Here is a 56875-nt window from a genome sequence, read left to right as displayed (position 1 = left end):
ATAGCGGCTTCCCGCTGTCCTACGCCTACCTGCCGCGCAACAACTTCCGCGATGGCCAGGTACGCGTGGTGGTGGTGGAAGGCTACATCGCCCGCAGCGAGATCGCGGTGCAGGACGCCGCGGTGGCCCGTCGCGTCGAGCGGCTGGTCTCGCGGATGCGCGAGGAGCGCCCCCTGACCCGCGAGACCTTCGAACGCTACACCGCGCTGATCGAACGCATCCCCGGCGTCCGCCTGTCGGTGCGGGCGCCCGTGCCGCGCACGCCGTCCGGCGCCACCACGCTGCGCGTCGAGCAGCGCGACAGCGACCGCGTCGACGCGGGGCTGGCGCTCGAGGGGGGCAGCGAGGACGAGGCGCGCCTGGTGGCGAGCCTGGATCTGCGCAGCCATACCCCCCATGCCGAATCCTTGTCCTTCTCCTCGCTGCTGCCGGTCGACACCGACGATCGTTTCCATGCCCTGGCCTATCGCCAGGAACTGGGTCGCGACGGGCTGCGCCTGCAGCTGAGCGCCCAGCGCTTCGAGGGCGACGACGACACCCCCTTGCCGAGCGATGAGCGGGTACGGGTCCATGAACACAAGGAGCGGGATCGCTTCCGCGTGGGCCTCGACTACCCCCTGTGGCTGGAGCGGCGCCGCCGCTGGGATCTCGAGGCGACTCTGGAGCATCTCGACGAGACCGTGGACTACCGCTACACGGCGTTCGACCGTTCGCTGCTCACCGCGCGTCAGGACCTGCGCTACTCGACCCTGGAGCTGGCCACCCGCTATCGCCGCGGCGGCGAGCGGCGGCGGCTGTCGGCCCGTGCCGAGCTGCGCCGGGGCCTCGAGCTCGGCGGCAACCGCAACGCGCTCGCCGTGCAGCGGCTCGACAACGGGGCCGTCGCCGTGGACGAGGGGGACGAGGAGCTGGCGTTCACCCGCCTCGCCCTGGAGGCGAGCTGGCTGGAGGCCCTGTCGCCCCGCTGGCGTCTCTCCCTTCGCCTGGCGGGGTTCTGGTCGGAGGACGACCTGCCGCTGGCGGAGCATGGCCGTTACGGCGGGCGCCGCTTCGGGCGCGCCTATGCGGATGACGAGGCCGAGGGCGAGCGCGGCTATGCCGGGGAACTGGAGCTTCGCTACCGCCGGCCGCTGTCCTCGGCCTGGCTGTCCCGCCTGGAGCCCTACCTGGTGGTGGACGGCGCCCGGACCCGCTTCGTTGAGGGCGAGGTCAAACACGAGCTCGCCTCGGTGGCCACCGGTGTCGAACTGCGCCACGACGATGATTATCGCCTCGGGGTCGAGTACGCCCTCCCGGTGGGCGACCGGCCCGAGGACGACGCCGACCGCAGGGGGCGCCTCAACGCGAGGCTCTCCTGGGCCTTCGGTGGCTAGGCACGGCGCCGGCGAGTCCGACTCGTCGGGGCGCGATGCGCAGGAAAAAGACCAACAACCATGCGGGGGAATGCCTCATGAAACGGGAATCGATCCTCGACCAGGCGCTTGTCCGGGTGCATGCCAGCATCGTCACCGGCCGACTCAACCGTCCGGCCGCCCGCCGGCAGCGGGGGGCGAGCGGTATCGAGTACGTCATCATTGCCGCCATGATCGCGCTGGCGATCATCGTCGCCGTGCCTGATCTCGGCGATAAGGTCGCCGAGCTGTTCGAGCAGATATCCGCCCAGCTCCCTGATCCTTCCGCTTAATGATCACTCAAGCATCGAGTGGCCGCTGCCCCGCGGGAAGGGGGTAGGGGACCCGTCGCTTTCTGTCGTGAGGAGCTGCCATGTCGCCCAACTTGCTGAAGGGCATCGCCGCCCTGCTGGTGGCGATCGCCATCGGCCTGGCCTTCGCCGGCTGGCGGATGGCCGGCCAGGTGCCGGAGACGGTGGTCGAGGCGCCGGTGGCCGAGGTCCCGATTGACGAGGCCGCCGGCTACCCGGTGCTGACCGCCGCCCGTCGCCTGCCGGCGGGCACGCGACTGGACGCGCCCGGCGAGGGCGAACGCCCGTTGTTGCGCCCGGTCGACTATCCCGAGCCGCTGGCGGCCGGCTATCAGGACATCGCCGAGGTGGAGGGGCGGGTGCTCACCCGGCCCCTGGCTCCCGGGGATGTGCTCAGGCCCGGGCATTTCGCGGCCGGCGGCCTGCTCGCCGAGGCGGTGCCGCCGGGCAAGCGGGCCATCGCGGTGGGCGTCGACGAGGTGGTCGGCGGGGGCGGCTTCGTGGCGCCCGGCGACCGCGTGGATGTCTTCTTCTTCGCCCGGGACGATGACGACGGGCGAACCCGCCTGGCTCGCCGGCTGCTGCGCGATATCGAGGTGCTCAGCTACGGCGATGCGCTGCGTGGCCAGCCGCCCCGGGAGGACGCCGAGGCGGGAGTCAGGCGCAGCGGCCGCACGGCGGTGCTGGCGTTGAGCGAGGATCAGGCCCCCCGGCTGCTGCTCGCCGAGGAGACGGGGCGGTTGCGGCTGGCGGTCATCGGGGCAGAGGAACGCCGCGGCGTTCTCACGCCGATACCCCCCGGGACCGGCGACTGGCTGGTGCCGGCCTCGCTGTCACCCGCCCGGGCGCCGCGCCGGACCGGCGACCTGGGGGCGCCGGTGGCGTTCGACGAGCTGGTGTCGCGAGACGAGGCGGGTGCCCAGGCGCCGCCCGCGGGCGGCGGCGGGCGTCCTGCCGGACGCCGGGTGGTGCAGCAGGTGGGCGGCGAGGTCCACGCCGTCCGGGTCGACGGCTGAAGCCGTATAAGCCATTGATGAAGGTGCAGGGAATCGCATGACGAAAAGAATCAGTCCCGCAAGACGAGCGGCGTGGTCACGCTGGCTCGTGGCCGCGATGACGGGGGCCTGGCTGCTGGGCGGGGCGTTGGCGGCCGCCATGGTTCAGGCCGACGAGCGGTCGGTGTCGCTGCTGGTGGGGGAGAATCGTCGGCTCGGCTACGGCGACGCCATCGTGCGGACCGCCCTGGGCAGCGGCGGCATCGCCGACGTCCAGCTGGTCGGCGATCGGCAGCTGCTGGTCACCGGGCTCGGCCCGGGGACGACCTCGCTGAAGGTCTGGTTCGACGGGGCGAGGGCGCCCAGCGCGATCGATCTGTCGGTGCGGCCCGCGGCGGCTCGTGGCTTGGAGGAGGAATACCGGCTCGAGCAGCAGGCGAATGTCTCGCGGCTCGAGGGCGAGACCCGATCCCTGGAGCGGCATGCCCAGGCGCTGCAGCGCTTCGGCGAGGCTCCGCCGGTGGATGCCAGCCGACAGATCGGCCCCGTCCAGGTGCAGACCGACATCCGGGTCGTCGAGGTCAACCGGCGCCGGCTGGAGTCCGCCGGGTTCTTCCTGGGCCGCGACAACGGCGGCAATACCCAGTTCGCGGTCGGTCCCACCGATAGCGGCCTACCCTTCATCAACGACGGCAGCCTGGTATCGCCCACCTCCCTGAGCGGCGGTTTCTCGATCATCGGCGGCAACGCCGACGAGGGCATCCTCGGCGCGATCAGCGCGCTGCGCAACAACGGCTTCGCCTATACCCTGGCCGAGCCCAGCCTGGTGACCCTGTCGGGCCAGAGCGCCTCCTTCCTCGCCGGCGGCGAGTTCCCCTTCCCCAGCAACAGCAGCGACGGCGATGTCTCGGTGGACTTCAAGGAGTTCGGGATCCGCCTGCGGCTCACGCCCACGGTGCTCGCCGACGATCGCATCATGCTCAAGGTCGCCCCGGAGGTCAGCGAACTGGACTTCACCCGCTCGGTCCAGTCCAGCGGCATCGCCGTGCCGTCGTTGAGCGTGCGTCGCACGGACACCACCGTGCAGCTGGGGGACGGCGAGAGCTTCATCATCAGCGGCCTGGTCAGCAACGCCACCCTGCAGAGCGTCGACAAGCTGCCCGGCCTGGGGGATATCCCGGTGCTGGGTGCCTTCTTCCGCTCGACCCGCTTCGAGCGCGAGGAGAAGGAGCTGATCATGGTGGTCACGCCGCACCTGGTCTCGCCGATCGCCGCCGGGGTCGAGCTCGACGAGCTGCCCGGCGAGGCCCTGGGCCGCTACGATCCCAGCTTCCTCGAGCTGCTCTTCGATCCCCAGTCGGCCCGGGAGATCGAGCGGCTCGGCACGGTTGGCTTTTCCCCCTAGGAGGTGACATGGGTGCCTGGCGTTCCCTGACTCGACACAAGCCGATGGCCGCGAGGCCGCTGGAGGACCTCGCCGATGGGGCGCTCAAGGCGGCCCTGCACCGCGAGGTCATCGAGCGCCTGGAGGACGACGAGGCGCTGTTCGGCGACGAGCCCTCGGCGATGCTGGTGCGCATCGAGAGCCTGGTGCGCGACTACTTCGACCAGCGCGGCGAGGCGGTGCCCGTCGAGGCCCTGGAGGCCCTGGCCCGGGAGGTGCTGGACGAGGTCACCGGCTACGGCCCGCTCCAGCCCCTGCTCCAGGACGACGACATCACCGATATCCTGATCAACGGCCCCCAGCAGATCCTGGTGGAGCGCGAGGGTCGCCTGGCGCGTGTCGAGGAGCGCTTCATCAACGACGCCCATGTGCTGCGGGTGGTCAGGCGCATGCTGGCGCCCCTGGGCCGACGCCTGGACGAGTCCAGCCCGATGGTCGACGCGCGCCTGCCGGACGGCTCGCGGGTCAACGTGGTGATACCGCCGCTGGCCCTCGACGGGCCCTGCGTGTCGATCCGCAAGTTTCGCCGCGAGGCGCTGACGGCCGAGGACCTGGTCGCCGGCGGCGCGGTGACCGAGCCGCTGATGCGCATGCTGCGGACCGCCGTGGCCGAGCGCCGCAACATCCTGATCAGCGGCGCCACCGGCGCCGGCAAGACGACCCTGCTCAATATCCTCAGCCGCGACATCCCGTCCCACGAGCGGGTCGTGACCATCGAGGACGCCGCCGAGCTGCAGCTGGGCAACAGCCATGTCGTGCGCCTGGAGACGCGACCGCCCAACAGCGAGGGCGAGGGTGAGGTCGGTGCCCGGCAGCTGGTGCGCAATGCCCTGCGCATGCGTCCCGATCGGGTGATCCTCGGCGAGAGCCGCGGCGACGAGGCCCTCGACATGCTGCAGGCGATGAACACCGGGCACCTGGGGTCGATGAGCACCGTGCACGCCAACTCCGCCCGGGATGCTCTGGTGCGTCTGCAGATGATGATCCGACTGGCGGGCTTCCAGGGCAGCGATGGGCTGGTCAACCAGATCATCGCCACGGCCCTGGACCTGGTGGTCCATGTGACGCGCGACGATCGGGGGCACCGCCATGTGGTCGAGGTGCAGCGGATCACGGGGCTGGCCGAGGGGCGGATCGAGCTGGGCCTGTTGTATCGCCACTCGGACCGCCGGCTGGCCCGGGACTTCGGCTGGGAAAAACGCATCGAGGGGGCGGCATGACGGCCTGGCAGCTCTGGTCGGCGACCATGCTGCTGCTGATGCTGGCGGCCTGGTTGCTGTGGCGCAGCGCCAATCGCGAGAGCGAGCGGGCGGTGCTCGGCAGACGGCAGGCCCGACGGCGACGTCGCGGGCGGCGCCTGCCGACCGACTCCATGATGCAGTGGCTGCTGGACTCCCTGCTCGCGGCCGGCGTGCATGCCACGCCTCGGGCGGTGGTGGTCTTCCTCCTCCTGGTCTCGGCGGCCCTGGTGCTGGCCATGGCGCTGTTCGGCGTACGCCTGGCCCTCGGCATCCTCGCCGTGCTGCTGGCGATGAAGCTGTTGCTGCGCGCCCGGGCCCGTCGCCTGCGGGGACGCATCCGCGCCCAGCTGCCCACCTTCATGGAGCAGGTGGTCAGGGAGCTGGGCACCGGGGCCACCGTCGAGATCGCCTTCCGCCGCAATGGCCCCCAGGCCGGCGGACTGCTCCGCGAGGCCATGGGGCGGGTCGCGGTGCGCCGCGAGCTGGGCATGGAGCTGCACGAGGCCCTGCGGCGGGAGGCCGACCTGCTCAAGCTGCGCGAGTTCGACCTGCTGGCCACCGCGGTGGAGGTCAACCAGGTGCATGGCGGCAGCCTGCGCAACATCCTGGGCAGCTTCGTGGACCTGCTGCGCCAGCAGGAGCGCGGGCGTCGCGAGCTGCGGGCGCTGACCGGCGAGACCCGCGTCACCGCCGCGGTGCTGGCCGCGGTGCCGGTAGCGCTGGCCGTCTTCATGGCGGTCGGCAACCCGGCGTTCCTGGCGCCCATGCTCGACAGCGATGGCGGGCGCCTGGCGCTGTGGGCGGCGGTGGCCCTGGAAGTCGGCGGCTGTGCGGCCCTGTGGCGCATGCTGAAGTCGATATAGCGATGGCGAGGAGGACGAATGATGCTACTGATGGCCAGCGCCCTGCTGGTGCTCGCCGCCGCCTCGGTCTGCCTGTGGCTGGCCCGCCCGGGGCAGGGGGCCGCCCCCCGATCGCCGGGGGAGGCCGCGGCGATGGGCGAGCTCGATCGTCGTCGCCGGGCCGCCGCGCGGGAGGCGCGGCTGATGGGCAGCGGGCGGATCATCTGGCGCCGCCAGACCCGGGGGCGCCCCTGGCTGGCGGAGCTGGCGCTGGTGCTGCGCCAGGCCGGCTACATCGGCAGCCGGGCTCAGCTGCACCTGCTGTTCTCGCTGGCGCTGGTGGTGTTCGGAGTGTTCAGCGGCGGCGTGCTCTACGCCATGCAGGGCGGTCGTGGTTGGCCGGGCATGCTGCTCACGGGCCTGGCGGTCGCCGCGCTGGCGACGCTGGTCGCCTGGCTGTGGCTCAAGCGCTGTCGCCGGCGTCGGGTGGCGCGCCTCGACGAGGAGGCCGATATGCTCATCCAGGTGACCCGCATGCTGTGGGAGTCGGGGATGACGCTGGAGGGGGTGCTGCGGGGCCTGATCCACAACCTGGACGATGCCTGCCCGGAGAGCGTGCGCGAGCTGCGCCTGATCCTGCAGCGCATCGAGGCCGGCCAGGCTCGCGAGGAGGTGCTGGAGGAGCTGGCGGGGATCCAGGCCAGCGAGGGCCTGGAAGATCTGCTCAAGCTGCTCGCCCAGATCTCGTCGTCGGGCGGCGGAGCCCGACAGGCCATGCTCGAGCTCGGCCAGCGGCTGCGCGATCGCCGGCGGACCCGCATCCAGGAGGCGGTGTCCCGGATGTCGGGCAAGATGTCGCTGGTGATGATGGTGTTCCTGTTCCCGGCCTTGCTGATCGTGCTGGCCGGGCCGGCGGTGATCAATCTTGGGGGAATGCTCGATGGCCTGGGGAATTGAGATGAGGCGCGACGTCGGCCGGGGCCTGGCCCTCGCGGCGCTTGTGGCGCTGACGGGCTGCGCCGGGGTGTCCGAGCCGCGGGCCATGTGGCGTTTCGCCGAGGGCGATACGGCCGGCGAACGCAGGGTCCAGGGCCCCTGCGGGGAGCGCTACCCCGCGGAGGTCGGCCTGCGGATCGACATGATCCGCCAGCAGCTGGAGCAGGGGCGCCCGCGCTCGGCCCTGGCGCACCTGCAGCAGGCCGACTTCGGGCGGGCCGAGTCCGTCCTGATGCGCGGCGATGCGCTGCGCGCCATCGGTCGCCGGGACGAGGCGGACGCCGTCTACGAGACCCTGGCCACCGGTTGCCTGGCCGCCGATGCCTACCAGGGCATGGCGCGCAATGCCGCGGCGCGCGGCGATCGCCGAGAGGCGATCCTGCTGATGCGCGAGGCGCGCCATGCCCGGCCCACCGATCCGGGGATCCGCAACGACCTGGGCTATCTGCTGCTGCTGGAGGGCCATCGCCGGCAGGCGCGGGAGGAACTGCTGACGGCCCTGGAGCTGGGGGACGTCGGCCAGCGGGCCGCCAGCAACCTGGTGGTCCTGCTGATGCAGGAGGGGCGCAGCGCCGAGGCCGAGCGGCTGGCCGACCGCTATGGGGTCGACGCGGCCCTGGTGGAACGGCTGCGAGGGCTGGCGCGGGCCCAGGGCCGTGACGGCGAGGGATGACAAGGAGGAATCACGATGGGACGAGACCGCATCCTGCGCAAGCCGCTCGCCTGGATGGGGGCCGGCCTGGTGGCGGCGCTCTGCGCCGCCGCTCCCCCGGCCCTGGGCGAGCGCGACGAGGCCCCCCGGGCCCGCGACGCCGACGAGGCGCGGCGACCGGCGTTCGGGGAACGCACGGGGCGGCTGCTCGAGCTGCAGCGCAGCGGCCGGCTGGCCGCGCCGCCGGCCCAGCGGCTGTCGGGAGAGGTGCAGACCCGGATCTACCGACGCTATGTCGAGAGCTTCTCGCACCCGATTCCCGACACCTACATCGAGATGGGCTTCGGCGAGTGACGGCGCCCGGCCCGTGTCGCGTCCCCTCCCGGCAGCGCGGTGCCATCGGCGTGCTCGGCGCGGTGGTCATGCTGCTGGTGGTGCTGTGCATCGCCCTGGCGCTGGACACCGGGCGGCTCTACATGGAGCAGCGCAACCTGCAGCGGATCGCCGATCTGGCGGCGCTCGAAGTGGCCAGTCAGGCCGACGAGGGCATCGCGGCGATGTCGGACACGGATCTGACCTCGTTGTCCGTGCGCAGCGCCAATGTTCCCGACAGCGTCGAGGGGTTCCTGATCACCGCCCAGGGAGGCGGGCTGTGTCGGGAGACGGTCGAGCTCGAGGAGCGCGACCCCGAAGGCCGGCGGTTGCGCTTCGCCGCCCTGTCGAGGGGAGGCAGGACCCGCTGTGCGGACGGTACGCTCATGGGGCGCCGCACGGCGGTCGAGGTCACCGCCTCGCTCGAGACCCGTGCGAGCCTTCTCGGCGGCTCCCTGGCCGGCGCGGAGCGGGTCAGGCTGCAGGCCACGGCGGTCGCCAGGCAGTCGCCCCGGCAACCGCTGGTCACCTACCGGCTCGGCTCACGCCTGCTGGCCGTGGATGGAAGCGGCCTGCTGGGGCTGCTGCTGGGCAACGACATCGACGTCACGGCGCTCGGTTATCGGGGGCTCGCCAATGCCACCCTCTCGATCGTCGATCTCATCGATCTCGCGGCGGATGCCGGTACCGCCGATGGTGTGCTGGAAGACGTCAGCCTATCGCTCATCGACCTCGCCGAGATCAGTGGCCTCGAGGCCTTGGCCCGTCACCCCTCGGGGGATCAAGAGGCCTTGAGGCTGGGCGTTCGGCTGTTTCGGGACGCCCTCGAGGGGTTCGTGTCGCTGGGACTGGACGCCGTTCGCCTCGGCGAGCTCGCCGATATCGACCCATCGCGCCCTGACGAGGCGCTGCAGGCGGAAGTCGGGCTGTTGCACCTGCTGGAGACCATGGCCTTCGTCGGCAACGGCCGTTTCATCGACCTGGAGCACCTCGGTCTCGATCTGGGGATTCTCGGCGGAGTGGAGCTCGCGCTGCAGGTCATCGAGCCGCCGCAGATCGCCATCGGCCCGACAGGCTGTGAGCGGGGCGAGCCCCCCTGCGATGGCCGCTGGGCGACCCAGGCGACGACCGCTCAACTCGCCCTGGGGGCCCACATGCAGATCGACGTGCCATTGGTCTCGGGCCTCGATGTGCTGGTGGGGATACGCGGAGGGGCGGCGCGCGGGGGGATCGACGACCTTCGGCCGGTGAAGGCCGGCGATGCCTCGTACGAGCTGAATGCAGGCGCCTATCACCAACCCCTGGGGGTGGATCTGGCGGTCGGGCTCTCGCTGCTGAGCGGCTCCGGCTCCGGCTCCGACTCGCTGGTCGGCTGGATGGGGACTGCTGATCCGGAACCGTGGGAAGGGACGCGCATGCAGGCCGTCGACGCCCGACAGATCTGGCCATCGGCCGATCCCTATTCGTTCGAGGCCCGTGGCGCGGGGGATGTGACGCAGGCGTTGCTGGACGAGGCCAATACCCTGAGCGTCACCGTCGAGCTGCTGGGGGGGAGCGTGACGCTGCCCGCCGGCCAGCTTCTCGGGGCGCTGGAGCCCGCCTTGACGCAGCTGGCCGAAGAGGTGCTGACCCCCGTGCTGGAGCTGTTGGGGGCTAGGCCCGGGGAGGCCGACATGCGGATCATCGAATTGGCACCGGGCACCGGCGGCGCGGAGTTGGTGATATGAGACACCTCGAAGACGGAGCGGCGTCGATGAAGGGGCGCCGAGGTCACGGGCAGCAAGGATCGGTGGGGATCGAGTTCGCGCTGGTGTTCCCGCTCTTCCTGATCGTCTTCTACGCCATCGTGAGTTACAGCCTGCTGTTCGTGTATCAGCAGGGCCTGCATACCTTGAGCGCCGATGCGGTCCGGCAGGCCCTGGCCGTCGAGAGGAAGCCGGACGGAACTCTCGATGAGGCCGCCATCGAGGCCGTGGTGAATGGATTCATCGAGGAGAGCGCCCACTGGCCGGGCCGTCTCGCCGAGCGCTGCAACGACGACCTGGTGCCGTCGACCGGCACCGTGAGGGTCTGCGTGAAGATCGAGCTCGGCCTGGTGCCGCTCAAGCTGCCGGGGAGCGCCATCGGCATCCCCCATTTCACCAGCGTTCATTCCACGTCGAGCATACGCCTATGAGCCGGAGCGCGAAGGGCTGGGTCGGTGGGCTGGCGCTGCTGGCGGTCTGTCTGGCGGCGCCGCTGCGTGCCGACGACGAGGTGCTGGTGGTGGCGCCGGGCGAGCCGGGCCAGCGCCTGGACCGCCGCCTGATCGCCGAGCTGGGCGATCGCCTCGAGGCGCGCCGGGGGCCGGGCGCCATGCGGGTCGTCTACCTCGGGCGGGGGGGAAGCGCGGCGCTGGACGCTGCCCTGGCCGGAGGGGCCCCCGCCGGCCTGCTGCTGCTGCATGATCCCGCCGTGGCCGCCTATCGCCAGTGGCTGGCGTCCGACCGGGGGCCGGGCGCCGAGCGGCTGGCGGCCTATGGCGCCTTCCTGCCGGGGCACCGTCGCTGGCTGCGCGGGCAGGGGGCCGGCCATCTCGACCTGCTGCCCGTGCTGCTGCGTCACCTGGGCTGGGTGCGTCATGCCACCGGGGCGGCGCGCCTCGAGGGCTGGCTGATGCCGGGTTCGCCCCTGCTGGCGCTGCAGGCGGTGCGCCGGGAGGGCGAGGGGCGGCTGGAGGCGGTGTACCCCCTGGACCGCCTCCCGCCACCGGCCGCGGCGGGGACCGAGCGGGTCGTGCTGGCGCTGCCCGATGCGATGGCCCGGCGCCGGGCCGCGCCCCTGCTGGCCGCCGACGGCGGCGTCTGGTGCCTGCAGCCGGAATGGCGGGCCGACGGTTGCCTCGGCGGGGTCCAGCCGTCCCCGTCGGGCAGCGCCGAGGCGCTGCTGCAGCGCCTCGCGTCGGGGGGCGAGGCCACGGCGCCCGCCGCGCCCAGGCTGGCCTATGCGGCGCGTCATCGCGTGCGGCCGGGGGTGCGGGACGAGGTTCGCTACCTGGAGGTTCCGCCCGAGGCGATGCGCCGCCTCGGGCGGGGCGAGCGTCTGCTGTTCGGCGCCCTGGGGCTGGCCGTGCTGGCGGCCCTGGCCCTGGGGGTGGCCCTGGCGGTGGAGCGACGCCGGCGCCGCCGGCGCTTGCGCTTCGGGCTCGACGAGCTGACCGGCCTGCCCGGGCGGCCGCGACTCGAGGCGCGGCTGCGGCGCCACCTGGAGGAAGGGCATGCCTTCCAGGTGTGCTGGATCGGCTTCGATCGACTCGACGGGGTGCGCGCCGCCCTCGGGCAGGCGGGCATCGACGAGGCCCTGCGGCGGATCGCCAAGCGGCTGCGGCGGACCGCCCGCGGGGAGGGCTATATCGCCCGGCTGGAGGGCGAGGTGTTCGCGGTGATGAGCTTCCTGCCCGTGGACGCCGATGGCCGCTGCCCGGCCGGCATGGCCTTCGCCCGGCGCCTCCAGGACAGCCTGTCCGCGCCCTTCCAGGTGGGACGCGAGGATCGCCTGCTGTTGCCGCGGATCGGCGTGGCCCGCTGCGCCGACGACACGACCCCCTTCCTGGTGCTCGAGGAGGCCCAGGCGGCCGCCCGCCAGGTGCTGCGCGGCGGCGGGCGGCAGCCTCGCGTGCTGGCGCCGGCGGCCGTGGCCCCGGAGGAGCGCTGCCTGGCCCTGGTCGAGCTGCTGCGGCGCCTGCCCGAGGAGCGGCTGGTCGCCCAGCTGGCGATCGACGTGGAACCGCGGGTGCTGCTGGCGGATCGTCGCGGCTGCGGCGGCGAGATCCGGCCGGCCTGGGCGTCGCTCGGCTGGGGGCGGGTGGAGGCTGCGGAGCTGGTGCGGGTGGCGGAGCTCGCCGGGCGGCGGGCCTGCCTGGATCGGGGGCTCTGCGAGCGGGTCCTGGACGTCCTGGCGCGACAGGCGGACGAGGCGGCGCCGGGCCCGCGTTCGGCGCGGCGGATCTGGACGGTGCCCGTGGGCCTGGCGCAGTCGATCGATGCCGCCTTCGTCGAGGCCCTGAGCGAGGCCTGCGAGTCGCGGGGCCTCGACCCGTCGCGCCTCGAGCTCGCCGTCGACAGCGCCGAGCTGCCCCGGGAGGCCGCCCTGGCGCCGGCACTGCGCCGCTGCCGCGAGGCGGGCTTCGGGATCGCCCTGACGGGGCTGGCGCGCTCGGGGGCCTCCCTGGCGGCGATCTTCCGCCTGCCGCTGACCCGCCTGCTGCTGGAGCCGGAGATCATGGCCCGGGTGCCCCGGGATCAGTCGGCCCTGCTGATGCTGCGCAGCCTGCGCGACACGGCCAAGCTGGCGGGGCGCCACCTCACCGTGGCCGGCGTGGCCACCACCGAGCAGCTGGTGGCCCTGCGCGGCCTGGGCGTGGTCGCCGCCCAGGGACGCCTGCTCGGGCAGGCCCACCCGCTGGAGGCGCTGGGCGAGGGGGAGGCCGGCCCGGCGCCGCCGGGCCGGGCGGTCGAGGCTCAGCCCTCCGCGGACGGCGAGTCGTAGAGGGCCGGCACGGCGACGATGGCCTCCAGGCGATCGTAGAGCGACTCGGGGGCCGGCGCCGGGGCGGGCTCGGGTGCCGGCGGGGTCTCCAGCGCCACCGGCAGGCCGTTCGGGACCTCGACCGCCGCGCGCAGCCGGGCGTAGTCGACCGGGTAGTCCAGACCCTCGAGGCTGGCATCGACCCGGCCCAGGGCCTCGGTGACGCGCTGGATGGTGGTGCCGTCCTCCTCGTCCAGGTAGGGGTAGGCCTGGGCGTAGAGGCTGCCGTCGGCCCAGCCCACCTTGAAGGGCTCGTTCACCAGCCGTACCCGGGTGCCCACCGGCAGGCGCGGGAAGAGCCCCTCGATGTCCTCCGGCAGCATGCGGATGCAGCCATGGGTGACCCGCATGCCCACGCCCTCCGGCTTGTTGGTGCCGTGGATCAGGTAGCCGGGGATGCCCAGGCGCATCTTGTGCCGACCCAGCGGGTTGTCGGGGCCCGGCGGCACCACGCTGGGCACGGGGCGTCCCTCGGCGGCGCGCTCCTCGATGATCGACTGGGGCGGATACCAGGCCGGGTTCTCGACCTTCTGGGTGATGGTGGTGGTGCCCAGGGGGGTCTTCCAGTCCATGCGCCCCACGGCGATGGGATAGGTTTCCACCCGGGGCGGCTCGCCGTCCCTCGCCGGGGGGTAGTAGTACAGGCGCATCTCGGCGACGTTGACCACCACCCCTTCCCGGGGGGCGTCCGGCAGGATGAAGCGGCCCGGAATCACCACCTCGGTGCCCTCGCCGGGATACCAGACGCTGACGTCGGGATTGGCGCGGACCATGGCGCGGTAGCCGATGCCGTGCTCGTGCCCGATATCGATCAGGGTGTCCTCCTCGTCGGCCTCCACGCGATACACCTCGCCCACCAGGTCGCCTTCCTCGGGCAGGGGGTAGTGGCCGCGCGGCCGGTCCTCGCTGGCCGACAGGGGAGTGGTGAGGGCGAGGCCGAGCCCCAGCAGCAGGGTGGCCCGGCTCAGGGAGCCGCGAAGGGGAGAGGGCATCATCTTGGTCATGGTCTCGCGTCGGTTCGTCATGGGGCCGGCCCCTCCGTGGGCCCGGCAGGCGTTAGAGTGCCCGAGGCGGCGCGGGTTCGCCAGTCTCGCGGTGGGCGAGGTTCGAGGCGCGAGATTCTAGGGTTACCCTGCACCTCGCTTCCTCGCTTCCTCGCTTCCTCGCTTCCTCGCTTCCTCGCTTCCTCGCTTCCTCGCCCCTCGTGCCTGTCATGCCGCCTCGGCCTTGCGGTTGAAGGTCTCGAGCAGGGCCTCGACCTCGCGGAAGCGGGCCTCCTCGTCGGCCATGTCGGCCTCGAAGCGCAGGGTGTCGGCGCCTTCCAGGCGATAGCGGGCCGGGTCGCGCTGGATCATTTCCACCAGGGTCAGCGGGTCGACCCGGGTGTGGCCGGCGAAGATCACCCGGCCACGCTCGGCTCCGGCCTCGAGGCGGGCGATGCCCAGCCGCTCGGCGCGCTGGCGCAGGCGGGTCTGGCGCAGCAGGGTCTTCACCGGCGCCGGCAGCAGGCCGAAGCGGTCGATCATCTCCACCTGCAGTTCCTTGAGCTCGGCCTCGCTGTCGGCGCTGGCGATGCGCTTGTACATCACCAGCCGCTGCTGGACGTCGTGCAGGTAGTCGTCGGGGATCAGCGCGGGCAGGTTGAGGCCGATCTCCACGCCCTCGTCCAGCGGCGCCTCGATGTTGGGCGTGCGTCCCTCGCGGATCGCCTTGACCGCCCGGTCGAGCATCTGCATGTAGAGGCTGTAGCCGACGGCCTCCATCTGGCCGCTCTGCTCGTCACCGAGCAGCTCGCCGGCGCCGCGGATCTCCATGTCGTGGCTGGCCAGGGTGAAGCCGGCGCCGAGGTCCTCGGCCTGGCCGATGGCCTCCAGGCGCTTGACCGCGTCGCGGGTCATGACCCGGGGCGGCGGGGCCAGCAGGTAGGCGTAGGCCTGGTGGTGGCTGCGGCCGACCCGGCCGCGCAGCTGGTGCAGCTGGGCCAGGCCGAACTTGTCGGCGCGCTCGATGATGATGGTGTTGGCGGTGGGCACGTCGATGCCGGTCTCGATGATGGTCGAGCACACCAGGACGTTGAAGCGCTTGTGATAGAAGTCGGACATCACCCGCTCCAGGGCGCGCTCGGGCAGCTGGCCGTGGGCCACCGCCACCCGGGCCTCGGGCACCAGCTCGCGCACCGTCTCGGCGGCGGTCTCGATGGTCTTGACCTCGTTGTGCAGCAGGTAGACCTGGCCGCCGCGCAGGATCTCGCGCAGGATCGCCTCCTTGATCACCGCCTCGTCGCGCTGCTGGACGAAGGTCTTCACCGACAGCCGCCGCGCCGGCGGCGTGGCGATGATCGACAGATCGCGGATGCCGTTCATCGCCATGTTCAGGGTCCGCGGGATCGGCGTGGCGGTGAGCGTGAGGATGTCGACCTCGGCGCGCAGGCTCTTCAGGCGCTCCTTCTGGGCGACGCCGAAGCGGTGCTCCTCGTCGATGATCAGAAGGCCCATGTTGGGGAAGCGCATCGACTTGGACAGCAGCTTGTGGGTGCCGATGACGATGTCCGCCTGGCCCTCCTCGATGCGCGTCTTGGCCGCCGCCTGGCCCTGGCCGCCGGTGAAGCGCGAGACCAGTTCGATGTTCACCGCGGTGTCGGCGAAGCGGTCGCGGAAGTTCTCGTAGTGCTGGCGGGCCAGCAGGGTGGTGGGCACCAGCACCACCACCTGGCGGCCGGAGTGCACGGCCAGGAAGGCGGCGCGCATCGCCACCTCGGTCTTGCCGAAGCCGACATCGCCGCAGACCACCCGATCCATGGGGCGAGGGGCGGTCATGTCGCCCACCACGGCGGCGATGGCGGCGCGCTGGTCGGGGGTCTCCTCGAACGGGAAGCTGGCCGCGAAGCGGCCGTACTCGGCATCCGGCACCTCGCAGGCGAAGCCTTCCTTGGCCTCGCGCCGGGCATAGACGTCGAGCAGCTCGGCGGCGGTGTCGCGGATCTTCTCGGCCGCCTTGCGCTTGGCCTTCTCCCACTGCTCGGAGCCCAGCTTGTGCAGCGGGGCCAGGTCGTCGTCGGCGCCGGCGTAGCGCGAGATCAGGTGCAGGCTGTCCACCGGCACGTAGAGCCGGGCGCCGTCGGCATATTCCAGGGCCACGAACTCGGCGGCCTGGCCGCCGGCCTCGAGGGTCTCCAGGCCGCGGTAGCGGCCCACGCCATGGGCCTGGTGGACCACTGGAGCGCCGGGCCGGAGCTCGGCCAGGTGGCGGATCGCCAGCTCGCCGTCGTCGGTGGCCTTCTCCCGGCGCCGGCTCTGGCGCACCACCTCGCCGAACAACTCGGTCTCGCTGATCACCGCCAGGTCGGGGGCCTCCAGCCACAGGCCGGCGTCGATCGCCCCCTCGGCGATGCCCGTGCGCGCCTCGCCGGCGAGGAAGGCGTCGAAGTCGTCGACATGCGGCAGGGCCAGGCCCAGCGGCGCCAGGGTCTCCTCCAGGGCCTCGCGACGCCCCCGGGATTCGGCCACGAACAGCACCCGGGTCGCGTCGTGCTCGGCCAGGAAGCCCTCGAGCGCGGCCAGCGGGCGCTTGGCGCGGGCGTTGACGGGGACCGGCGGCGCCGGCCGGGCCGACGGTGCCAGGGCATGGCGATGCTCGGCGTCGTCGGTGAGCTCGACCCGGGGGTGGCGCTTGATGGCGCCGAACACCTCGGCCACCGGCACGAAGGCGCGATGCGGCGGCAGCAGCGGGCGGCTCGGGTCGACGCCGAGGTTCTCGAAGCGGCTCTCGATGGCCGTCCAGTGGTGCTCGGCGGCCTCCCGCACGCCGGGCAGCAGGGCCACCCGGGTGCCCTCGGCCAGGTGCTCGAAGAGCGTCGCCGTCTCCTCGAAGAACAGCGGCAGGTACTGCTCGAGGCCGGGGGAGGGGATGCCCTTCAGGGCGTCGACGTAGAGCGGGCACTGGCGCGGGTCGACGTCGAACAGCGTCTCGAAGCCCTCGCGGAAGCAGGCGATGGCGCCCCGCGACAGCGAGTACTCGTGGGCCGGCAACAGCTCGACCCGCTCGACCCTGTCGGCGCTGCGCTGGGTGTCCGGGTCGAAGTGGCGCAGGCTGTCGACCTCGTCGTCGAACAGATCGATGCGCAGCGGCGACTCGCTGCCCATGGGGAAGAGATCGATCAGCGCGCCGCGCAGGGCGTACTCGCCGGGCTCGAAGACGGTCTCCACGGCCCGGTAGCCGGCCCGGGACAGGCGCTCGCGGAAGCCTTCCCGGTCCAGCGTCATGCCCACCTCGAGGGTCATCACCCGGCCGGCGATGTAGTCCACCGGAGCCAGGCGCTGCATCAGGGTGTTGATCGGCACCAGCACGATGCCCCGCTCGCCGTCCTGCAGGCGGCGCAGCGTCCGCAGCCGGGCGGAGACGATGTCCTGGTGGGGCGAGAAGCTGTCGTAGGGCAGCGTCTCCCAGTCGGGGAAGGGCATGATCGGCTGGGACGAGAAGAACGCCAGGTCGCCCTCCAGGCGCTGGGCGGCGGCGGTGTCGGCGGTGATCACCAGCAGCGGCGCGTCCTCGGCCAGCCGGGCCAGGGACAGGGCGGTGGCGCTGCCGGGGGGCGTCTGCCAGTAGAGGGTGTCGCGCAGCCCCTTGGGGCGCGGCGGATCGAGAGGCGAGAAGGTCGGCATGGCGTCGCGTGCGTTCCTCGAATGGGTGACTGGGGGCATCATACCAGCCCGTCCCTCGCGTGTAGTGAGCGGCGAATTCCTGTAAATCCCCTACACCGGCTGCGACCATCCCGCGATTGCCCTGGCGCGCCGGGGGCCGGATAATACCGCCGAAATCTCAACCCCACAGTGAGGCCCCTCGTGAGTCAGCAAGCCCTCGATACCGTCTTCCAGGATTGGCACGACAACCAGGCGATCGCCGAGCAGATGATCCCGCTGATCGGCAGCCTCTACCGCCACAACAACGTCGTGACCACCCTGTACGGCCGGTCGCTGTTCAATCGCAGCGTGATCCGGATCCTCAAGGACCACCGCTTCGTGCGCAAGGTCGAGGGCACCGAGCTGTCCGTCAAGGACACCTTTCCGCTGGTCAAGGCCATGACCGAGCTCAACCTGGGGCCGGCCCACGTGGACGTGGGCAAGCTGGGCGTGGCCTACAAGAAGCAGGGCGGCGGCGATGCCGTGGCCTTCCTGCGCAAGGAACTGGCCGAGATCGTCGACGCCCACGACCCGGAGGCCGGCAACGGCGAGCCCAAGGACGTGGTGCTCTACGGCTTCGGCCGCATCGGCCGCATCCTGGCCCGGGTGCTGGTCGAGAAGGCCGGCGGCGGCAACCTGCTGCGCCTCAAGGCCATCGTGGTGCGCGGCCGCGGCGACATCGCCAAGGACCTGGAGAAGCGCGCCAGCCTGCTGCGCCGCGACAGCGTCCACGGCCCCTTCGAGGGCACCATCAGCGTGGATCCCGAGGCGCGCACCCTGACCGCCAACGGCAACGTCATCCGGGTGATCTACGCCGACTCCCCGGCCGAGATCGACTACACCGAGTACGGCATCGACAACGCCGTGGTGGTCGACAACACCGGCATCTGGCGCGACGAGGACGGTCTGGGCCAGCACCTGGCCTGCAAGGGCGTGGCCAAGGCCCTGCTGACCGCGCCGGGCAAGGGCGATCTCAAGAACATCGTCTACGGCATCAACCACCAGGACATCGATGCCGAGGATCGCATCATCTCCGCGGCGTCCTGCACCACCAACGCCATCGTACCCACGCTCAAGGTGCTCAACGACGAGTACGGCATCGCCCACGGCCACGTCGAGACGGTGCACTCCTACACCAACGACCAGAACCTCATCGACAACTACCACAAGGGCGATCGTCGCGGCCGCAGCGCGCCGCTCAACATGGTGCTGACCGAGACCGGCGCCGCCAAGGCGGTGGCCAAGGCGCTGCCGGAGCTGGGCGGCAAGCTGACCGGCAACGCCATCCGCGTGCCGACCCCCAACGTCTCCATGGCGATCCTCAACCTGACCCTGGAGCGCGAGACCGACGTCGCGTCGCTCAACGACTACCTGCGACGGATGTCCATCGACTCCGAGTACCAGAAGCAGATCGACTACGTGGACTCGCCCGAGGTGGTCTCCACCGACTTCGTCGGCAACCGTCATGCCGGCATCGTCGACGCCCAGGCGACCATCGCCAACGGCAAGCACGCCGTGCTCTACGTCTGGTACGACAACGAGTTCGGCTACAGCTGCCAGGTGATCCGCATCCTGCAGCACATCTCCAACGTCGACTTCCTCAAGCTGCCCCGCGCCCAGGGCTGAGCCCCTCCGCCCCCGGCCCGGCCGGGGGCGCCCCCTTCTTGCCTGCTTCCTTCCCTAAGTCGCCTTCCTTCAACGGTTTTTACACCCGCCGCGACAATCCGACACTTGCCCGTGGCGCGCCCTTGCGACCTAAGGGCAGGTGGTCATCGTACCGGCTTCTCTTTATAATACCGGGGATTTTTTCGGGGTGGTTCGAGTTCGCCTCGGGCCCGACTGGTAACATTCTGACAAGCAAAAGAATCCGAATCCATTCGCACCCCTTTCCTTCATCTATCCGATCCATCAACTGGGCGAGACTATGATCGAAGTCAAGAAAGGCCTGGATCTCCCCATCGCGGGAGCCCCGGAGCAGCGCATCGAGGATGCGCGCCCGGTGCGCCACGTGGCCGTCCTGGGTACCGACTACATCGGCATGAAGCCGACCATGGCGGTCCAGGAAGGGGACAGGGTCAAGCTGGGCCAGCTGCTCTTCACCGACAAGAAGATCGACGGCGTGCGCTTCACGGCGCCGGCGGCCGGTGAAGTCGTGGCCATCCATCGCGGCGAGAAGCGCAGGCTGCTGTCGGTGGTGATCAAGGTCGACGAGACCGAGGACGCGGTGACCTTCACCGCCCATGACCGTGACAGCCTCGGCGGCCTGGAGCGCCAGGCGGTGGTCGACCAGCTGGTCGAGTCGGGCCTGTGGACGGCGCTGCGCACCCGTCCCTATTCGCGCACCCCGGCCATCGACGGCACGCCGGAGAACATCTTCGTCACCGCCATCGACACCCATCCGCTGGCCGCCGACCCGGCCAAGGTCATCAACGAGCAGACCCAGGCGTTCGAGGACGGCCTCAAGGTGCTGACCCGCCTCACCGAGGGCAAGGTCTTCCTGTGCACCGGGCCGGACAACAGCGTGCCGGGCGGCAACATCGACGGCGTCCAGGCCCAGACCTTCGCCGGCCCGCACCCCGCCGGCCTGGTCGGCACCCATATCCATCACCTCTCGCCCGTGAACCTGCACAAGCGCGTCTGGCACATCGGCTACCAGGACGTGATCGCCTTCGGCAAGCTGTTCACCGAAGGGCGGATCGACGTCGGCCGGGTGGTGGCGCTGGGCGGTCCCCGCGCCGAGGCGCCGCGCCTGCTGCGCACCCGCCAGGGCGCCAGCACCGAGGAACTGCTGGCCGGGGAAGTCATCGAACCCGAGGACACCCGGGTGATCTCCGGGTCGGTGTTCTCCGGCGTGACCGCCGAGGGCAGCCTGCGCTACCTGGGACGCTTCCACAACCAGGTCAGCCTGCTCGAGGAGGGCAACAAGCGCACCTTCATGGGCTGGATGTCACCGGGCAGCAACCGTCACTCGGTGCTGGGCATCTACCTCTCCAAGATCAAGGGCCTGCGCAACTACGCGCCGACCACCTCCACCAACGGTTCCGAGCGGGCCATGGTGCCGGTGGGCGTCTACGAGGAGGTGATGCCGCTGGATATCCTGCCCACCCAGCTGCTGCGCTCGCTGATCGTCGGCGACATCGAGACCGCGATGCAGCTCGGCTGTCTGGAGCTGGACGAGGAGGACCTGGCGCTGTGCACCTACGTGTGCCCCGGCAAGTACGAATACGGTCCCATCCTGCGTGACAACCTCACCATGATCGAGAAAGAGGCCTGATGATGGGTATCCGACAGACACTCGACAATCTCGAGCCGCACTTCCACAAGGGCGGCAAGTACGAGAAGTTCTACCCGCTGTACGAGGCGGTGGACACCATCTTCTACACGCCGCCGAGCGTCGCCAAGACCACCGCCCACGTGCGTGACGGCATCGACCTCAAGCGCATCATGATCACGGTCTGGCTGTGCACCTTCCCGGCCATGTTCTTCGGCATGTGGAACGCCGGCTGGCAGGCCAACCTGGCCATCGCCGACGGCTTCGGTGCCCTGGGCGGCTGGCGCGAGGCCATCGTCATGACCCTGGCGGGCAGCCACGACCCGGGCAGCGTCTGGGCCAACTTCGTGCTCGGCGCCACCTACTTCCTGCCCATCTACCTGGTGACCTTCGCCGTGGGTGGCTTCTGGGAGGTGCTGTTCGCCGTCAAGCGCGGCCACGAGGTCAACGAGGGCTTCTTCGTCACCTCCGTGCTCTACGCCCTGATCCTGCCGGCGACCATCCCGCTGTGGCAGGTGGCGCTGGGCATCACCTTCGGCGTGGTGATCGGCAAGGAGATCTTCGGCGGCACCGGCAAGAACTTCCTCAACCCGGCCCTGACCGGCCGCGCCTTCCTGTACTTCGCCTATCCGGCGCAGATCTCCGGCGACGCGGTCTGGGTCGCCGCCGATGGCTACACCGGCGCCACCGCGCTGTCCACCGCCTTCCAGAGCGGCATGGGCGCGCTGGCCGACCAGTTCAGCTGGTGGGACGCCTTCCTCGGCTTCATCCCCGGCTCCGTGGGCGAGACCTCGACCCTGGCCATCCTGATCGGCGCCGCGGTGCTGCTGTGGACCAAGATCGCCTCCTGGCGGATCATGCTCGGGGTCTTCCTCGGCATGGTGGCGACCAGCTTCCTGTTCAACCTGATCGGTTCCGACACCAACCCGATGTTCGCCATGCCCTGGTACTGGCATCTGGTGGTGGGCGGCTTCGCCTTCGGCATGGTATTCATGGCCACCGACCCGGTGTCCGCCTCCATGACCAACCCGGGCCGGCTGATCTTCGGCATCCTGATCGGTGTCATGACCGTGCTGATCCGCGTGGTCAACCCGGCGTTCCCGGAAGGCATCATGCTGGCGATCCTGTTCGCCAACCTGTTCGCCCCGCTGATCGATCACTTCTTTGTTCAGGCCAACATCAAGCGCCGGATGCAGCGTACCGGTGACGTGGCCGAGGAGACTGCCTGATGGCACAGAGCAACAACTCCATCAAGAAGATCCTGACGGTGGCGTTCGCACTTTGCATCGTGTGTTCGGTCATCGTGTCCACCGCCGCGGTGGGCCTGCGCTCCAAGCAGCAGCTCAACCAGGAGCTGGATCGCAAGTCGAACATCCTCGACGTGGCCGGCCTCTACGAGCCCGGCGTCGACATCGAGGAGGCCTTCCAGCAGGTCACCCCGCGGGTCGTCGACCTGCGCACCGGCGAGTACACCGACCGGTTCGACCCGGCGAGCTACAACAGCTTCCAGGCCGCCAAGGATCCGGCCCAGTCGCGGACCCTGTCGGGCGAGAAGGACATCGCCGGCCTGTCGCGCCAGGAGAACTTCAGCACCGTCTACCTGGTGGGCGACCCGGACGACCCCGAGCAGGTGATCCTGCCGATCCGCGGCCAGGGGCTGTGGGGCCTGATGCGCGGCTACCTGGCGGTGCAGGGCGACGGCAACACCATCGAGGGCATCACCTTCTACTCCCACTCCGAGACCCCGGGGCTCGGCGGCGAGGTCGACAATCCGCGCTGGAAGGCCCAGTGGGAGGGCAAGGAGATCTATGCCGACGCCGACAGCGCCGAGCCGGCCATCGCCCTGGTCAAGGGCGGCGCCAGCGAAGAGACCGAGGTCGACGCCCTCTCCGGCGCCTCGCTGACCAGCAAGGGGGTCACCAACCTCCTGCAGTTCTGGCTCAGCCCCCAGGGCTTCGGCGAGTACCTCGCCCGGTTCCGCAGCGGCATCGACCCGGAGGCGGCCCAGCGCGCCTCCGCCGACAGCGACCAGACTGAAGGAGCCTGATGATGTCAGCACCGACTCCCAAGGGCGTCCTGACGACGCCGATCTTCAAGAACAACCCCATCGCGCTGCAGATCCTCGGCATCTGCTCCGCGCTGGCGGTGACCAGCAGCATGAGCGTGTCGCTGGTGATGACCCTGGCGGTGATCTTCGTCACGGCCTTCTCCAACCTCTTCGTGTCGCTGATCCGGCATCACATCCCGTCCTCCATCCGCATCATCGTGCAGATGACCATCATCGCCTCGCTGGTGATCGTGGTGGACCAGATCCTCAAGGCCTACGCCTACGAGATGTCCAAGCAGCTGTCGGTCTTCGTCGGCCTGATCATCACCAACTGCATCGTGATGGGCCGCGCCGAGGGCTTCGCCATGACCAACAGCCCGGGCCTGTCCTTCCTGGACGGCGTGGGCAACGGCCTGGGCTACGGCTTCATCCTGATGACCGTCGGCTTCGTGCGCGAGCTGCTGGGCTCCGGCTCGGTGTTCGGCTTCACCGTGCTCGAGACCGTGCAGAACGGCGGCTGGTACGTGCCCAACGGCCTGCTGCTGCTGCCGCCGTCGGCGTTCTTCATCATCGGCCTGATCATCTGGGTGCTGCGCGCCGTCAACCCGGAGCAGGTCGAGGAGACCGAGTTCAAGATGAAGGAAAACACCCAGCCGAAGGAGGCCGTGTAACATGGAACACTATCTGAGCCTGTTCGTCGCCTCGGTCTTCGTCGAGAACATGGCCCTGGCCTTCTTCCTGGGCATGTGCACCTTCCTGGCGGTGTCTAAGAAGGTTTCCTCGGCGTTCGGCCTGGGCGTCGCCGTCATCGTGGTGCTGACCATCACCGTGCCGGTGAACAACCTGATCCTGGAATACCTGCTCGCCGAGGGCGCGCTGACCTGGACCGGGATTCCCGGCGCCGAGAACATCGACCTGTCGTTCCTCGGCTACCTGAGCTACATCGGCGTGATCGCCGCCATCGTGCAGATCCTGGAGATGTTCCTGGACAAGTACGTGCCGGCGCTCTACAACGCCCTGGGCGTGTTCCTGCCGCTGATCACGGTGAACTGCGCGATCCTCGGCGCGACCCTGTTCATGGCCGAGCGCAACTACAACTTCGGCGAGTCCGTGGTCTATGGCTTCGGCGCCGGCTTCGGCTGGGCGCTGGCCATCACCGCCCTGGCCGGGATCCGCGAGAAGCTCAAGTACAGCGACGTGCCCGCCTCCCTGCAGGGCCTCGGCATCACCTTCATCACGGTGGGCCTGATGTCGCTGGGCTTCATGTCCTTCTCCGGCATCCAGCTCTGAGTCGTGTGCTGCCGGCGGCGCGAGGCGCCGCCGGTGACCAGGCAACGCAAGCAATAGGAAACCGACATGGTTGATACATCAGTCATCTTGCTCGGTGTGGTCATGTTCACCGTGATCATCATCGGTCTGACGGCGGTGATCCTGGCCGCCCGCAGCAAGCTCGTCAGCACCGGGGACGTGACCATCGAGATCAACGACGATCCCGATCACACCCTGACCACCCAGGCCGGCGGCAAGCTGCTCAACACCCTGGCCGCCAACGGCATCTTCCTGTCCTCCGCCTGCGGCGGCGGCGGCTCCTGCGCCCAGTGCAAGTGCCGCGTGGAGGAGGGTGGCGGCGCCATCCTGCCCACCGAGGAGTCCCACTTCACCCTGCGCGAGAAGAAGGAAGGCTGGCGCCTGTCCTGCCAGGTGCCGGTGAAGCAGGACATGAAGATCGAGGTGCCCGAGGAGGTCTTCGGCGTCAAGAAGTGGGAATGCGAGGTCATCGAGAACCCCAACGTCGCCACCTTCATCAAGGAGCTCAACCTGCGCCTGCCCGAGGGCGAGGACGTGGCCTTCCGTGCCGGCGGCTACGTGCAGCTGGTGGCCCCGCCCTACGACATCAAGTTCTCCGACTTCGACATCGAGGAGGAGTACCGGGGCGACTGGGAGAAGTTCGGCCTGTTCGACATCTCCCACAAGAGCAACGAGGAAGTCATCCGGGCCTACTCCATGGCCAACTACCCGGAAGAGAAGGGCATCCTCAAGTTCAACATCCGCATCGCCACGCCGCCGCCCAACACCAACCATCCGCCGGGCCTGATGTCCACCTACGTCTTCGCCCTGAAGCCGGGTGACAAGGTCACGGTGATGGGGCCCTTCGGCGAGTTCTTCGCCAAGGACACCGATGCCGAGATGGTCTTCGTCGGCGGCGGCGCCGGCATGGCGCCGATGCGCAGCCACATCTTCGACCAGCTCAAGCGCCTGGACTCCAAGCGCAAGATCTCCTTCTGGTACGGCGCGCGCTCCTGGCGCGAGACCTTCTACAACGAGGAGTACGACCAGCTGGCCGAGGAGCACGACAACTTCGAGTGGCACCTGGCGCTGTCCGACCCGCAGCCGGAGGACAACTGGGAGGGGCCGACTGGCTTCATCCACAACGTGCTCTACGACATGTACCTCAAGGACCATCCGGCCCCGGAGGACTGCGAGTACTACATGTGCGGGCCGCCCATGATGAACGCCTCGGTCATCAAGATGCTGCTGGATCTCGGCGTCGAGCCCGAGAACATCATGCTCGACGACTTCGGCGGCTGATCGTCCGTCTGGCGACTTCAGGGCCGGCCCATCGGGCCGGCCCTGATCGGTTCCGCCGCCCGGCATGCCGATTCGGCGAGTCGGCATCCCAGGCGACGGCTCCTCCCGGGATCACCAGGCCATCGGCGTGGTCCCAAGGGCGACCCCCTCTCACCGATACCCACGGAGCATCCTATGAGCACCTTCCTGGTGGTACTGGCCTTCATGCTGATCATCGTCGCGGCCATGGCGGTCGGCGTCATCCTCGGCCGCAAGCCCATCGAGGGCTCCTGCGGCGGCCTCAACAAGCTGGGCCTCAAGCAGGGCTGCGAGGTCTGCGGCGGCAAGGACGAGGTCTGCGAGGAGGAAAACCGCAAGCGGGGCGGCGAGCGCCGGCGCAGCGACGAGAGCCGCGGCGCGGACCTGGGCTACGACGCGACCCGTCGCTGACGCGAGGTTCGAGGTGGTAGGAGCGCAGCTTGCTGCGCGATGGAAGACGCCCCACCCCAGAGGCAAGGGACGAGGTTGTAGGAGCGCTCTTTAGGCGTGTACCGGCCGGTTGTCCTGAGGCTGGGCCCAAGGAAGTGGGAGCGCAGCTTGCTGCGTGATGAGAGGCGTTGAGCCTGAGGGCTCGCCCCTCGCCCCTCGCCCCTCGAACCTCGAACCTCGAACCTCGAACCTCGAACCTCGAACCTCGAACCTCGAACCTAGCCCCCATGGCAGACAGGGAGAATGATGCCCCATGGCAGTCCATGACTACGACGTGGTGGTGATCGGGACCGGGCCGGCCGGCGAGAGCGCGGCCATCAATGCCGCCAAGCACGGCCGGCGGGTCGCGGTGGTGGAGAAGCAGCTTCAGGTGGGCGGCAACTGCACCCACTGGGGCACCATCCCCTCCAAGGCGCTGCGCCACCAGGTGAAGCAGATCCTGTCGTTCAACACCAACCGCATGTTCCGCGACATCGGCGAGCCGCGCTGGTTCTCCTTCCCCCGCGTCATGGAGCGCTCCCGGGTCACCATCGACCAGCAGGTGGCGATGCGCACCAACTTCTATGCCCGCAACCGCATCGACCTGTTCCGGGGCGTGGCCCGCTTCTGCGACGCCCACACCCTGACGGTGCGCGGCGAGGAGGGCACCGACGAGCTGGTCGCCGAGCGGATCGTCATCGCCACCGGCTCGCGGCCCTATCGGCCCGCCGATATCGACTTCCGGCATCCGCGGATCTATTGCTCGGACACTATCCTCAGCCTCAACCACACGCCGCGCACCCTGATCATCTTCGGGGCCGGGGTGATCGGCTGCGAGTATGCCTCGATCTTCTCCGGGCTGGGCGTCAAGGTCGACCTGATCAACAGCCGCGACCGGCTGCTGTCCTTCCTCGACGACGAGATCAGCGACGCCCTGTCCTATCACCTGCGCAAGCACGGCGTGCTGATCCGTCACACCGAGGAATACGAGCGGGTCGAGGGCGACGATGCCGGGGTGACCGTGCACCTGAAGTCGGGCAAGCGGCTGCGCGCCGACGCCTTCCTGTGGGCCAACGGGCGCACCGGCAACACCGACGAACTGGGCCTCGAGGCCATCGGCCTGACCGCCAACGGCCGTGGCCAGCTGGCGGTCGACGAGCACTATCGCACCTCGCTGCTGCACATCTACGCCGCCGGCGACGTGATCGGCTGGCCCAGCCTGGCCAGCGCCGCCTACGATCAGGGCTTGAATGCCTGCGACGAGCTGCTGGATCGCGAGTTCCGCTACGTCACCGACGTGCCCACGGGGATCTACACCATTCCCGAGATCAGCTCCTTCGGACGCACCGAGCGGGAGCTGACCGAGGCGCGGGTGCCCTACGAGGTGGCCCAGGCGTTCTTCAAGGACACCGCCCGGGCCCAGATCACCGGGGACACCGTGGGCATGCTCAAGATCCTCTTCGACCAGGACACCCTGGAGATCTACGGCATCCACTGCTTCGGCGACCAGGCCTCGGAGATCGTGCACATCGGCCAGGCGATCATGCAGCAGGAAGGCGCGGCCAATACCCTCGAGTACTTCGTCAGCACCACCTTCAATTACCCCACCATGGCCGAGGCCTACCGGGTGGCGGCCCAGAACGGCCTGAACCGCCTCTTCTAGTCCCCGGGATCGAGGCAGGGCGGCGAGGCCGGCTCCCGATCCGCGGCGTCCTCCGCCTCCAGCGCGGCGAGCAGCGCCTCGCGCAGGATCGGCAGATGCGAGGCCTCGAGGTCGCGGGCCGCGGAGAGCAGGGTCAGGCGACCCTGCCGAGCCTGGCGCATCAGCGGCAGCAGCCGGTCCGGGGCGTCGCGCAGCTCGCCCCGATAGCGGGCGGCGAACACCGCCGCGCTGATCTCGCCCTGGTGATACTGCCGGCGCAGGGCCGGCGAGGGCGAGGCATCCCGGTACCAGTCGGTCAGCGCCAGGGATTCGCGGCGCTTGCCGCGGGGCCAGAGCCGATCCACCAGCACCCGGGCGCCGTCCCCGGGGTCGATGGCCTGGTAGATCCGCTTGAGGACGATCTCGTGGCTCATGCGTCGGTTTCCTCGTCGAGGGCCCGGCGCGCGCGCGGCTGCCAGGGGCCCGGCAGGGCGGCGGCCCGTTTCAGGGCGCGTCGGGCGGCGGCGTTGTCGCCGGCCTGGCGGGCGAGCAGGCCCAGGTTCAGCCACGCCGGGGCCAGCTCGGCATCGGCCTCGGTGGCGGCGCGGAAGGCCGCCCGGGCGCCGGCGAGATCGCCCACCGCATGCCGGGCATTGCCGAGGGCGAAGCGGGCCATGGCGTGCTCGGGGTGCCGCGCGACCAGGGCCCGCCAGGCGGGCAGGGCGGCGCGCGGGCCGCGGGCGGTCTCGAAGTCGGCGATCGCCTGGAGCATCGTCTCGGCCCCGGCGCTGGCCGGCAGGCGTCCCGGGGGCAGGGCGACGAACGCCCAGCGGCTGCTGCGCGCCCAGGTGGCGTCGAAGCGAGCGGCGTCGACCTCGCGGCGCGGGGTCATGCCGGTGTGCAGGGTCAGGGTCTCGGCCGCGCGGTCATAGCCGATGGCCACCGCGTAGTGCCATACCGGCCAGGCGGGCAGGGCGAGGTTCTGCATCACCACCGCGGGGTGGCCGGCGGCCAGCTCGGCGAGCAGCGCCCCGTAGCGCTCGGGCAGGCGAAAGGGGATCAGGCCGTGGCGCCGCACCGTGGCCAGCATCTCGGGCTGGACGCTGCCCTCCCGGCCGGGCAGGAAGACCTGGGGAATGAGCGCGTCGACCCTGGCCCCGCGACCGGCGGCCTGGAGGACCATGGCCAGGGAGGCCGGGCCGCACTGGTAGTCGCGCTGGCCGTGGAAGGGCACGTCGGCGAGCTGGACGCGGGGGGGCAGCTGGCGGCGCAGCTCGGGAGCCAACGTCGGCGTCGAGGCGCAACCGGCCAGCGTCAACAGCAGGACCATCAACGCGGAAACGCCCGCGTAGCGGGCGTTTCCGGGCTGCCGAAGCAGGGCGATCATGCGCGGGCCTTCGCTCAGCGGGTGAAGGGGTAGACGTCGGTGAGGCCGAGGATGTCGGTCACCAGCAGGATCACGAAGACGGCGAACAGGGCGCCGACCACGCTGGCCCCGGCGGGGAGCTGGTCCAGTCGCTCGGCCATCTGGCGCGCCTCGGCATCGGACAGCGCGGCCACGCGCTCCTCGACCTCGGCCGGAGCCACGCCCTGCAGCAGCAGCTGTCGCTGGACGTCCTCGCGGGCCAGGATCTCGCGGATCTTGGCGCGATCGTCATGGCCGGCCTGGGCGCCGAGGGCCTCGCCGGTGCTCACCAGGTCGGTGGTGGCGGGCTGGGCGCCGGCCATCGCCGGCAGGCCGCCGACGACCAGGGCGGCGATCAAAAGCGGGCTGAGGAGTCGGGTGAGTCGCTTCATCATGTCGGGATTCCTTGTGTCGCGGGATGGTCCGGCTCGTGTCCGCTGCCCATGGGCGTCCCTGCGCCATGATCGGCGGGCGATGTGCGGACAGTATAGAGGAAATCCGCCCGGCGTTTCACGACGCCTCGTTGATTTCCAAGCGGTTGCGGCCGCCTTGCTTGGCGCGATAGAGGCCGGCGTCGGCGAGGGCGTAGAGCCGCTCCATGTCGTGCGCCCCGGCGCGGGTGGCGGACAGGCCAAGGCTGGCGGTCAGCACATGGCCGTCGGCGGGGGGCGGGAGGTCCAGCGCGGCGGTGGCGCGGCGCAGTCGTTCGCCGAGCCGGCGGGCCGCCGGCAGCCCGCTGTCCGGCAGCAGCACGGCGAACTCCTCGCCGCCGAGCCGGGCGACCAGGTCGGGGCCGCGGATCAGGGAGCGCAGCATCTCGGCGAAGGCCTGGAGGGCGGCATCGCCGGCCGGGTGGCCGAAACGGTCGTTGACGGCCTTGAAGTGGTCGAGATCGATCAGCAGCAGGGCCAGCTCCCCGCCGTCGCGCCGGTGGCGGGCCAGGTGGTGGCGGGCCAGGTCCCAGAGGCGGCGCCGGTTGGCCAGGCCGGTGAGCGGGTCGGTCACCGAGAGCTCGCTCAGCCGGCGCCACTGGCGGTGGAGGCGCGCGAGGGCCAGCATCAGGGCGCCGGCGACCATCAGCACGAGGCCGATCAGGGTGCCGACCGCGATGCTCAGGCGCTTCATCAGCCGCTGCTGGGCCGCCGCGGCCCGGTGGACCCGGTCCAGCAGACTGCTGTAGGCCCAGGCCAGGTCCGCCTCCAGGGCCTGGCCGATCGCCTCGAGCTGGGCGTCGGGGGGCGTCAGGGACGCCTCCAGGGTGGCCAGGCGGTCCTCGGTGCGCCGTAGCGCATCGAGCACGTCCACCTGGCCGGCCTCGGCCAGCTCGGTGCGGGCCAGCACCCGGCGAATGGCGTCCATGCGTTCGGGCATCAGCCACAGCAGCGTTTCCACCCGTTCGCGGTGCCGGGCATCGCCGGGCTCCCGGGCCAGGTCTTCCAGCGCCAGGCGCAGGTCGGCGGTCTCCGCCTGGGCGCGCACGATGTCGCCGGTCAGCGCCGGATAGTCGGCGCCCAGGTGACGGCCGGCCTCGCTCATGTAGGTCCAGGCCGCCAGCACGCATACCGCAAAGAGGGTGGCGAAGCCGAGCGTCAGGCCCAGGCGCAGTCGGAAGCCCGGGCTGCGGATCACGGCGCCTGGATCTCGCGGATGGCCCAGATCCAGTGGCTCATCGGGGCCTCGCCCTCGAGCACCGCCTCGGCATCCGCCGGGACGATCAGCATCAAGGGCCCCAGGTCCTCGGGGGCGATGGGCGCGCCGTCCAGCCGGGTGGCCAGCAGGTAGGCGCGTTCCTCGCGCTGCTCGGGGGTCAGGAAGATGGTGTAGCCGTCCCGGGCGATGAAGCGCAGGCGCTGCGCCTCGTCGAGCCGCTGGTCGGCGAGGAAGTCATCGAGCCAGACGCCGTCGAAGGTCCCCTCGGGGCCCTCGTAGTGGCGCAGGGTCGCGCGAGCTGGCTCGCTGCGCTCGATCTCGTCGAGGGTCAGCTCGCGGCTGTCGGCACCCTGCCGGATCTCCAGGATAGGCTCGGCGGCCGCCGCCAGCGCCGGGGCGAGGGGCAGCAGGGCGGCGATGGCGAGGGGGAGGCGAGGCAGTGACATCATGTAACTCCTGAACAAGATGTCGCTCATGATGGCAAGAACGCTCGCCGGAGGCCATGGGCCGCCGCTCACGGCCCACCCACGCGGTTTATCCGATCCGGTAGGAGGCGGGCAGCTCGGCCAGGGGGCCGCGGCCGCCGGCCAGCGTCAGCGCCAGGTCGTGCAGGCCGTCCCACAGCGGCAGGGGGCTGGCGCCCTTGATGGCCAGGTCGAGGCGCTGGGCGAACAGCAGCAGCTTGTGCAGGCGTTTCATGGGCAGGCGCCTGAGCGCCTGCTGGTAGGCGGGACGCCGCTTGTCGAAGATCGGCGGCTTCTGGGCCTTGCAGGCATGCTCCAGGCTCTGGCCCTGGTCCAGGTGCTGGTGCAGCGACAGCAGCAGGCGCAGTTCCCGGGTCAACGCCCAGAGCACGATCGGCGGCTCGACGCCCTCGCCGCGCAGGCCGGCCATGATGCGCGCGACCCGCACGCGCTCGCCCTTGAGGCAGGCATCCATCAGCGTGAAGACATCGAAGCGGGCGCTGTCCTCGACCCCGCCGGCGACCTGCTGGGGGGAAATCCGCGCGCCGGGCGGCGAGAGCAGCGCGAGCTTCTGCAGCTCCTGGTCGGCGGCCAGCAGGTTGCCCTCGGTACGCTCGCCGAGCAGCCGGGCGGCGTCCAGGTCCAGGGTCAGGCCGTGATGGCCGGCGCGATCGCGCAGCCAGAAGTGCAGCCGCGAGGCGTCCACCGGCCACACCGGCACGAACAGCCCGGCCTTGTCGAGCGCCTTGAACCAGGCGCTCTTCTGCTCGCGGAAGTCGAGCTTGCCGGCGGCGATCAGCAGCACGTTGTCGCCGCCGGCCATGGTCTCGGCATACTCGCGCAGCGCCTTGGCGCCTTCCTGGCCGGGCTTGCCGCTGCCCAGGCGCAGCTCGATGAGCTTGCGGGAGGCGAACAGCGACAGGCTGGCGGCGGCCTCGGTCAGCCGGCCCCAGGCGAAGTTGGCCTCGACGTGGAGCACCTCGCGCTCCTCTATCCCCGCCTGGCGCGCCGCGGCGCGCACGGCGTCGCAGGCCTCCATGTGCTGCAGGGGTTCGTCGCCGGCCACGATCACCACCGGCGGCAGCGACTTGGTCAGGGCGCCCTCGAGCTTGTCGGGGAAGACCTTCACGACGGCTCCAGGGCGCGCAGGCGATCCATCAGCCGGCGCACGGCCTCCCGGCGCAGCGCCTGGCGCGCCGCCTCGCGGCGCTCGTCGCCGGCCAGCAGGTCGTCCCCGCTGAACGTGAAGCGTTCGCTGACCGTGAGCGTCTGGCGGGGCAGCCGGTAGGCGCCGTCGGCCCGGCGCTGCACCGAGAAGGGCAGGCGCAGGGTCAGCTCGCGCTCCTGGCTGCCGGCGTCCAGCACCGACAGGCGCCGCTCCTCGACGCGCTCGGCGCCCAGGTTGAGCACCAGGGGCGCATCGTCGCGGACCGCCACGCCGGCCGTCTCCAGGCGACGGATCGCCAGCCGCGAGAAGGCATCGTCGGCGCCGGCGACGGCCAGGGCCTCGAGCCCCAGCGCCGGCCGGTTGAGGCCGCGCAGCCGGAAGCCGCAGCCGCCGAGGGTGAGGCCGGCGGCGCCGGCCAGGGTGAGGCGCAGGAAGTCACGCCGTTGCATCTTGGCTCTCCTTGGCCGGGGCCGGCTCAGCCGACCACGATGTTGACCAGCTTGCCCGGCACCACGATGATCTTGCGCACCGTCTTGCCTTCCACATGTCGCCGGACGTTCTCGGCGGCCATGGCCTGGGCCTCGATGGCCGCCTTGTCGGCATCGGCCGGCACGTCCAGGCGGGCACGCAGCTTGCCGTTGACCTGCACCACCATCTCGATGGCGTCGCGGGCCAGGGCGGACTCGTCCACGGCGGGCCAGGCGGCGTCGATGGCCGGCTCCGCGTGGCCCAGCTCGGCCCACAGGGCGTGGCAGGCGTGGGGCGTGATCGGCGCCAGCAGCAGCACGCAGGCCTCCACGGCCTCCCGGGCCACCGCCAGGCCCCGCGGCGAGGCGTCGTCGAACTTGCCGAGGGCGTTGGCCAGCTCCATCACCGCGGCGATGGCGGTGTTGAAGGTGGTGCGCCGGCCGATGTCGTCGGTGGCCTTCTGGATGGTCTCGTGGGTCTTGCGGCGCAGCTCGCGCTGGGGCTCACTCAGGGCCGCGACGTCCAGGTCGCCGGGCGCGCCGGCGGCCAGGTGATCGGCCACCAGCCGCCACAGGCGCTTGAGGAAGCGATGCGCGCCCTCGACCCCGGAGTCGGACCACTCCAGGGATTGCTCCGGAGGCGCGGCGAACATCATGAACAGGCGCACGGTGTCGGCGCCGAAGCGGTCGATCATCGCCTGGGGATCGACGCCGTTGTTCTTGGACTTGGACATCTTCTCGATGCCGCCCATCTCCACCGGTGCGCCGTCGGTGGTCAGCACGGCGCTGACCGGACGGCCCTTGTCGTCGCGGCGCACCTCGACGTCGGCGGGGTTGAACCAGTCCTTGCCGCCGTTCTCGGCGGGGCGGTAGAAGGTCTCGGCGATCACCATGCCCTGGGTCAGCAGGCGCTGGAAGGGCTCGTCGGAGTCGACCAGGCCGAAGTCGCGCATCAGCTTGTGGAAGAAGCGCGCGTAGAGCAGGTGCAGGATGGCGTGCTCGATGCCGCCGATGTAGAGGTCGACCGGCAGCCAGTAGTCGGCGCGCTCGTCGAGCATGGCCTCCGGGTTGTCGGCGCAGCAGAAGCGCGCGTAGTACCAGGAGGATTCCATGAAGGTGTCGAAGGTGTCGGTCTCGCGGATCCAGCCGTCGCCCAGCTCGGAGAACTCGGGCATCTTCTTGAGCGGCGAGCCGGAGGCGTCGACGGTGACCTCCAGCGGCAGTTCCACCGGCAGCTCGTCGTCGGTGAGCGGCACGGTCTGGCCCTCGGGGCCGTACTTGACGGGAATCGGCGCGCCCCAGTAGCGCTGGCGGGCCACGCCCCAGTCGCGCAGGCGGAAGTTGGTCTTGACCTCGCCGTGGCCCTGCTCGGCGAGCCGGGCGGCGATGGCGTCGAAGGCGGCCTCGAAATCGAGGCCGTCGAACTCGCCGGAGTTGATCAGCACGCCATGCTCGTCATGGGCGCCCTCGCTGAGGTCCGGGGCCTGGCCGCCCTCGTCGGCGATCACCGGCTCGATGGGCAGGCCGTACTTGGTGGCGAACTCCCAGTCGCGCTGGTCGTGGGCGGGGACCGCCATCACCGCGCCGGTGCCGAATTCCATGAGCACGAAGTTGGCCACGTACACCGGCACGCGGCGCCCGGTGAGCGGGTGCACGGCCTGGTAGCCGGTGGCCATGCCCTTCTTTTCCTTGGTGGCGAGCTCGGCCTCGGAGGTGCCGCCGTGGGCGCACTCCTCGAGGAAGGCGGCCATCTCGGGGTTGCCCTCGGCGGCGGCCTGGGCCAGCGGGTGGCCGGCGGCCACGGCCAGGTAGGTCACGCCCATCAGGGTGTCCGGGCGGGTGGTGTAGACCCGCAGCGGCTCGAGGGCGTTGTCTTTATGGTCGGCGACGTCGAAGGCCAGTTCCACGCCCCGGGACTTGCCGATCCAGTTGCGCTGCATGGTCTTGACCTGCTCGGGCCAGTCGACCTTGTCGAGATCCGCCAGCAGCTCCTCGGCGTAGTCGGTGATCTTGAGGAACCACAGCGGGATCTCCTTGCGCTCCACCGGGGCGCCGGAGCGCCAGCCGCAGCCGTCGATCACCTGCTCGTTGGCCAGCACCGTCTGGTCCACCGGGTCCCAGTTGACCGTGGACATCTTCTTGTAGACCAGGCCCTTCTCGACGAGCTTGGTGAAGAACCACTGCTCCCAGCGGTAGTAGTCGCTGTCGCAGGTGGCGAACTCGCGGTCCCAGTCGTAGGCGAAGCCCAGCGACTTGAGCTGGTCGCGCATGGTGGCGATGTTCTGGCGGGTCCACTCGGCCGGCGGCACCTGGTGCTTGATGGCGGCGTTCTCGGCCGGCATGCCGAAGGCGTCCCAGCCCATGGGCTGCAGCACGTTCCTGCCCTGCATGCGCTGGTAGCGGGTGACCACGTCGCCGATGGTGTAGTTGCGCACATGCCCCATGTGCAGCTTGCCGCTGGGGTAGGGGAACATCGACAGGCAGTAGAACTTCTCGCGGCCGGCGTCCTCCACCGCCTTGAAGCACTGGTTCTTCTCCCAGAATTGCTGGGCGTCGCGTTCGATCTCTTGGGGCTGGTATTGTGCGTCCATCGCTGTCTTCGGGTACCTTGCTAGTCGAGAGCAGCGCCCGGGGCGCTGCGCATGTCAGCGGGCCTTGTCCGGCGCCGGGATCGCCCTCACGGAGAGAGGCATCCCGTTGATTCGCCGACGGCATGTCGTCTAAATGGAAGAACCTATGGGGCGCAAGGATACCCCAGCACGGCGGGTGCCGGCTATGGTGCCGGTCGTCGGGGTAGCCCCGGACACGAGGAGACCAGCATGAGCGAGCACAAGGATCCGCAGCACCAGGACCACCGGCTCAAGGCGGCCTACGAGCGGGTGCTGTCCCGCCTCAAGGAGGGCGTCGGCGAGCTGAACCGGGACACCCTGCAACAGGAGCTCGACGAGGCGGTCGAGTTCGAGGCCGAGGTCGAGGAGTTCACCCGTGACGAGCTGTCGCTGCTGCGCGCCTGGGTCGAGCGCGACCTCAAGGAGATGCGCCGCTACCTGGGCGCCGGCGGCGAGGGCGTGGCCAGCTGGCTGGGCATCGACCTGTCGATGCTGTCACGCAAGGTGGTGGAGTCGCTGCTGTCCATCGCCGACCGCAGCCGGGTCGAGCGCGAGCGCCTCGAGGACGACCTGGAGGCGTCCCGAGCCGACTACACCGCCGGCGAGATGGCCGCCCCCGGTCGCATGGCCTGCACCCACTGCGACGCCATCGTCGAGCTGGAGGGCGTGACCCGCATCGAGCCCTGCCACGGCTGCGGGCATCGCTACTTCGTGCGCGCGCCCCTGGACTGACGCATATCGTGCGGGGCGCGCTCGGGCGTCGGCCCGACATGGTGGCGGCGGCAAGCGGCCCGGGCGAGGGGATCACGCGGCCAGCCGCCAGATGACCGCCGTCGCCAGGGCGGCCATCGCCAGGGCGTAGCGCAGGTTCTCGCGCATCATCCGGCTGCCGGCCACCCCGTAGCGCCCCTGCAGCGAGAGGTTGATCCCCGACAGCGGCCCCACGCTGGTGCCCACCGCCCAGGCCGCCAGCGCGGTGAAGGCGAACAGGGTCTGTTCGGCGGCGGCCAGGTCGAGCACCGAGGCCAGCACCGAGACGCCGATGATCGGGTGCAGTCCGGCCACGGCGCTGGCGACGATGGCCAGGAAGCTGCCCACCGCCTGCGCGGCGCCGAAGGCGTCGAACAGCGTCCAGCCGCCCCGGGTGGCGGCGTTGGCCAGGGTCGAGAGCCCCTCGGTCAACAGCCCGGCGCACAGGAACAGGGCGATCTCGCCGCGCATGGCGGGCAGGCGGGTCAGGGTGTGGCGATGCAGGCGCCCCAGGGTCCAGCGGGGGCCCCGGGTCAGGTTGGCGACCAGCGCCGCGGCCGGCATCAGGAAGGTGATGATGCCGACGATCGACAGCTCCGGCGTCAGCCCGAAGTGGAAGCCCATCACCAGCACGGCCATGATCACCGGCAGCAGCAGGCTGCGCGGCGACATGGAGAAACCGGCGGTGTCGGACAGGTCGAAGCGCCGGGGCAGCTCCAGCAGGGTGATCAGGCCCGCGCACAGCGCCAGCGGCAGGCCGTGGGCCAGCACGGTGGCGTAGTCCATCGCCGGCGCCAGGGTGACGACGATGCCCATGGAGGCGAAGAACGGCGACCACAGGGCGGCGCTGGACAGCCCCCGGTTGAGGGCCAGCAGCTGGGGCGTGGTCAGGGGGGCGCGGCGTGCCAGGCGATCGCCGACCATGAACACCGTCGACAGGTTGAGGATGGTGCCCAGCAGGTGCACGCCCAGCCAGGTGCCGGCGAGCCCCCGGCGGCCGGTCACCGCCTGGCCCGGCGGCCGGGGCCGGCCGCGCAGGTTGCCCACCAGCCCGATGAAGCTCACCCCCACCAGCATGGCCACCACCATGCCGTTGCCCTCGAGCACCGCCGTCCAGTCGATGCGTGCCCCGTAGGCCAGGCGCGCCACCAGCAGCAGCCCCAGTCCCAGCCCCGCCAGCAACCCGGCCTGGCGGCGGTTGCGCCGGGGCAGGTCGCGCCACAGCAGCAGGGTGCCCAGCCACAGGGCCGGGCCGGTCAGCGCCGCGGCGCCGGGCAGCAGCGCGAGGCCGGCGATCCGCGACAGCAGGCCGACGAGGATGGCCAGCCCGGCCAGGGCGTGGCGGGGGCTGACCTCGGGCGAGGTTGCCTCGGAGGGCGAGGGCGACGACATGGCGGTACCGGATGGCGAAAAGGCTTGCATGCTAAGCAAGATGCCCGCCCGCCTCAAGGCGAGGGCGGGCGCGGTCAATCCCGGCGGGGCAGGTGGCGCACCGGCAGCACCGGCGCGTCCCGCGACTGCAGGCGATCCTGGCTGGGGGCGCAGCCGAAGAAGCGCCGGTAGGCCCGGGAGAAGTGTTCCAGGGAGCCGAAGCCGGCGCTGGCGGCCACCTCGGCGACGCCGAGGTCGGTCTGCTGCAGCAGGCGATGGGCGCGATTGATGCGCAGCCAGAGGTAGTAGCGCTTCGGCGTGACGCCCAGCTCGGCCTTGAAGCGCCGCTCGAGCTGGCGCACCGAGAGGCCGATCTCGGCGGCCAGCTCGGCGCTGGTCAGCGGCGACTCGATGGCGCGGCGCATCAGCCGGATGACCCGGCGCATCTGGGCCGAGGTCTGGGGCTGGCGCTCCGGGGCGGCGGCCAGCTGGACGGTGTCCCCCGGCCGCCGGCGGCGTTCCAGCAGGTGGTTGCGCAGCTCCTCCATCAGCGGCGCCTCCACCCGGTCGGCCAGCCAGGCCAGCATCATGTCGAGCACCGCGGTGCCGCCGGCGCAGGTCAGGCGACCGTCGCCCAGGGTATAGAGCTCGCCGACGGCCTCCACCCGGGGGTAGAGCTCGCGGAAGCCCTCCAGGTTGTCCCAGTGCACCGCCGCGCGGCTGCCGTCGAGCAGGCCCGCGGCGGCCAGCACCTCGCTGCCCATCTCGATGCCACCCAGCTCGACGCCGGCGGCGGCGCAGTGGCGCAGCCACATGGCCAGCGGCCGGTCGCCGGTCAGCGCCTTGGTCTCGAAGCTGGCCAGCACCAGCACCCCGTCCAGCTCGGTGGGCGCCGGCCAGTCGGTGGTGACCCCCAGGGGCACCCCGTTGGAGGCCGGCACCGACGGCTCGCCGCCCAGCAGCCGCCACTCGAAGCGCGGCTCCTGGGCCAGCCAGTTGACGATGAACAGCGGGTCCAGCAGGGCCCCCAGGCCGGCGAAGGAGAACTGCGGCAGCAGCAGGAGGCCGAGCCGGTAGGGGGGCGCGGCGATGGCGGTGTCGGGCATGGTGCGATCTCAGCTCCGGTAGTCGTCGCCCTCCTTGTCGAGCAGGCGCATCAGCGCCGCGAAGTGGGCCTGGGGGGCGCCCGCCCGGGCATAGTCGTCCCACTGGGCCGCGGTCTTGCGGGCGACCTCGGGGGCCACCGGCGCCAGCGGCAGGCCGCTGGCCCGGGCCACCAGGTAGGAGCGGCAGGCGCGCTCGAAATAATAGAGGTTATCGAAGGCCTCGGCGACATCCGCGCCGGTGGCCAGCACGCCGTGGTTGCCCAGCAGCAGGATCGGCGCCTCGCCGGCCAGCCGGCCCAGGCGCTCGGCCTCGTCGCCCAGGCCCATGCCGTCGAAGCCGCGGTCCACCGCCACCCGCTCGTAGAAGCGCATGGCGTTCTGCTCCACCGGCGGCAGCTCGGGACGCTCCAGGCAGGCCAGGGCGGTGGCATACAGCGAATGGGTGTGCAGGATGCAGCCGACTTCGCGGCCCTGGCGATGCATGGCGCCGTGGATGGCCCAGGCGGTGGGGTCGAGGCCGGCGGGGCGCTCGTCGCCCCGGGCCTCGACCTCCAGCAGGTCGCTGGCGCGCAGCTCGGCGAAGTGGCGGCCCGCCGGGTTGATCAGGAAGCGCTCGCCGCCCTCGGCGGTGGCCAGGCTGCAATGATTGGCGGTGGCCTCGTGCAGGTCCAGGCGGGCCAGCCAGCGGAAGGCGCAGGCCAGCTGCTCCCGGGGCGTGCCCGGGATCTCGGGAATCTCGCTCATGGTTCACTCCTCGCTAGGCGTTCATGCTCGACAGCCCAGGGAGATGAGCGCCGGGGACAGGATGGCGCGAGGGCCTCTCGCCATGGGCGAGGCGGTAAGAACGTCCGGCGGAGGTTCTTACCGCCGCGGGGGGCCACGGATGGCCAGCCCCGTCCCGGCAAGGGGCGCGGCGCCCTCGCGATGGCCCGGCGCCCCGGGACCTGTCGCCGGAAGCGCTCATCTCAGGATAAGGCTGCGAAGGGCGTTCTCAATAGTGGATCCAGCGGGTCTTCAGCGCCATGTACTTGCGCATGCCGGCCAGCTCGTAGTCGCGGCCGATGCCGGACTCCTTCATGCCGCCGAAGGGCGTCTGGGGGCTCACCGCGTCGACGCCGTTGACCGTGACCGTGCCCGCCTGCAGGGCGTCGCCGAGCCGGTGGGCGCGGCCCAGGTCGGCGGTCCACAGCGAGGCGGCCAGGCCGTAACGGCTGTCGTTGGCCAGCGCCACGCCCTCGGCCTCGTCGGCGAAGCGGCTCACCGCCAGCACCGGGCCGAAGATCTCCTCGCGGAACAGCCGGTGCTCGGGGGTGACCCCGGTGAACACCGTGGGGGCCACGAAGAGCTCGCCGCCGGCCGCCTCGAGGGTCTCACCGCCGTGGCGCAGCGTGGCTTCCCGCCGGCCGATGGCCAGGTACTCGCGAACCCGGTCGAACTGGGCGCGGCTGACCAGCGGGCCGAGCCGGGTGGCCGGGTCCAGCGGATCGCCGGGCACCAGGGCCTCCAGGCGCGCGTCCAGGGCCGCGAGGAAGGCGTCGTGGATGCCGTCCTGGAGCAGCAGCCGCGAGTGGGCCGAGCACACCTGGCCGGCGTGGGTGAAGATGCCCGCCACCGCGGCGTCCGCCGCCGCCTCCAGGTCGGGGCAGTCGTCGAAGATCAAAAGCGGGCTCTTGCCGCCGCACTCCAGCCACACCGGCTTCATGTTGGACTCGCCGGCATAGACCAGGAAGCGCTTGCCGATCTCGGTGGAGCCGGTGAAGCCCAGGGCATCCACGTCGGCGTGGCGGCCCAGGGCCTCGCCGGCCAGGTGGCCGTGGCCCGGCACCACGTTGAGCGTGCCGTCGGGCAGGCCGGCGGCCTGGCACAGCTCGGCCAGGCGCAGGGCGGACAGCGAGGATTCCTCGGCGGGCTTGAGCACCAGGCTGTTGCCCGCGGCCAGCGCCGGGGCCAGCTTGACCGCGCTGTTGTGCAGCGGGTAGTTCCAGGGCACCACGGCGCCCACCACGCCCAGCGGCTCGTGGGTGACGGTGGCCTGGACGCCGGCCGGGGCGGGCGCGACGCGGTCGTAGGCCTTGTCCTGCACCTCGCCGTACCAGTCGAAGAGCACCGCGGCCTCCTCGGCGTCCTCCAAGGCCTCGGCGATGCACTTGCCGCTCTCCAGGCTGTCGAGCAGGGCCAGCTCCTCGGCGTGGGCGCGGATCTCGGCGGCGATGGCCAGCATCACCCGGCGCCGCTCGCCGGGCTCGGCCCGGGCCCAGTCGCCGGCCACGAAGGCCGAGCGGGCGGCGGCCACGGCGCGATCCACGTCGGCGGCCTCGCAGGCGGCGATGGCGGCGACCGGGGCACCGGTCATGGGGTTGATCGAGTCCAGGGTGGCGCCGCCCGCGGCGGGGCAGCGCCGGCCGGCGATCCAGGCGCGGCCGTCGGCTTCCAGGGAGGCGGCGCGGCGCTTCCAGTCGTCATGGGTCAGGGGCATGGGGCCTCCTTCGGGGTCGTGGGGGTCAGAGATCGAGCACCAGGCGCTCTCCCGCGGGGCGGGAGACGCAGGCGTAGAGGGTGTCGTTGGCGGCCTTCTCGGCGTCGTCCTGGAGGACGTCGCGATGGTCCACGGCGCCCTCGATCACGCCGCAGGCGCAGGTGCCGCAGGCGCCCTCGCCGCACAGGGTGGGCGGGGCGACGCCGGCGCGGGCGAGGCCGTCGATCAGCGACTCATCGGGCGCCAGGGTGAGGGTCCGGTCGCTGCGCGCCAGCACGATCTCGCACTGGCCGTCCCGGGGCGTGGCGTCCGCGGTCGCGCCGCGGAAGCGTTCCAGGCGCAGGCAGCCCGCCGGCCAGGCGTCGGCCTCGGCCTCCAGGGCGGCGAGCAGGCCCTCCGGGCCGCAGGCGTGGATCCGGGTGTCGGCGTCGACCCCGCCGACCAGCTCGGCCACCGGGGCGCGGCCGTCCCGCTCGGAGACGTGCAGGCGCAGCGCGCCCTCGGGCAGCAGGGCGGCGAGCTCCTCGGCGAAGGCGGCATCCGCCTCCCGGCGCACCAGGTAGTGCACCTCCGGCGTGACGCCCCGGGCGCGCAGCCGCCGGGCCATGGCCACCAGCGGGGTGATGCCGATGCCGCCGCCGATCAGCACCTGGCGGCCGCCGCTCTCGTCCAGCGGGAAGCGGTCCCGGGGCGTCGAGGCATCGAGCGCGAGGCCTTCCCGGGCCTGGTCGGCCAGGAAGGCCGAGCCGCCCCGGGAATCGGCCTCGCGCAGCACGCCCAGGCGATAGCGGCCGTCGGCCCCATCGTCGAGCAGCGAATAATGGCGCACCAGGCCGTCCGGGAGCGCCAGCTCCAGGTGGGCCCCGGCCGGCGCCGGGGGCAGGGGGCCGCCGTCGGCGGCCTCGAGGGTCAGCTCGACGACGGACGGGGCCAGGCGACGGCGCCGGGTCAGGATCAGCGACAGGCGATCGGACATGGGAACCTCCTCAGCGTTGCTGGTGCTGCCAGTCGGGGTGGATCCACACCGGCGCCTCGCTGGGTGCCGGCGCGGGGCGACCCAGGATCAGGTCGCTGGCCTTCTCGGCGATCATCACGGTCGGGGCATTGGTGTTGCCGCTGACGATGATCGGCATGATGGAGGCGTCCACCACGCGCAGGCCGTCCAGGCCATGGACGCGCAGCTCGGGGTCGACCACCGCCTCCGGGTCGCTCGCCGGGCCCATCTTGCAGGTGCCGGCGGCGTGATAGCCGGTCTCGGTGGTGGCCCGGGCCCAGGCGTCCAGGGCCTCGTCGCTCTGGCAGTCGGCGCCCGGGGTGATCTCCTCGCCGCGCAGGCCGTCGAAGGCCGGCTGCTCGACCAGCTCGCGGACCAGGCGCACCGCGGCGCGCATGTCGGCCCGGTCGCGCTCGGTCGCCAGGTAGTTGAAGACGATCTCCGGCGCCTTCGCCGGGTCGGTGTCAGCCAGGCGCACCCGGCCCAGGCTGGTGGGGCGCATCAGGTCGATGTGCACCTGGAAGGAGTGCTCCTTGAGGGCCTCCACGGTGCCGGGCTCGACGGCCAGCGACATGAAGGTCAGCTGCAGGTCCGGATGCTCGACCCCGGCCCGGGAGCGGATGAAGGCCCCGGCGTCGAACAGGTTGGTGCCGGCCAGCCCGCCGCGATCGGCGAACCAGCGCATGCCCAGCCACCACTTGCGCGGCGCCCGGGTCCAGGGGGCATGGGAGACGGGCTTGGGGCAGCGGTAGGCGACCACGGTGTCCGGGTGGTCGCTGAGCCGGCGGCCGACCCCCTCCAGGGGATGGGTGGCGTCGATGCCCCAGCGCTCCAGCTCGTCCCGCGGACCGATCCCGGAGAGCATCAGCAGCTGCGGGCTGTTGATGGCGCCGCCGGCCAGCAGCACCTCCCGCCGGGCGCGTGCCTCGACGCGGTTCGAGCCATGCCGGTAGCTCACGCCCCGGGCGCGGCCGTCCTCGACGACCACCCGCTCGGCCAGGGCGCCGGTGATCACCGTCAGGTTGGCGCGGGAGCGGGCCCGGGCCAGGTAGCCCCGGGCGGTGCTCCAGCGCCGGCCCTTCCAGGTGGTGCGGTCGACGCGGCCGAAGCCTTCCTGGCGGTAGCCGTTGACGTCGGCGCTGGCGCCGTAGCCGGCCTGCTCGCCGGCCTCCAGGAAGGCCCGGGACAGCGGGTCGGTGGGCCGGCCCGGGCTGACCCGCAGCGGCCCGTCGGCGCCGTGGTAGTCGTCGCCGCCCAGGGCGTGGCCCTCGGCGCGCTTGAAGTAGGGCAGCACCCGGGCGTAGTCCCAGCCTTGGCAGCCGGCCTCGGCCCAGGCGTCATAGTCCCGGGCATGGCCGCGGATGTAGACCATGCCGTTGATCGAGGACGAGCCGCCCAGGGTCTTGCCCCGGGGGGTGGCGACGTAGCGGTCGTCCAGGTGGGGCTCGGGGCCGGACCAGTAGTGCCAGTTGAAGCGCGGGCCGTCGATGGCCGCGCCCATGGCCGCCGGCATGTGGATGGTCCAGGAGTGATCCTTGGGGCCGGCCTCGAGCAGCAGCACCCGGTAGCGGCCGTCGGCGGTCAGGCGGTCGGCGAGCACGCAGCCCGCCGAGCCGGCGCCGACGATGATGTAGTCGTAGTCGGGGGTCGGATTCATGATGACTCCAGGCCCGGCGTCCCGGGGCTCGTGACGAGCTCGCCGGGCGCCAGGGGCAAGAGGGGGCGATGGGCCTTCGCCGGGTCAGGGGCCGCCGAGGGCGGCGGCCCCGGGGCGGACGCCACGAAGGGCCATCGCATGGATCGGGCGATGGCGTGCCGGCTCAGCGTTCGGCCAGGTAGGCGTCCATATAGGCCTCCAGGGCCGGGGTGGCGCCGTCGGCGGCACTCACGCCCTCCAGCCATTCGCCGACCAGCTCGGGGTTGGCGTCGAGCCAGTCGCCGGCCACCGCTTCCAGGGGGCGCTCCTCGCGGCTGAACTCGTGGACCCAGGCGTTCTGCACCTCGATGGGCACCACCATCTGCTCGAGGAAGGCGGCGACGTTGGGCGCACGCTCGACGAACTCGGCGCTGGCCACGGTGGAGACGCTGCTGGCATCGCCCCACAGACCCTCGGGGTCCTCCAGGTAGTGCACGTCATAGACGACGTTCATCCAGTGCGGCTCCCAGCCCAGGAAGGCGGTCCAGCGGTCGCCGTCGTTGTTGGCCTCGAGCTGGGAGAGCATGCCGGTGACGCTGGAGGCCACGACCTGCCAGTCGCCCAGGCCGTAGACATCGTCGTCGATGGCGCCCTGCATGATCTCGTTGCCGACGTTGCCGGGCTCGATGCCGTAGAGGCTGTGATCGAAGCGCTCCGCGTGTTCGGCCAGGTCGGCCATGGAGTGCACGCCGGCCTCCCAGACGTGGCCGGGCACGGCGAGCTTGAAGCGCGCGCCCTGGATGTTGTGGACGACCTCGACCAGCTCGCCGCTTTCCAGGCGCGGGTCGAGCATGCCGCCCTGGGAGGGGCGCCACAGGGCCATGTCGACGTCGATGTCGCCGCCGACCAGGCCTTCCAGGATGATCGCGGTGCTGGCCTCCTTGACGCTGGTCTCGTAGCCAAGGCGCTCCAGCAGCTGGCTGGCGACCTCGGTCTTGACGGTGGCGCCGGGCCAGGGCGGGGTGGCGAAGCGCACCTCCCCGGCCTGGGCGAGGCCGGGCAGGGCGACGGCGCCGAGGGCGGCGGCCAGCAGGCCGTTGCGCAGGATGTCGTGATGCTTCGTCATGGGGAATCTCCTCGTGTGTTGTTGTCTGGCGGCGGCTCAGAAGCCGCAGACCCCGCCGCCATCCACCGAGAGGATGGCGCCGTGGGTGAAGCCGGCCCGGGGCGAGGCCAGGTGGAGGATGGCGTCGGCGACCTCCTCGGGCCGGGCCATGCGCCCCATCGGCGCCCGGGCCCGGGCGGCGGCCAGGTAGGCCTGGCGATCGCCGCTGGCCTCGGCGGCGGCGTCGATCATCTCGGTGGCGACGTTGCCTGGGCAGACGCAGTTGACGCGGATGCGCCCGGCGAGCTCGAGGGCCAGCGCCCGGGTCAGGTTGACCACCGCGGCCTTGGCCCCGGAGTAGACGCTGCTCGGCGGGAAGCCGATCAGCCCGGCGTCCGAGCCGAGGTTCACGGCGTTGCCGCCGGCCGCCTCCAGGTGGGGCAGGGCGGCCTGGAGGGTGAAGAAGGTGCCGGCCGCGTTGACGGCGAAGGTGGTGTCCCAGTGGGCCTGGGTGACGGCCTCGAAAGGCACCTCCTCGAAGACGCCGGCGGCGTTGACCAGCACGTCCAGCCCGCCGAGCCCGGCCACCGCGGCCTCGACCACGGCGGCGCAGGAGGCGCGGTCCTCCAGCGGCCCCGGGGCGGCGACCACCGGGGCTGCGTCGCCCAGCTCGCGGCACAGGGCCTCGACGGAGGCCGCGCGGCGAGCGCCGACGGCCACGGTCGCGCCCTCCTCGAGGAAGCGGCGCACGGTGGCGGCGCCGATCCCGCGGGCGCCGCCGGTGACCAGCACCCGCATGCCGGAGAAGGCACCCTGGGGGCTCATGACCCGGCTCCGTCCTCGCCGTGCAGGGCCCGATGCACCAGGCGGTGGAAGTTCAGCACCAGGTGCTCGCTCTCGTTGCTGCGCTCGGCGTCGATCATGTAGCGGCCCTGGTCGTAGCCGAGCGAGCGCAGGCCCTTCTGGGTGGTGACGTTGAGCTCGATGTCCTCCGGGCCCAGGTCCTCGTTCATCCAGCGGATGCTGGCCCGGGTCACCTCGGGCAGCGCCTCGGGAGCATGGGCGCTGTAGTAGCCGAAGCGCAGGATGCTGCGCTCGGCATCCAGCGGGATGATCATGAAGGTGCCCATGCACTGGGAGAACGGGAACTGGTAGAAGGTGTTGTGGGGCCACAGGCCGATGTTGAAGAAGCCGTCGCCGTCCTCCACCGGGCGGCCGAGGGGCGCGCCGTAGGCCTCGGTGGCTTCGCGGTTGGGCGGCGCGCCGTAGGTCCACCAGTTATCGTGGTGGCGCAGCCGGTAACCGGAGAAGTCGATCAGCGACGCCAGGTCGACGTGGCAGGGCCCCGAGAGCTGGAAGTGATAGCCCTCGATGGAGTTGTCCATGATCACCTTCCAGTTGGCCGGGACGATGACGTCGTCCTCCTGGATCAGGCGCATCTCGTCGAGGTTGGGGATGGCGTCGCGGATCGCCGCCTCGGCGCCGGGAAAGAGGTCGTGCATGTCCGCGGCGTCGGGATCGAGGTTGAAGTAGACGCTGCCGGCGAAGACCTGCAGGCGAACCGGCGGGATCCGGTAGTCGTCGACGTTGAAGGCCTCGATGCGGTCGCTGCGCGGGGCGGCCTTGAGGCGGCCGTCGGCGCCGTAGCACCAGGAGTGGTAGGCGCAACGGATCACGCCCTTCTGCACGCCGCGGGTCTCGTTCAGCAGGCGGTTGCCGCGGTGCTGGCAGACGTTGTGGAAGGCATGCAGCTCGCCGTCGCGGTCGCGCATCAGGATCACGCTCTGATCGAAGATGTCGCGCACCACGAAGGCCCCGGGACGGTCGAGCTCGTTGACGTGGCAGCCGAAGTGCCAGGCACCCATGAAGATGCGCTCGCGTTCGGCCTCGAACAGCGCCGGGTCGTAGAAGTAGCGGGATGGCAGGGTCAGGGCGTTCTCGGGGCGCTGGGCGGCCCAGGCCTGGGGGGACTGGCTCATGGCGTCACCTCGTTGTGTCACGGTTTCGTTATGCGATGCGCAGCAGGCTAGGGGGTGCGGCGCGACGCCGCATGACGTTTTGCGACGTGCTAACGAGGCGGGATATGATTTAAAGCGGCAGATTTATGCCGTTTTAGATCGATTAGTGGCGGTTTAGCGGCGATGCTGGGCCGGTTAGGGTTGATGAATTACGTCATTGGTCCGTCCAGGCCCGGGCCATCTCCTCCCGGGCGTCGTCGAGCAGGTCCAGCATGGCCGCGGCGGCGTTGGAGAGGGTGCGGCTGCGATGCACCAGGTAGCCCAGGGGGCGATGGATCGGCGGGTGGTCGACCTCGAGGACGGTCAGTTCGCCGGCCACCAGGCGTTCGGGCAGCAGGCTCCAGCCCAGCCCGATGGCCGTCATCATCTTCAGGGTCTCCAGGTAGTTGGTGGACAACGCCACCGGCAGCGTGAGCCCGGCGGCGGCGAAGCGCCCCTCGATCAGGCCGCGGGTGAAGGTCAGGGGGCCGGGCAGCACGGCGTCGTGGTCGCACAACTCGTGCAGCCCCAGGCGGCCGCGCCCGGCCAGGGGGTGGTCCGGGGCGCAGACGAAGCACAGCCGGTCGATCCACACCGGCACCACCTCGAGCTGGGCGTCCGGCTGCGGAGCCAGGGTCACCACGGCGAGCTCCAAGTCGCCGTCGAGTACGCCCTGATAGGCCTGTTCGGAGTCCAGGAAGTGCAGGTCCAGGCGCACCTCAGGGTGCTGGCCGGTGTAGGCCTTGAGCAGCGGCGGTAGGCGATGCAGGCCGATATGGTGGCTGGTGGCGAGCGTCAGGCTGCCGGCCACCTGGCCCTCCAGGTTGCCCAACGCCCGACGGCTGTCGTCCACCATCACCAGGATCTGCCTGGCCCGGGGCAGCAGCAGCCGGCCGGCTTCGGTGAGCGCCACCCGGCGACCGATGCGGTCGAACAGCCGTGCCCCGACCTGGTCCTCGAGCACGGCGATTCGCTTGCTGACCGCCGGCTGGGTCAGGTGAAGCTGTTCGGCGGCCCGGGAGAAGCCGCCGCTGTCGGCGACGGCCAGGAAGGCCTGAAGGCTTTGGGTGTCCATGGCATCTCCTCGTGATGCGTCTTTGCATTCCTCTTTGGAATCCTTTGAATAAATAACATGAATTGCTTTTATGTGCGCGCCGCGGGAAACTGCGGCAAAAGCGCCGAACGGCATAGACAGAACGATCGACCGGACACGCAAAGGGCCGAAGGCCCGGGAGAACGAGATGGCAGGCCAGACCCTCTACGACAAGCTGTGGTCACAGCACCTGGTGAAGGAGCGCGACGACGGCACCGCCCTGATCTACATCGATCGCCAGCTGCTCCACGAGGTGACCTCGCCCCAGGCCTTCGAGGGCCTGCGCCTGGCGGGTCGCAAGCCCTGGCGGATCGACGCCAACCTGGCGACCCCGGACCACAACGTGCCGACCACCCTCAAGGAGCGCGCCGAGGGCAACGCCGGCATCGAGGACCCGGTGTCGCTGATCCAGGTGCAGACCCTCGACGACAACTGCAACGAGTTCGGCATCGAGGAATACCGCATCAACGATCCCCGCCAGGGCATCGTCCACGTGGTGGGCCCGGAGCAGGGCGCCACCCTGCCGGGCATGACCGTGGTCTGCGGCGACTCCCACACCGCCACCCACGGCGCCTTCGCGGCGCTGGCCCACGGCATCGGCACCTCCGAGGTCGAGCACGTGCTGGCCACCCAGTGCCTGCTGGCCCAGAAGATGAAGAACATGCAGGTGCGGGTGGAAGGCGAGCTCGGCGCCGGGGTCACCGCCAAGGACATCGTGCTGGCCATCATCGGCGAGATCGGCACCGCCGGCGGCACCGGCTACGCTATCGAGTTCGCCGGCAGCGCCATCCGCGAGCTGTCCATGGAAGGCCGCATGACGGTCTGCAACATGGCCATCGAGGCCGGCGCCCGGGTCGGCCTGATCGCCGTGGACGACACCACCATCGACTACCTGAAGGGGCGCCACTACGCGCCCTCCGCCGAGCAGTGGGAGGCCGCGGTGGCCGACTGGCGCGAGCTGATCTCCGATGCGGATGCCGAGTTCGACAAGGTGGTGACCCTGGACGCCGCCGCCATCGAGCCCCAGGTCTCCTGGGGCACCAGCCCGGAGATGGTCACCGGCGTCGGCGGCGAGGTGCCGGATCCGGCCGAGGCCGCCGACGAGACCGCACGCAGCGGCGTCACTCGCGCGCTCGAGTACATGGGCCTCGCCCCTAAGCAGAAGATCACCGCTATCCGCCTGGACAAGGTGTTCATCGGTTCCTGCACCAACTCGCGCATCGAGGATCTGCGCGAGGCGGCCAAGGTCGCCCGCGGCCGGAAGGTCGCCGACTCCATCAAGCTGGCCATGGTGGTGCCGGGGTCCGGCCTGGTGAAGCGCCAGGCCGAGGCCGAGGGGCTCGACAAGGTGTTCCTCGAGGCGGGCTTCGAGTGGCGCGAGCCGGGCTGCTCCATGTGCCTGGCCATGAACGCCGACAAGCTGGGCGCCGGCGAGCACTGCGCCTCCACCTCGAACCGCAACTTCGAGGGCCGCCAGGGCTTCGGCGGGCGCACCCACCTGGTCAGCCCGGCGATGGCCGCCGCCGCCGCCATCGCCGGCCACTTCGTCGACGTCCGTCAATTCGCCGCCCATGACGCGCCGCAGCAGGAGGCCTGAGCCATGCAGAAATTCCAACGCCACGACGGCCTGGTCGCGCCCCTGGATCGCGCCAACGTCGACACCGACCTGATCATTCCCAAGCAGTTCCTGAAGTCGATCCAGCGCACCGGCTTCGGCGTCAACCTGTTCGACGAGCTGCGCTACCTCGACGAGGGGCAGCCGGGCCAGGACGTGAGCCAGCGTCCGCTGAATCCCGACTTCGTGCTCAACCGGCCGCGCTACCAGGGCGCCAGCGTGCTGCTGGCCCGGCAGAACTTCGGCTGCGGCAGCTCCCGGGAGCACGCCCCCTGGGCGCTGGCCGATTTCGGCTTCCGGGCGGTGATCGCCCCGAGCTTCGCCGACATCTTCTACAACAACGCCTTCAAGAACGGCATCCTGCTGATCACGCTCCCCGAGGCGCAGGTCGACCGGCTGTTCGCCGAGGTGGAGGCCAACGAGGGCTACCGGCTGGACGTGGACCTGGAGCACCAGCGCCTGATCACGCCCTCCGGCGAGATCCTCGAGTTCGAGGTCGACGCCTTCCGCAGGCACTGCCTGCTCGAGGGGCTCGACGACATCGGCATCACCCTGCAGGACGAGGACGCCATCCGCGCCTTCGAGCAGAAGCATCGAGAGGCGCGCCCCTGGCTGTTCCGGGAAGCATAATGGCTACGGGCTACGGGCTACGGGCTACGGGCTACGGGCTACGGGCTACGGGCTACGGGCTACGGGCTACGGGCTACGGGTTTGGGTTTCGTGGCTCGTAGCTCGCTGCCCGCAGTCTTCGGGTTTGGCTCCTCGTAGCGATAATCAAAAGGACTAACCGGTTATGACACGCAAGATTCTGGTACTCCCGGGCGACGGCATCGGCCCGGAAATCACCGCCCAGGCCAGCCGGGTGCTGGCCGCCTGCCAGGCCCGCGGCCTCGACATCCAGGTGGAAGAGGCGCCGGTCGGTGGCGCCGCCTACGACCTCGAGGGCTCGCCGCTGCCGGAGAGCACCCTGGCCAGGGCTCGAGCCGCCGACGCCGTGCTGCTGGGCGCCGTGGGCGGGCCCAAGTGGGACAAGCTCGAGGACATCAGCAGGCGCCCCGAGAAGGGCCTGCTGGGCCTGCGCAAGGAGCTCGGCCTGTTCGGCAACCTGCGCCCGGCGCTGCTCTACCCGCAGCTGGCCGAGGCCTCCAGCCTCAAGCCCGAGCTGGTCGCCGGGCTCGACATCATGATCGTGCGCGAGCTCACCGGCGGCATCTACTTCGGCCAGCCCCGGGGCATCGAGGAGCGCGACGGCCAGCGGGTCGGCTACAACACCTATGTCTATTCCGAGGCCGAGATCGAGCGTATCGGGCGCGTCGCCTTCGAGATGGCGCAGAAGCGGGGCAAGAAGCTGTGCTCCGTGGATAAGGCCAACGTCCTGGAAGTGACCATGCTGTGGCGCGAGGTCATGGAGCGATTGTCGCCGGAATACCCGGAGGTCGAGCTGTCGCACATGTACGTCGACAACGCCGCCATGCAGCTGGTCCGGGCGCCCAAGCAGTTCGACGTGGTGGTCACCGGCAACATGTTCGGCGACATCCTCTCCGACGCCGCCGCCATGCTCACCGGCTCCATCGGCATGCTGCCCTCGGCCTCGCTCAACGCGTCCGGCCAGGGCATGTACGAGCCCTGCCACGGCAGTGCCCCGGACATCGCCGGCCAGGGCGTCGCCAACCCGCTGGCGACCATCCTCTCGGTGGCCATGATGCTGCGCTACTCGCTGGGCGAGGGGGCGCTGGCCGAGCGTATCGAGGCGGCCGTTGGCCAGGTGCTCGACGACGGCCTGCGCACCGCCGACATCGCCGCCGAGGGCGAGCGGACGGTGTCCACCGCCGAGATGGGCGATGCCGTGCTGGCGGCCCTCGAAGGCCGCTAGGCTTTGCCTGGGTCGTGTCCGGGGGGCTGCTGGGCGAAGGCCGGGCGAGGCCATAATGCCGAAGGGCAGGGCGACACGCCGTCCGGGCGCGTCGCGGGCCGAGGCGTGACGCCGTATCGCTCGGCCCGCCCCGTTTCGGGCATCGTCCTGTCGCCCGCGGCAGGGCGCCCGAGGCGGCAACGGGTCGGGAAAGATCGTTAACGTGCTATATTGTGGCGCGATCTCGTCCCCGAGCGGCCGGTGCCAAGCCTCGCCACATCCTGTATGCTAATGGGTTCAATTCTTTCTGGAGGACTTCACATGTTGAAAGTCGGTTTCGTCGGATGGCGTGGCATGGTGGGTTCCGTGCTCATGCAGCGGATGGTGGAAGATGGAGACTTCACCGGCATCGAGCCGGTCTTCTTCACCACCTCCCAGGTCGGCCAGCCCGGCCCCGACGTCGGCGTGGACGTGCCTCCGCTGAAGGACGCCTTCGACCTCGAGGCCCTCAAGGCCCTGGACGTGGTGGTCACCTGCCAGGGCGGCGACTACACCAAGAAGGTCTATGAGGACCTGCGCGGCGCCGGCTGGAAGGGCTACTGGATCGACGCCGCCAGCACCCTGCGCATGGCCGACGAGGCCACCATCGTGCTGGACCCGGTCAACCGCAAGGTGATCGACGACCAGCTGGCCCGCGGCGCGAAGACCTTCGTCGGCGGCAACTGCACCGTCAGCCTGATGCTGATGGGGCTGGGCGGCCTGTTCGAGGCCGACATGGTCGAGTGGATGACCTCCATGACCTACCAGGCGGCCTCCGGCTCCGGCGCCAAGCACATGCGCGAGCTGCTCAACCAGATGGGCAGCCTGCGCGACAGCGTGGCCGGCGAGCTCGCCGATCCGGCCAGCGCCATCCTCGACATCGATCGCAAGGTCACCGCCGCCATGCGCGGCGGCGACTTCCCCACCGACAACTTCGGTGCGCCCCTGGCCGGCAGCCTGCTGCCCTGGATCGACTCCAAGCTCGACAACGGCCAGAGCCGCGAGGAGTGGAAGGGCAACGTCGAGACCAACAAGATCCTCGGCCTGCAGGACAACCCGGTACCCATCGACGGGCTCTGCGTGCGCATCGGCGCCATGCGCTCCCACAGCCAGGCGTTCACCATCAAGCTCAAGCAGGACGTGCCCCTCGACGAGATCGAGGAGCGCATCGCCACCCACAACGATTGGGTCAAGCTGATCCCCAACGACAAGGATGCCACCATCGACGGCCTGACCCCGGCCGCCGCCACCGGCACCCTGACCGTGCCGGTGGGTCGCCTGCGCAAGCTGGCCATGGGCGGCGAGTACCTGTCCGCCTTCAGCGTCGGCGACCAGCTGCTGTGGGGCGCGGCGGAGCCGCTGAAGCGGATGCTCAAGATCCTCCGCGAGCAGTAAGCGTCATCGCCGCCCCGGTGCGGCGAGTCGACGACAGGGCGGGGCGTCTCCTTTCGGGGGCGCCCCGCCCGTCGTTGGTGGGGCTCGCTCGCCCGTCCGTCAATGGCTTACGTTGAAAGCATGGCCGCCGGCCTGATGCTCTCGGCTCCCGCCAACGAGCCGGATGTGTTAGACCGTAGACAGGTAAAGGTGTCATTCGCCCTCGGTCTGCCCGGAGCAAAGGCGGCCGGGCGCCGACAGCAAGGGGTCCCATGAAACGCACGCTGACGCTCTCCGCACTGCTTCCGCTGTCCCTGGCCAGCCCGCTGGCCCTGGCCCTGGGCCTGGGGCAGGCCGAGGTGAACTCGACGCTCGACGCGCCGCTGCGCGCCCGCCTCCCGCTCACCGATACCGCCGGCCTGGAGGCCGGGCTGCTCAATGTCTCGCTGGCGGATGCCGAGGCCTATCGCGCGGCCGGCCTGGCGCGCACCCCGCTGGCCGCCAGCGTCCAGATGGACATCCGTCGCCGCCGCGGGCGCCTGGTGCTGGAACTGACCACCGAGCGCCCGGTGCGCGAGCCCTGGATGGACCTGCTGCTGCGCTTCGACTGGCCCGGTGGGCGCCAGCTGCGCGAGGTGACCCTGCTGCTGGATCCCCCGGACTATGCCGCCATGCCGACCCTGGTCGCCGGGGAGCGGGCGGTGGCCGGGGCGGGCGCCGGGGTCGAGCCCTCGCCGGCCGGCTCGTCGTCACGCCGTGCCGGCCTGCCGGCGGCGTCGCGCGCCCCGGCCGACCCGGCCCGGGTACGCAGCGGCGACACCCTCTGGGCGGTGGCCGGTCGGCTGCGTCCCGACAGCGGCATCAGCATGAACCAGATGATGCTGGCCCTGGTTCAGGCCAATCCCGAGGTGTTTCCCACCGGTAACATCAACGACATGCGCGCCGGCTTCACCCTGGTGGTGCCGTCGCGGGAGGCCATCGCCTCGCGTCCCGCCGCTCGGGCGGACGAGCTGGTGCAGGCGATGAATCGCGCCTGGGCCGATCGCGGCGGCGCGGCCCCGGCCCCGGTGCCGCTCGAGGGAGGCGCGCCGACCGAGGCCGTGGCCGGGGCGCCCGAAGCGGCGGCCGAGGCGACCGGGGCCCCGAGCGCGCCGGACGGCGTGGAAGACGAGGCCGCCGCCTCGCCCCGGCTGCGGCTGCTCACCGAGGAGCAGGCCGCCGGTGGCCGAGTGCCCGGCGAGGAAGGCGACGGCGCCGTGGACGGCGGCGCCTCGACGGGCGAGTCGGCGGGCGAGTCGGCGGGCGAGCCCGAGGCTCGCGTCACGCTGGATCCGGCGGTCCTGGCCGAGGTCACCGGCCAGGGCGCGCTGGACGAGGACGAGCGGCTGCTGCGGCTGGAGCGGCGCTGGCAGGAGAGTCGCGAGACCCTGTCCCGGGTACAGGCCGAGCGGGATGCCCTGGAGGACGAGATGGGTGACCTGCGCGCGGAGCTGGAGGCGCTGCGCGAGCGGGTGGCGGCGCTGGCCGCCGGCGGCGCCGGGGTCGATGCCGAGGGGGCCGGTGGCGTGGTGCCACCGCAGGCGTCGTCCGGGACCGAGGCGGACGCGCCGGCCACGCCCTGGTGGGGCGCGCTCTACCAGGGCGCCGTGGAGCGACCCTGGATGCTGGGCGGTGCGGGCATCGCCGCCCTGCTGGCGCTGTGGGCCCTGGTGCGCCGCCGGCGATCCGAGGACGACGAGACCTCGGCCTTCCCCTTCGGCGAGGTTCAGGTGGCCGTGCCGGGGGGAGAGCGGCCCCGCGACGGGGCGGCGTCGGCCGCTGGGGAGCCGGCCGTTCCCTCGGTGCGGGCTGGCATGCCCCAGGCCGAGGCGATCAACGAGGCCGATATCTTCATCGCCTACGGGCGCTTCGACCAGGCGCGGGAGCTGCTCGAGGCCGGGCTGGCTCGGGAGCCCGAGCGCGACGACCTGCGCCTGAAGCTGATGCGGGTCCAGCTGGAGCGCGGCGATCGCGTCGCCGCCGAGGCCGAGGCCGCGCGGCTGCTCGAGGCCGACGATCCCGCGATCCGCGGCGAGGCGGAGCGCCTGATGGGGCGCCAGGCGCCGCCCGCCGCCGGCCAGCGGGCGGTGTTCAGCGCCGCCGGCGAGCGCCCGCCGAGGCTGTTCGGCGAGCACGGCGGGGCGGCGGACGACGCCGATCCGGGCCCGCCGCACCAGGAGGCGCCGGCGGCGGAGGCGGCTTCCGGCGAGGCGCCCTCGGCCCCCGAGCCAAGCGTCCCCCCGGCGCCCGACGCCGGCCGCCTCGAGGAGGGCGGCGCCCCGGCGCCCGAGGAGCCGCCGATGCCCCAGGTCAGCACGCGGGTCAAGGACGACGGCAGCGAGATCATCGACTACCGGCCGCCGCCCCTGGAGCCGTCCGCGGCGCCGGGGCAGTCCGGGAGCGACGACGCGCCCGGTGAGGCCGGCGGTCACGGCGACCGCCAGGCCGGCGACGGCTGGGCGGTCGAGGAGGTGGCGTTCCCGCCGCTGGGCGGGGATAATGCGGACTCCGACGACGCGGCTTCCTCGGCGGCGACCCTCACCGAGGCGCGCCACCTGATCGAGGTCGGCGAGGTCCGCGAGGCGCGCCGCCTGCTGGAGCGCTTCCTCGAGGAGGCCGCCGACCCCGGGGCCCGGGAGGAAGCCCGCGACCTGCTCGACCGATATCAGCCATGACGCACGCATGACCCTTTTTCATCGTCTCGACGAACGCCAGCCCCTCACCGGCCGACTCGCCATGTCGGTGGAGTACGACGGCACCGCCTACTGCGGGTGGCAGCGCCTCAAGCACGCCGCCTCGGTGCAGGCCGCCCTGGAGACCGCCCTGTCCCGGGTGGCCGGGGCGCCGGTGAAGGTGCACGCCAGCGGCCGCACCGACTCCGGGGTGCATGCCACCCGCCAGATCGTGCACTTCGATCCACCCGCCGGCCGTTCCCAGAAGGCCTGGGTCTTCGGCGTCAACGCCAACCTGCCCCGCGACATCGCGGTACGCTGGGTGACCCAGGTGCCCGACGACTTCCATGCCCGCTTCAAGGCCCTGGCCCGCCGCTATCGCTACGTGCTGCTCAACCAGCCGAGCCGGCCGGTGCTGGAGCGGGCCAACGTGACCTGGTGCCGCGACCCCCTGGACGCCGATGCCATGCACCGGGCCGCCCAGGTGCTGGTGGGCGAGCACGACTTCTCCAGCTTTCGCGCCGCGGGTTGCCAGTCGAAGACGCCCTGGCGCCACCTGCACTTCATCGAGGTGCATCGCCACGGTCCGCTGGTGGTCATCGACGTCCAGGGCAACGCCTTCCTCCACCACATGATCCGCAACATCGCCGGGGCCCTGGTCACGGTGGGGCGGGGCGAGCAGGGCGAGGACTACCTCGAGCGGCTGCTGGCGCTGCGCGACCGCACCCGGGGCGATGTCACCGCGCCGGCCTGCGGCCTGCACTTCGTGGACTCCCTCTACGACCCGGCCTGGGGGCTGCCCGCCGAGCCCCTGGGCCCCAACCTGCTGGCCTTCCTCGGCGAGTGGACCGGCGAGCGGCCACTGCCCGACTGCCCGATGGTCGAATTCCGCCGCGGCCGCCCCCTGGTCGAGGCGGCGGAGGAGGGCGGCGATGCCTGAGCACGGCACTGTGCTGGGCCGTACCCGGGTCAAGTTCTGCGGCCTGACCCGGCCCGGTGACGTGGACGCCGCCGTGGCGACCGGCGCCGACGCCCTGGGCTTCGTGCTCTGGCCGGGCAGCAAGCGGGCCCTCGACCTCGAGCGGCTGGCGGCGCTGGCCGACCGGGTGCCGGCCTTCGTCACCCGGGTGGGGCTGTTCGTCGACCCGGACCCCGAGCTGGTCGCCCGTGCCGCCGCGCACCTCGACCTGCTGCAGTTCCACGGCGAGGAGTCGCCGGACGACTGCGCCGCCGCCCCGCGCCCCTGGATCAAGGCACTGCGCATGCGCGACGGCCTGGACCTGGCCGCGGCGGCCCGCGCCTATGGCGGCGCCCGGGCGCTGCTGCTCGACGCCTACCGCCCGGGCGTGCCGGGCGGCACCGGCGAGACCTTCGACTGGTCGCGCATCCCCGCAAGCCTGGCAAAACCTGTTATCCTCGCCGGAGGCCTCTCGGCGGCCAACGTGGCCGAAGCCATCGCGGCGGTGCGGCCCTTCGCGGTGGATGTCTCCGGCGGCATCGAGTCCGCG

At 71.3% G+C, this 56875-nt stretch carries 49 protein-coding genes (2 of these 49 only partly in view); 29 read left to right on the top strand and 20 right to left on the bottom strand.

Going from position 1 to position 56875, the window contains the following annotated elements:
* From QC818_RS09705 to QC818_RS09650, 12 genes are all read left to right on the top strand, one after another.
* Positions 1-1373 carry the 3' portion of a ShlB/FhaC/HecB family hemolysin secretion/activation protein gene (locus QC818_RS09705; protein ID WP_309652654.1) on the top strand. The gene continues 334 nt to the left of window position 1, outside the view, so 1373 of the gene's 1707 nt are visible here — the last part of the coding sequence; its start codon lies beyond the left edge, outside the window; the stop codon is at positions 1371-1373.
* Between the two features lie 77 nt (positions 1374-1450).
* Positions 1451-1684, top strand: a complete 234-nt coding sequence (locus QC818_RS09700; RefSeq protein ID WP_309652653.1) for a Flp family type IVb pilin — start codon at positions 1451-1453, stop codon at positions 1682-1684.
* A gap of 80 nt (positions 1685-1764) precedes the next feature.
* Positions 1765-2718, top strand: coding sequence for a Flp pilus assembly protein CpaB (gene cpaB, locus QC818_RS09695; protein WP_309652652.1), 954 nt, complete (start codon positions 1765-1767; stop codon positions 2716-2718).
* 97 nt (positions 2719-2815) lie between these two features.
* The gene (locus QC818_RS09690) at positions 2816-4102 is read left to right on the top strand and encodes a type II and III secretion system protein family protein (protein WP_309652732.1); all 1287 of its coding nucleotides are present in this window, start codon (positions 2816-2818) and stop codon (positions 4100-4102) included.
* Positions 4103-4110: 8 nt separating this feature from the next.
* Positions 4111-5361 carry a CpaF family protein gene (locus QC818_RS09685; protein WP_309652651.1) on the top strand — a complete coding sequence of 417 codons (1251 nt, stop codon included), beginning with the start codon at positions 4111-4113 and terminating at the stop codon, positions 5359-5361.
* Positions 5358-6245 carry a type II secretion system F family protein gene (locus QC818_RS09680; protein WP_309652650.1) on the top strand — a complete coding sequence of 296 codons (888 nt, stop codon included), beginning with the start codon at positions 5358-5360 and terminating at the stop codon, positions 6243-6245. Before QC818_RS09685 ends, QC818_RS09680 begins: the two co-directional genes overlap by 4 nt.
* A gap of 18 nt (positions 6246-6263) precedes the next feature.
* Positions 6264-7181: a type II secretion system F family protein gene (locus QC818_RS09675; protein ID WP_309652649.1), complete on the top strand. Its 918-nt coding sequence runs from the start codon at positions 6264-6266 to the stop codon at positions 7179-7181.
* A gap of 1 nt (position 7182) precedes the next feature.
* Positions 7183-7893 carry a tetratricopeptide repeat protein gene (locus tag QC818_RS09670; protein ID WP_309652648.1) on the top strand — a complete coding sequence of 237 codons (711 nt, stop codon included), beginning with the start codon at positions 7183-7185 and terminating at the stop codon, positions 7891-7893.
* Positions 7894-7908: 15 nt separating this feature from the next.
* Positions 7909-8226: a DUF3613 domain-containing protein gene (locus tag QC818_RS09665; protein WP_309652647.1), complete on the top strand. Its 318-nt coding sequence runs from the start codon at positions 7909-7911 to the stop codon at positions 8224-8226.
* Positions 8223-9971, top strand: coding sequence for a pilus assembly protein TadG-related protein (locus QC818_RS09660; RefSeq protein ID WP_309652646.1), 1749 nt, complete (start codon positions 8223-8225; stop codon positions 9969-9971). The genes QC818_RS09665 and QC818_RS09660 overlap by 4 nt, the downstream gene beginning before the upstream one ends.
* A 26-nt stretch (positions 9972-9997) precedes the next feature.
* Positions 9998-10420 carry a TadE/TadG family type IV pilus assembly protein gene (locus tag QC818_RS09655; RefSeq protein WP_309652645.1) on the top strand — a complete coding sequence of 141 codons (423 nt, stop codon included), beginning with the start codon at positions 9998-10000 and terminating at the stop codon, positions 10418-10420.
* Positions 10417-12771 (top strand): EAL domain-containing protein, encoded by a 2355-nt coding sequence (locus tag QC818_RS09650; RefSeq protein ID WP_309652644.1) that lies wholly within the window; start codon positions 10417-10419, stop codon positions 12769-12771. Before QC818_RS09655 ends, QC818_RS09650 begins: the two co-directional genes overlap by 4 nt.
* On the opposite strand, the gene QC818_RS09645 is transcribed toward QC818_RS09650, so the two are convergent.
* Together QC818_RS09645 and mfd are read right to left on the bottom strand one after the other, a co-directional pair.
* Entirely contained in the window at positions 12744-13835 is a 1092-nt protein-coding gene (locus tag QC818_RS09645; RefSeq protein ID WP_309652643.1) for a L,D-transpeptidase family protein, read from the bottom strand. The two genes, QC818_RS09650 and QC818_RS09645, sit on opposite strands and share 28 nt — an antisense overlap.
* A gap of 186 nt (positions 13836-14021) precedes the next feature.
* The gene (gene mfd / locus QC818_RS09640; RefSeq protein WP_309652642.1) at positions 14022-17471 is read right to left on the bottom strand and encodes a transcription-repair coupling factor; all 3450 of its coding nucleotides are present in this window, start codon (positions 17469-17471) and stop codon (positions 14022-14024) included.
* Positions 17472-17651: 180 nt separating this feature from the next.
* Here mfd and QC818_RS09635 point away from each other — a divergent pair, with 180 nt between their 5' ends.
* The 9 genes from QC818_RS09635 (at position 17652) to sthA (ending at position 27506) form a co-directional block, all read left to right on the top strand.
* Positions 17652-19115: a glyceraldehyde-3-phosphate dehydrogenase gene (locus tag QC818_RS09635; protein WP_309652641.1), complete on the top strand. Its 1464-nt coding sequence runs from the start codon at positions 17652-17654 to the stop codon at positions 19113-19115.
* A 298-nt stretch (positions 19116-19413) separates the two neighbouring features.
* The gene (locus QC818_RS09630) at positions 19414-20763 is read left to right on the top strand and encodes a Na(+)-translocating NADH-quinone reductase subunit A (RefSeq protein WP_309652640.1); all 1350 of its coding nucleotides are present in this window, start codon (positions 19414-19416) and stop codon (positions 20761-20763) included.
* Positions 20763-21989, top strand: a complete 1227-nt coding sequence (locus QC818_RS09625) for an NADH:ubiquinone reductase (Na(+)-transporting) subunit B (RefSeq protein WP_309652639.1) — start codon at positions 20763-20765, stop codon at positions 21987-21989. The genes QC818_RS09630 and QC818_RS09625 overlap by 1 nt, the downstream gene beginning before the upstream one ends.
* Positions 21989-22807 carry a Na(+)-translocating NADH-quinone reductase subunit C gene (locus QC818_RS09620; protein WP_309652638.1) on the top strand — a complete coding sequence of 273 codons (819 nt, stop codon included), beginning with the start codon at positions 21989-21991 and terminating at the stop codon, positions 22805-22807. The genes QC818_RS09625 and QC818_RS09620 overlap by 1 nt, the downstream gene beginning before the upstream one ends.
* Before the next feature lie 2 nt (positions 22808-22809).
* Entirely contained in the window at positions 22810-23478 is a 669-nt protein-coding gene (locus tag QC818_RS09615; RefSeq protein WP_309652637.1) for an NADH:ubiquinone reductase (Na(+)-transporting) subunit D, read from the top strand.
* A 1-nt stretch (position 23479) separates the two neighbouring features.
* Positions 23480-24097 (top strand): NADH:ubiquinone reductase (Na(+)-transporting) subunit E, encoded by a 618-nt coding sequence (gene nqrE / locus QC818_RS09610; RefSeq protein WP_309652636.1) that lies wholly within the window; start codon positions 23480-23482, stop codon positions 24095-24097.
* 66 nt (positions 24098-24163) lie between these two features.
* Complete coding sequence (nqrF, locus tag QC818_RS09605; RefSeq protein WP_309652635.1) at positions 24164-25396, top strand: NADH:ubiquinone reductase (Na(+)-transporting) subunit F; 1233 nt, start codon at positions 24164-24166, stop codon at positions 25394-25396.
* A gap of 174 nt (positions 25397-25570) precedes the next feature.
* A complete protein-coding gene (gene nqrM / locus QC818_RS09600) occupies positions 25571-25825 on the top strand; it encodes a (Na+)-NQR maturation NqrM (RefSeq protein ID WP_309652634.1) in 255 nt (84 codons plus the stop codon).
* A 292-nt stretch (positions 25826-26117) separates the two neighbouring features.
* Complete coding sequence (sthA, locus tag QC818_RS09595; RefSeq protein ID WP_309652633.1) at positions 26118-27506, top strand: Si-specific NAD(P)(+) transhydrogenase; 1389 nt, start codon at positions 26118-26120, stop codon at positions 27504-27506.
* Here the strand turns inward: sthA and QC818_RS09590 are convergent.
* The 8 genes from QC818_RS09590 to leuS all read right to left on the bottom strand — a co-directional run bounded on the left by QC818_RS09590 (position 27503) and on the right by leuS (position 35230).
* Positions 27503-27919: a DUF488 domain-containing protein gene (locus QC818_RS09590; RefSeq protein ID WP_309652632.1), complete on the bottom strand. Its 417-nt coding sequence runs from the start codon at positions 27917-27919 to the stop codon at positions 27503-27505. The two genes, sthA and QC818_RS09590, sit on opposite strands and share 4 nt — an antisense overlap.
* Positions 27916-28872, bottom strand: a complete 957-nt coding sequence (locus QC818_RS09585) for a PA2778 family cysteine peptidase (RefSeq protein WP_309652631.1) — start codon at positions 28870-28872, stop codon at positions 27916-27918. The genes QC818_RS09590 and QC818_RS09585 overlap by 4 nt, the downstream gene beginning before the upstream one ends.
* Before the next feature lie 14 nt (positions 28873-28886).
* Positions 28887-29282: a PA2779 family protein gene (locus tag QC818_RS09580; RefSeq protein ID WP_309652731.1), complete on the bottom strand. Its 396-nt coding sequence runs from the start codon at positions 29280-29282 to the stop codon at positions 28887-28889.
* A 118-nt stretch (positions 29283-29400) separates the two neighbouring features.
* Entirely contained in the window at positions 29401-30519 is a 1119-nt protein-coding gene (locus QC818_RS09575) for a GGDEF domain-containing protein (RefSeq protein ID WP_309652630.1), read from the bottom strand.
* Positions 30516-30986 (bottom strand): hypothetical protein, encoded by a 471-nt coding sequence (locus QC818_RS09570; RefSeq protein ID WP_309652629.1) that lies wholly within the window; start codon positions 30984-30986, stop codon positions 30516-30518. The genes QC818_RS09575 and QC818_RS09570 overlap by 4 nt, the downstream gene beginning before the upstream one ends.
* Positions 30987-31074: 88 nt before the next feature.
* The gene (holA, locus tag QC818_RS09565; protein WP_309652628.1) at positions 31075-32133 is read right to left on the bottom strand and encodes a DNA polymerase III subunit delta; all 1059 of its coding nucleotides are present in this window, start codon (positions 32131-32133) and stop codon (positions 31075-31077) included.
* Positions 32130-32621 (bottom strand): LPS-assembly lipoprotein LptE, encoded by a 492-nt coding sequence (locus QC818_RS09560; protein WP_309652627.1) that lies wholly within the window; start codon positions 32619-32621, stop codon positions 32130-32132. Before QC818_RS09560 ends, holA begins: the two co-directional genes overlap by 4 nt.
* 26 nt (positions 32622-32647) lie before the next feature.
* Complete coding sequence (gene leuS / locus QC818_RS09555) at positions 32648-35230, bottom strand: leucine--tRNA ligase (protein WP_309652626.1); 2583 nt, start codon at positions 35228-35230, stop codon at positions 32648-32650.
* 228 nt (positions 35231-35458) lie between these two features.
* On the opposite strand from leuS, the gene QC818_RS09550 reads away from it, so the two are divergent.
* Positions 35459-35980 (top strand): zinc ribbon-containing protein, encoded by a 522-nt coding sequence (locus tag QC818_RS09550; RefSeq protein WP_309652625.1) that lies wholly within the window; start codon positions 35459-35461, stop codon positions 35978-35980.
* A 72-nt stretch (positions 35981-36052) separates the two neighbouring features.
* Here the strand turns inward: QC818_RS09550 and QC818_RS09545 are convergent, their stop codons facing one another.
* From QC818_RS09545 to QC818_RS09500, 10 genes are all read right to left on the bottom strand, one after another.
* Entirely contained in the window at positions 36053-37390 is a 1338-nt protein-coding gene (locus QC818_RS09545; protein ID WP_309652624.1) for a hypothetical protein, read from the bottom strand.
* A gap of 74 nt (positions 37391-37464) precedes the next feature.
* The gene (locus tag QC818_RS09540) at positions 37465-38475 is read right to left on the bottom strand and encodes a GlxA family transcriptional regulator (protein ID WP_309652623.1); all 1011 of its coding nucleotides are present in this window, start codon (positions 38473-38475) and stop codon (positions 37465-37467) included.
* 9 nt (positions 38476-38484) lie between these two features.
* Positions 38485-39219, bottom strand: a complete 735-nt coding sequence (locus tag QC818_RS09535; RefSeq protein ID WP_309652622.1) for a class II aldolase/adducin family protein — start codon at positions 39217-39219, stop codon at positions 38485-38487.
* Between the two features lie 247 nt (positions 39220-39466).
* A complete protein-coding gene (locus tag QC818_RS09530; protein ID WP_309652621.1) occupies positions 39467-40951 on the bottom strand; it encodes an aldehyde dehydrogenase family protein in 1485 nt (494 codons plus the stop codon).
* A gap of 25 nt (positions 40952-40976) precedes the next feature.
* Entirely contained in the window at positions 40977-41927 is a 951-nt protein-coding gene (locus tag QC818_RS09525) for a PDR/VanB family oxidoreductase (protein ID WP_309652620.1), read from the bottom strand.
* 10 nt (positions 41928-41937) lie between these two features.
* Positions 41938-43602, bottom strand: a complete 1665-nt coding sequence (locus tag QC818_RS09520) for a choline dehydrogenase (RefSeq protein ID WP_309652619.1) — start codon at positions 43600-43602, stop codon at positions 41938-41940.
* A gap of 163 nt (positions 43603-43765) precedes the next feature.
* Complete coding sequence (locus QC818_RS09515; protein WP_309652618.1) at positions 43766-44707, bottom strand: ABC transporter substrate-binding protein; 942 nt, start codon at positions 44705-44707, stop codon at positions 43766-43768.
* A gap of 36 nt (positions 44708-44743) precedes the next feature.
* The gene (locus QC818_RS09510) at positions 44744-45511 is read right to left on the bottom strand and encodes an SDR family NAD(P)-dependent oxidoreductase (RefSeq protein WP_309652617.1); all 768 of its coding nucleotides are present in this window, start codon (positions 45509-45511) and stop codon (positions 44744-44746) included.
* Complete coding sequence (locus tag QC818_RS09505; protein WP_309652616.1) at positions 45508-46665, bottom strand: aromatic ring-hydroxylating oxygenase subunit alpha; 1158 nt, start codon at positions 46663-46665, stop codon at positions 45508-45510. Before QC818_RS09505 ends, QC818_RS09510 begins: the two co-directional genes overlap by 4 nt.
* A gap of 193 nt (positions 46666-46858) precedes the next feature.
* Positions 46859-47758, bottom strand: a complete 900-nt coding sequence (locus QC818_RS09500) for a LysR family transcriptional regulator (RefSeq protein WP_309652615.1) — start codon at positions 47756-47758, stop codon at positions 46859-46861.
* A 166-nt stretch (positions 47759-47924) separates the two neighbouring features.
* Between QC818_RS09500 and leuC the strand changes: the two genes are divergently transcribed.
* From leuC to QC818_RS09465, 7 genes are all read left to right on the top strand, one after another.
* Positions 47925-49373, top strand: a complete 1449-nt coding sequence (leuC, locus tag QC818_RS09495; protein WP_309652614.1) for a 3-isopropylmalate dehydratase large subunit — start codon at positions 47925-47927, stop codon at positions 49371-49373.
* Between the two features lie 3 nt (positions 49374-49376).
* On the top strand, positions 49377-50021 hold the full coding sequence (gene leuD, locus QC818_RS09490; protein ID WP_309652613.1) for a 3-isopropylmalate dehydratase small subunit: 645 nt from the start codon (positions 49377-49379) through the stop codon (positions 50019-50021).
* Between the two features lie 163 nt (positions 50022-50184).
* Positions 50185-51264 carry a 3-isopropylmalate dehydrogenase gene (gene leuB, locus QC818_RS09485; protein ID WP_309652612.1) on the top strand — a complete coding sequence of 360 codons (1080 nt, stop codon included), beginning with the start codon at positions 50185-50187 and terminating at the stop codon, positions 51262-51264.
* A gap of 300 nt (positions 51265-51564) precedes the next feature.
* Positions 51565-52677 carry an aspartate-semialdehyde dehydrogenase gene (asd, locus tag QC818_RS09480; protein ID WP_309652611.1) on the top strand — a complete coding sequence of 371 codons (1113 nt, stop codon included), beginning with the start codon at positions 51565-51567 and terminating at the stop codon, positions 52675-52677.
* 251 nt (positions 52678-52928) lie between these two features.
* Complete coding sequence (locus QC818_RS09475) at positions 52929-55370, top strand: FimV/HubP family polar landmark protein (RefSeq protein ID WP_309652610.1); 2442 nt, start codon at positions 52929-52931, stop codon at positions 55368-55370.
* A 7-nt stretch (positions 55371-55377) separates the two neighbouring features.
* Complete coding sequence (gene truA, locus QC818_RS09470; RefSeq protein ID WP_309652609.1) at positions 55378-56307, top strand: tRNA pseudouridine(38-40) synthase TruA; 930 nt, start codon at positions 55378-55380, stop codon at positions 56305-56307.
* Positions 56300-56875, top strand: the 5' portion of a protein-coding gene (locus QC818_RS09465) for a phosphoribosylanthranilate isomerase (RefSeq protein WP_309652608.1). The gene runs 66 nt beyond the window's last position; 576 of the gene's 642 nt are visible here — the first part of the coding sequence; its start codon is at positions 56300-56302; its stop codon lies beyond the right edge, outside the window. Before truA ends, QC818_RS09465 begins: the two co-directional genes overlap by 8 nt.

This window comes from Halomonas koreensis (assembly GCF_031451675.1).
Taxonomy (GTDB): domain Bacteria; phylum Pseudomonadota; class Gammaproteobacteria; order Pseudomonadales; family Halomonadaceae; genus Halomonas; species Halomonas koreensis.
Note: the sequence above shows the minus strand (reverse complement) of the source record. Positions and strands in the feature narration are given on the sequence as shown.

Bases quoted from the DNA above. Each gene is read 5' to 3' on its own strand.
- leuB (WP_309652612.1), top strand. From the start codon at position 50,185: ATGACACGCAAGATTCTGGTACTCCCGGGCGACGGCATCGGCCCGGAA.
- QC818_RS09645 (WP_309652643.1), bottom strand. From the start codon at position 13,835: ATGACGAACCGACGCGAGACCATGACCAAGATGATGCCCTCTCCCCTT.
- QC818_RS09650 (WP_309652644.1), top strand. From the start codon at position 10,417: ATGAGCCGGAGCGCGAAGGGCTGGGTCGGTGGGCTGGCGCTGCTGGCG.
- QC818_RS09675 (WP_309652649.1), top strand. From the start codon at position 6,264: ATGATGCTACTGATGGCCAGCGCCCTGCTGGTGCTCGCCGCCGCCTCG.
- mfd (WP_309652642.1), bottom strand. From the start codon at position 17,471: ATGCCGACCTTCTCGCCTCTCGATCCGCCGCGCCCCAAGGGGCTGCGC.
- QC818_RS09500 (WP_309652615.1), bottom strand. From the start codon at position 47,758: ATGGACACCCAAAGCCTTCAGGCCTTCCTGGCCGTCGCCGACAGCGGC.
- nqrM (WP_309652634.1), top strand. From the start codon at position 25,571: ATGAGCACCTTCCTGGTGGTACTGGCCTTCATGCTGATCATCGTCGCG.
- QC818_RS09515 (WP_309652618.1), bottom strand. From the start codon at position 44,707: ATGACGAAGCATCACGACATCCTGCGCAACGGCCTGCTGGCCGCCGCC.
- cpaB (WP_309652652.1), top strand. From the start codon at position 1,765: ATGTCGCCCAACTTGCTGAAGGGCATCGCCGCCCTGCTGGTGGCGATC.
- asd (WP_309652611.1), top strand. From the start codon at position 51,565: ATGTTGAAAGTCGGTTTCGTCGGATGGCGTGGCATGGTGGGTTCCGTG.
- QC818_RS09625 (WP_309652639.1), top strand. From the start codon at position 20,763: ATGATGGGTATCCGACAGACACTCGACAATCTCGAGCCGCACTTCCAC.
- QC818_RS09630 (WP_309652640.1), top strand. From the start codon at position 19,414: ATGATCGAAGTCAAGAAAGGCCTGGATCTCCCCATCGCGGGAGCCCCG.
- QC818_RS09665 (WP_309652647.1), top strand. From the start codon at position 7,909: ATGGGACGAGACCGCATCCTGCGCAAGCCGCTCGCCTGGATGGGGGCC.
- leuS (WP_309652626.1), bottom strand. From the start codon at position 35,230: ATGGACGCACAATACCAGCCCCAAGAGATCGAACGCGACGCCCAGCAA.
- QC818_RS09530 (WP_309652621.1), bottom strand. From the start codon at position 40,951: ATGCCCCTGACCCATGACGACTGGAAGCGCCGCGCCGCCTCCCTGGAA.
- QC818_RS09690 (WP_309652732.1), top strand. From the start codon at position 2,816: ATGACGGGGGCCTGGCTGCTGGGCGGGGCGTTGGCGGCCGCCATGGTT.
- QC818_RS09535 (WP_309652622.1), bottom strand. From the start codon at position 39,219: ATGAGCGAGATTCCCGAGATCCCGGGCACGCCCCGGGAGCAGCTGGCC.
- QC818_RS09615 (WP_309652637.1), top strand. From the start codon at position 22,810: ATGTCAGCACCGACTCCCAAGGGCGTCCTGACGACGCCGATCTTCAAG.
- QC818_RS09545 (WP_309652624.1), bottom strand. From the start codon at position 37,390: ATGTCGTCGCCCTCGCCCTCCGAGGCAACCTCGCCCGAGGTCAGCCCC.
- QC818_RS09590 (WP_309652632.1), bottom strand. From the start codon at position 27,919: ATGAGCCACGAGATCGTCCTCAAGCGGATCTACCAGGCCATCGACCCC.
- QC818_RS09570 (WP_309652629.1), bottom strand. From the start codon at position 30,986: ATGTCACTGCCTCGCCTCCCCCTCGCCATCGCCGCCCTGCTGCCCCTC.
- QC818_RS09475 (WP_309652610.1), top strand. From the start codon at position 52,929: ATGAAACGCACGCTGACGCTCTCCGCACTGCTTCCGCTGTCCCTGGCC.
- QC818_RS09510 (WP_309652617.1), bottom strand. From the start codon at position 45,511: ATGAGCCCCCAGGGTGCCTTCTCCGGCATGCGGGTGCTGGTCACCGGC.
- QC818_RS09620 (WP_309652638.1), top strand. From the start codon at position 21,989: ATGGCACAGAGCAACAACTCCATCAAGAAGATCCTGACGGTGGCGTTC.
- QC818_RS09505 (WP_309652616.1), bottom strand. From the start codon at position 46,665: ATGAGCCAGTCCCCCCAGGCCTGGGCCGCCCAGCGCCCCGAGAACGCC.
- QC818_RS09540 (WP_309652623.1), bottom strand. From the start codon at position 38,475: ATGCCCGACACCGCCATCGCCGCGCCCCCCTACCGGCTCGGCCTCCTG.
- QC818_RS09585 (WP_309652631.1), bottom strand. From the start codon at position 28,872: ATGATCGCCCTGCTTCGGCAGCCCGGAAACGCCCGCTACGCGGGCGTT.
- QC818_RS09520 (WP_309652619.1), bottom strand. From the start codon at position 43,602: ATGAATCCGACCCCCGACTACGACTACATCATCGTCGGCGCCGGCTCG.
- truA (WP_309652609.1), top strand. From the start codon at position 55,378: ATGACCCTTTTTCATCGTCTCGACGAACGCCAGCCCCTCACCGGCCGA.
- leuD (WP_309652613.1), top strand. From the start codon at position 49,377: ATGCAGAAATTCCAACGCCACGACGGCCTGGTCGCGCCCCTGGATCGC.
- leuC (WP_309652614.1), top strand. From the start codon at position 47,925: ATGGCAGGCCAGACCCTCTACGACAAGCTGTGGTCACAGCACCTGGTG.
- sthA (WP_309652633.1), top strand. From the start codon at position 26,118: ATGGCAGTCCATGACTACGACGTGGTGGTGATCGGGACCGGGCCGGCC.
- QC818_RS09655 (WP_309652645.1), top strand. From the start codon at position 9,998: ATGAAGGGGCGCCGAGGTCACGGGCAGCAAGGATCGGTGGGGATCGAG.
- nqrF (WP_309652635.1), top strand. From the start codon at position 24,164: ATGGTTGATACATCAGTCATCTTGCTCGGTGTGGTCATGTTCACCGTG.
- QC818_RS09680 (WP_309652650.1), top strand. From the start codon at position 5,358: ATGACGGCCTGGCAGCTCTGGTCGGCGACCATGCTGCTGCTGATGCTG.
- QC818_RS09700 (WP_309652653.1), top strand. From the start codon at position 1,451: ATGAAACGGGAATCGATCCTCGACCAGGCGCTTGTCCGGGTGCATGCC.
- QC818_RS09550 (WP_309652625.1), top strand. From the start codon at position 35,459: ATGAGCGAGCACAAGGATCCGCAGCACCAGGACCACCGGCTCAAGGCG.
- QC818_RS09685 (WP_309652651.1), top strand. From the start codon at position 4,111: ATGGGTGCCTGGCGTTCCCTGACTCGACACAAGCCGATGGCCGCGAGG.
- nqrE (WP_309652636.1), top strand. From the start codon at position 23,480: ATGGAACACTATCTGAGCCTGTTCGTCGCCTCGGTCTTCGTCGAGAAC.
- QC818_RS09580 (WP_309652731.1), bottom strand. From the start codon at position 29,282: ATGAAGCGACTCACCCGACTCCTCAGCCCGCTTTTGATCGCCGCCCTG.
- QC818_RS09525 (WP_309652620.1), bottom strand. From the start codon at position 41,927: ATGTCCGATCGCCTGTCGCTGATCCTGACCCGGCGCCGTCGCCTGGCC.
- QC818_RS09670 (WP_309652648.1), top strand. From the start codon at position 7,183: ATGAGGCGCGACGTCGGCCGGGGCCTGGCCCTCGCGGCGCTTGTGGCG.
- QC818_RS09560 (WP_309652627.1), bottom strand. From the start codon at position 32,621: ATGCAACGGCGTGACTTCCTGCGCCTCACCCTGGCCGGCGCCGCCGGC.